Raw genomic sequence first — 45,276 nt, 5'->3', positions numbered from 1 at the left:
CCATTGCCGATCATCAAGCCAGAATTCTCCTGCCATGCTCCAAAACTCCCGTTATCAGGAGAGTGAATCATGAAGAAGTAATTTGATCAAATGTTTAATTGGGTTTGGAGCCTAGAGCGCATCCCGAAAAGTGTGAAACGGTTTTCGGACAAAGATGCGCGTTAAAACAGATAATTAGAGCGCCGATCTGATCCAATCAGATCGAAACGCGCTCTAAGGGTGCTCTTTCGCCTCAATGGCGCTGTCGCCGACGGCAAAGTACAGGTTTTTCCCGGTAAGCTTGGCAAGTTGCTGCAATCGCCCTTCTGGACGATCGGAAATCAAATCAGCGAGATCCCCCGGCACGACCAGCGCAATGCCGTTATCCTCTTCACGCCAATAAAGGCGAGGAATCACGCCCGGCATGGACGCCGAAAGCAGATAGATAACGCGTAAGAGCGCGCCCAGCAGCCTGGCACGCTCACGCAATCGTGGCGTTGCAAGTTGCAAAATCTCCGGCGCAATCTCGTCCTCGACCAGCCCTTCGTGGCGATAATAATTTGCCAGTGCCATGAAAGAACGGCCCGGGTGATCAATACCACCAAACGAACCATGCGCGATGATGTTCAGTGCCTGCGAGCCGCGATAATCAGGATGTGCACGCCAACTTATGTCGGCAACCAGACAGGCCGCCTGTCGGTAACGACTTTCATCTTCAGTCTCGTCAAATCCGAGAACCGGCAAAGAAAGTGTGGTCCATGTTGCAAGTTCGCGCGCATGACGCGGTGAACGCGAGCGCAGGATTGCCAGTTCTTCCGCCGATGCCAGCAGAGGATCGAGCCTCTGCTCGTTCTTCGGCAGCAGCGAATACAGATAACCCTCACGCACACCAAGAGCCGAAAATACGATCTTCGATGGTTTCATACGCCGAATAGTTTCAAGCAGAACGGTTGCGCCATAAGCAAGAAGCTGGCGACGGTTTTTCGACACCGCTTCGATGCCGCGCATCGTGTCGAGATTGCCTTTTGCAACACGCTTTAGGAAACTCTGCGCTTCCACCGGGTCCATCTCATATCCGTGCATGACATGAAGCGTATAGTGCTTTGCAGTCATGTGCAGCTTGGCGAGATTTCGCCACGTGCCGCCAACTGCGTAGAACACCTCCCCCTGATGCTGTTCAAGAAGCGTTGCGCGCGCAAGTTCCGTACGGGTGATCTTCGCAGCCTCTGGAAGCTGTTCGTTGGACATGTCCTGCAACCGAAGGCCACCGAGCGGAAGCGTAATGCCCTCGCCTACGTCATGATCGTTGACACCAACCAGCTCAAGACTGCCGCCGCCAAGGTCGCCCGTTACGCCTTGTGGCTTGTAGAATCCGGAAATAATGCCGAGTGCGGAATAATAGGCTTCTTCCTTGCCGGACAAGACTTCAATATGCCGACCGAGAATGGCTTCAGCCTGTGCGATAAAATCGGGACCATTCTTCGCTTCGCGCGCGGCTGCGGTTGCCAGCGCATGAATCGAAATCGCGCCAGCCTGTTCGGCCAGAACACGGAACCGCTTCAAAGCGCGCAATGCTATATCGACAGATTTTTCATTAAGCTTGCCGGTCTTGGCCAATCCCTTGCCAAGACCACAGAGAAGCTTTTCATTAAAAAGCACCGTCGGCGAACGAACGATGCCTTCATAAACCACGACACGAATCGAGTTGGACCCAATGTCGATGACCGCGACGGGCTTGAGGCCTTTCAAACGGCCTTGTGCGACTGCTGGACTCATGAAGTCGTGTTTCTTTCCGCCTGCGCACGTTTACGATGCGCAATCAGGCGGGGGGCAGATGACTTCAGCGACTTTCCGCGACCCGACAAGCTTGGATTTGTCATGAAATATTCCTGCGCGTTGAAAGCTTCTTCTCCAGCTTCTTTTTCTATCCGGCGAGAGGTGCCATCCGCAAGTAGCTGATAGCTCTGCTGGTTATCAATTATGTTGGCAAACATGATCTGCGACAGGATTTGCTGATGCACGGTGGCATTGGTGATGGGCACCAAAGTCTCAACGCGGCGGTCGAGATTGCGTGGCATCATATCGGCTGAACCGATATAGACGATTGCCTTGCCGGAAGGTAGGTCATGCCCGTTTCCAAAGCAAAATATGCGGCTGTGCTCAAGAAAACGTCCAACAATGGACTTTGCGCGGATGTTATCTGAGAGACCCGGAACACCCGGTCGCAGACAGCAAATGCCACGCACCACCAGATCGATGTGAACGCCTGCCTGACTTGCCTTATAGAGCGCATCAATAATCTGTGGATCGACGAGCGAATTCATCTTCATCCAGATCGCAGCAGGCTGTCCGGCCTTCGCATTGGTGATTTCGTCTTCGATGTGCTTGAGGATTCGCGTGCGAAGCGTCAGCGGTGAAATAGCGATTTTCATCTCTTCAGCCGGTTGCGCATAGCCCGTGATGAAATTGAAAATATGCGCTACATCGCGCGCAATATCGGGATCAGATGTAAAGAACGACAGATCGGTATAGATACGCGCCGTGATCGGATGATAATTGCCGGTACCCAGATGCACATATGTGCGCAGTCTCTGGTCTTCACGGCGCACCACGAGCGACATCTTCGCATGTGTTTTCAGCTCAATGAAGCCGAACACAACCTGCACGCCAGCGCGTTCAAGATCACGTGCCCAGCGAATATTGGCTTCTTCATCGAAACGCGCCTTCAGTTCGACAAGCGCCGTAACCGACTTGCCTGCTTCAGCAGCATCAACCAGTGCGCGTACAATCGGGCTGTCATTGGAGGTGCGATAAAGCGTCTGCTTGATCGCCAGCACATCCGGGTCTGCAGCGGCCTGACGCAGGAACTGTACTACAACGTCGAACGATTCATATGGATGGTGGACAACGATATCTTTCTCGCGAATCGCTGCGAAACAATCGCCGCCATGTTCGCGAATACGTTCTGGGAAGCGCGGATTGTAGGATATGAACTTGAGATCATCGCGTGGAATCGACACGATTTCCGAAATCATGTTGAGCGCAAGGAGGCCTTCCAGAACGCTAATCCTGTTTTCCGATACGCCAAGCTCGGTTGCAACGAAGACCCGCAGCGCCTCAGGGATTTCGGAGTCAAACTCAATACGGATGACCTGACCGCGCCGACGACGCTTCAACGCAGTTTCAAAAAGACGGACGAGATCTTCCGCCTCTTCTTCCACTTCGATATCGCTGTCACGAATGATGCGGAATGTTCCTGCGCCACGCACTTCATAGCCCGGGAAAAGGCGGCCAATGAACAGGCTGACTGCATCCTCAATCGTGATGAAACGGTAAGCATTCTGTTGCTCGGTCGGCAGCTGGATGAAACGCCTGAGCGCAACAGGAATACGCAAGAGTGCAGTCATCGGATGGCTGTCGAGGCGGCGCGCGAGTTGCAGCGCAATGGAAAAGCCGAGATTGGGAATGAACGGAAACGGATGAGCCGGGTCGATGGAAAGCGGAGTCAGAACCGGGAAAATCGTCTCAAGGAAATGATTCTCAAGCCATTCCTTCTCCGTCTTTGACAAAGCCAACGGGCGCACGATTTCGATACTCTCTTTTTCAAGCTCCTCACGCAGCGTGCGCAGACGCTCCTGCTGGCCCTCCTGGAGGCGTCCTACCTCCTCCAGAACAAAATCGAGCTGCTCTTGGGGAGTGCGGCCATCAGCACTGCGCATGGCAACACCAGCGCGCACCTGTGCAGCGAGCCCCGCAATGCGGACCATGAAAAACTCATCGAGATTGGCTGCTGAAATGGACAGAAATCTTAGGCGCTCAAGCAAGGGCTGGGTTATATTCGCAGCTTCTTCAAGAACACGGCGATTGAACTGCAGCCAGGAAAACTCGCGATTGACGAAGCGCTCAGGGCTTTGCATCAGCGCCGAGGTCTGGTCATCGTTCAAAGCTTCGTGAGCGTTTTGAACTTTGCCGGTGTTCTTGCCCGCAGAAACATCAGTTGCTGCCTCTGTGGTCACATCGGAGGTCAAATCTGTGGTTTGGGGTGCCATAACGCTGTTTTCGTTCATTTTTCCTGTCCCGGCTTTTACCGGAAAATCCCGGCGCGACCATAAGCCTATGGCTGTCATATGACAGTTTGATAGCAAACCGCTTGAAATGTCTCCAGAATTGATGAAAACGCTTCCAGAAACAAGCCGTTCGCGGTAAACCCTCCCAAAATAGCCACCCTACTAGTGGTCTGATTCCGACATTTTCATCCCTCGGATACAGGCGTCGGACAAATGTTGGAATCAGACCACTAGCAAGCTTATGAATCTAGTGGATTTTTCGAATTTGACGTTTGACACAGCGTGTGTGTCAGTCTGGATTCAAACGTCAAATTCAATCCACTAGAATGTCGCGATCCACAAGCACCGGAGCGTATCATGTCCGATCACATCATCCCACACTTCCAGAATGACGCTGGCCATAATGCCATTGAAATCGGCGTGAAGGAATTCATGTGCGTCGGCGCGAATCCACCCTTCGATCATCCACATGTCTTCCTCGACATGGGTGACGAAAGCGAAGTCGTTTGCCCTTATTGCTCGACGCTCTACCGCTACAACGCGCAGCTTCATGCTGACGAAACCGTTCCAGCGGGCTGCGTCTATGAAGCGCCAGCCGACAAAGCTGCCTGAAAATAGATAGCGGCAATTATCGTGTCGCTGAAATTATGAGCAGCTTGGGCAAAGGGCGCATATTGATTGCAGGAGCAGGCGTTGCAGGATTAAGTGCAGCGCTTGAGCTTGCAGCCAGAGGCTGGTCAGTAGAGCTTTTCGAAAAAGCCAATGCACTCTCTGAAGTTGGTGCGGGCCTGCAATTGGCCCCGAACGCCATGCGCCATCTGCAACGCCTTGGCATTGCCACCAGGCTTTCCACACAAGCTGTTACGCCTGACGCGCTTTTCCTGATTGATAGTCGCAGCGCACGCCCTCTTCTCGCAATGGAGCTTGGCGATAAAGCACTCAAGCGCTGGCATTACCCTTACCTTGTCTGCCACCGCGCCGACCTGCAATCAGCTCTACTTGCTGCTTGCGTGGAAAACCCAGCCATAGACATTAATCTCGGCTCGGAAATCATTCGACACGAAGTCATTGGCCAAGCGATACAGGCTGAGGTTCGTCGCGGAAACGTAACTGAGACCATTGAAACGCATTATCTGCTCGGATGTGACGGTGTATGGTCTGCAGAACGGGCAAATGCTGCGCAAAGCAAAGCCCGCTTCAGCGGACATATCGCGTGGCGCAGCACGATCGCTACCAGTGATTTGCCCGCATCCTTCACAAATGTACTGCCGCTGAAAAAAGCTGTATCGGCATGGCTTGGTAAACAGGTTCATTTCATCGCCTATCCGGTCAAAGGTGGGACACATTTCAATTTCGTCGCGATAACAGGCGGCGAAAATCCGGGCGAAGGCTGGTCAAAGGTCGGAGACCACGAGCAGCTCAAATTTATTTACAAGAAATGGCACCCAGCAGTTCGCGATGTGATCGCCACAGCGCCAGAATGGACCTATTGGCCATTGTTCGAGATGCCGGATGCGCAATACGTCTGCGATGGACGAACAATCCTGCTTGGTGATGCTTCTCACGCTGTTACGCCTTTCGGGGCGCAAGGTGCGGCCATGGCCATCGAAGACGCGGCAACACTGGCAGAAGCACTAGACGCTGCCGATCAACAAGCGGCACTTCAGCATTTCGACAAAGTGCGTAAGGAACGGATCGCAGCTGTCGCCAAACGTGGGCAGCTGAACCGGTTCGCCTATCACGCGACCGGTGTCTTTGCGCTCGGCCGCAACATGCTTTTTGCCATACGCAGTCCAGATTCTTTCCTGAAAGATCTGGACTGGCTGTATGGTTATGATGCCGTTGCGGTCGTGCAAAATTAACGGGCGTCTCGGGCAGCTTCCAACGTCGCGATATCAATCTTGACCATTGTCATCATGGCATTTGCGACACGCTGTCTGACGTCTGACGCACCGTCCTGCAAAATATCCAGCAGAAATTCCGGCACAATTTGCCAAGCGAAGCCATATTTATCCGTCAGCCAGCTACATTCCATGGCCGAGCCGCCTTCCAGCAACCTATCCCAAAAAGCATCAAGTTCCGCTTGATCCTTGCATTTCAGAATAAGCGACGTGGCCGGATTGAACTTGAACTGTGGTCCGCCATTCAAGGCCGTCATCGCCTGCCCATCGAGCGTGAAATTTGCAGTCACGACGTCGGTTCCTCCGGTTTGATGGCCATGTTCAAACCGAATGAAGCCATCTATTGATGCCGGTCTTCCCAAATCGCGGAAGAGCGACACGTAATAATTGGCTGCCTCTTCGGCCTTATTATCAAACCAGAGGCAGACTGTTAAACCAGACATGGATTTCTCCTCCCATATGTCTCAGCCCCTATGTCTTTGCGTTAGCCCATGGCTTTGGCAGCTGCTTCCATATCCATCCACATCAGTTCCCAGATATGGCCATCGAGATCTTCAAAGCTGCGGCCATACATGAAACCATAATCCTGCTTTGCAGCAGGATCCGCCCGACCGCCAGCCTTCACGGCCTTCTCAACCGTTTCATCCACTTCCGTCTTGCTGTCCGCTGACAAGCAGATCAACACTTCGCTTGTAGCATTCGCATCTGAAATCTTCTTTGGCGTGAACTGGCTGAATTTATCGTGACTGAGGACCATTGCGTGGATGGTGTCGGAAAACACCATGCAGGATCCTGTTTCATCCGAGAACATCGGGTTTTTGGTCGCGCCTATCGCTTCATAAAAACTGGTTGAGCGCGCAACATCTTTGACGGGCAGGTTCACGAAAATCAATTTAGGCATGTTATTCCTCCATTGGTGGGCTTGAAGCGCCCATTTTACATTTTGGTTTTCTATCGCCTGCCCGACCCCCTTGGCGATATAGTCGGGTTTAATGAATCGGCCAGCCCCAACCAACGTAAGTTCACTTGCACATAATGACAGGTAAGTTATAATTAGCAACTATGAAGTTAGAAAAAGTAACTAAACGCGACAATCCTACAGCAAGACGCAGCTATGATGATGCATGTGCTGCGGCTCATGCCCTTGATTTGATTGGTGAACGTTGGGCCTTGCTCGTCATTCGTGAATTGATGTTTGGGCCTAAGCGCTTTAGCGATTTGCGCGCCGACCTACCCGGAATAAGTGCCAATGTCCTCACCCAGCGGCTAGAGGGATTGGAAGAAGCTGGCATTCTACGCAAATCGAAGCTCCCGCCTCCCGCCTCAGTAAAAGTCTATGAATTGACCAAGTGGGGCTACGAGGCCGAACCGATTCTACAGACGCTCGGCCGATGGGCGGCCCGTTCACCCAGCCATGACCCAAACTTACCTATCTCAACCACTTCGTTCCTGCTTTCGCTCAGAACCATGATCGATCCCAATCTTTCACAAGGCTTGACAGCTATTGTCGGACTGCGGCTGGATGGAGAAGACTTCATTGCACACTTGCAAGACAGCAAACTGGCGATTACGCGCGGCAAAGCGGAGCAGTACGATATCGCCTTTGAAAGCTCGCCTCGCATGATGGCCGCGACCATTTATGGCGGGCAACCTCTCGCGGCCCTTGAAGCTGCAAATGTGCTCACGCTCAAAGGCGACCGCGCTTTGGCAGAAAAATTTATTATGCTTTTTCCACTTCCAGCCAAGGCATCTCCACACGATTAATTATATGCAACCTTTTGGTTGCTTTTCTATTTAAGTCGTGTAAATTAGCAACCATACAGTTGCCAATTTGAAAGGATGTAGATCATGACAACGGCATTAGTAACGGACCGAATAGAAAAAACTGTAGACCTTCGCGCAGGCATTGATCGCGTATGGCGCGCACTCACTGACCATGAGGAATTCGGTGAATGGTTCAAGGTCAAAATTGATGGGCCATTTATCGTCGACACCCCTTCGACCGGTCAATTTACGTTCGACGGATGCGGCGACACCAAATGGACTTCCTTCATCAAGGATATGAAAGCTCCGCATTATTTTGCCTTCACATGGCATCCCTATGCAATTGAAACAGATGCGGATTACTCTAAAGAACCACAGACTCTGGTAGAGTTTAAGCTCAAGGAAACAGAATCCGGTACAAGGCTTACCGTCATCGAAACAGGCTTCGACGCGCTACCGGCTGATCGCCAGCCAATAGCTCTTCGAATGAATACTGGCGGGTGGGAAGAGCAGATGCGGAATATAAAGGATTACCTCGAAAGCAAATGACCGAAGCCTCGTTCACGCAACCAGGAAATATATCTGCCATTTTTGCAGCGCTGGCCGATCCCACTCGGCTGGCGCTGATCGAGACCTTGAGTGACGGCGAAAGCCGCTCAATCGTCACGCTCTCTCAAAACGGCAGCATTAGCAGGCAGGGCATGACCAAGCATCTTTCGGTGCTTGAACAAGCAGGATTGGTTGAGCGCGATAAAGTAGGCAGAGAAAGCCGCTTCCGGCTTTGCCCTACCCCGCTTGTCGATGCCCGAGCTTATCTCACCACCGTTTCCTCGCAATGGGACGATGCACTGCAGCGTCTGCGCAACTTTGTCGAAGACTAATTCATCGTTGATAGGACAGCAGGGTCGAAGTGCCTTTTACAAAGCCGAGCTTTTCGTAAAAGGAGATGAGTCTTTCGGGACAATAAAGCTCAAAGCTTTTGACCCGCTGCAATTTTTCGTGGTTGAGAATGCGTTCAACGAGTGCTTGTCCAAGCCCTTGACCACGGCACTGTTCAGCTATGATCACATCAAAAATCATGGCTTTGAAAGTGAAATCGCTTAACACCCGCGCAAAGCCGATAATCGCTCCACTTGTATCGCGGCAGAACAGCGTAAGATCGCAATGCGTGAGCATATGGGACACATCTTCAAATGTGCGTGCTGAGGTCCACCATTCTTTACTGTAAAAAGCATGGAACTCGCGATATTGCTTTGGCTCCAGATGTTCAGTTCAACGATATTCTGTCACGACCACCTCTTCTATCGGGATAGACATACCAGTTGCAAAGGCCAGCCAGAATGACAATCCATTTTGAACAGACGTGCCCAATCTTCCGCATTTTCGATATCGAAAAAGCCAAAGATTTCTATGTTGGCTTTCTAGGCTTCACGCTCGATTGGGAACATCGCTTTGCAGAGGGAATGCCGCTTTATATGCAGGTTTCGCGTGGGGATCTCGTGCTACATCTAAGCGAACATCACGGCGACGGCAGCCCTGGCGCGAATATCTTCGTGCGTATGCAGGGCGTCGAGGAATTCCAAAAGGAAGTCAATTCGCGCGGTTATCGCTACATGCGCCCAGGCATTGAAGATGCTCCATGGGGTCACGTGATGGCGGTGATTGATCCTTTCGGCAATCGCATTCAGTTTTGCCAAGGCCCACACGACGAATAATCCGCCACATTCAGTCTATTGGCAGAATACCCGCCGGATATTATCCGGCGGGTATTCTGGTATTTCAGCCAGTTTATCGCTTAGTGCAGGATCTGGCTCAGGAACAGCTTGGTGCGCTCATGCTGCGGATTGTCGAAGAATTCGGCTGGCGAATTCTGCTCAACGATCTGGCCCTGATCCATGAAGATCACGCGATTGGCAACCTGACGCGCAAAGCCCATTTCGTGCGTCACGCAAATCATCGTCATACCTTCCTCGGCAAGGCTCACCATCGTATCGAGCACTTCCTTGACCATTTCCGGATCAAGCGCCGATGTCGGCTCGTCGAACAGCATAACCTTTGGGTTCATACAAAGCGCACGGGCAATTGCCACACGCTGCTGCTGACCACCTGAAAGCTGGCCCGGATACTTGTTGGCCTGTTCCGGGATTTTCACGCGCGCCAAATAATGCATGGCGACTTCTTCCGCCTTCTTCTTTGGCATTTTACGCACCCAGATCGGCGCAAGCGTGCAGTTTTCCAGAATAGTCAGATGCGGGAAGAGATTAAAGTGCTGGAACACCATACCGACTTCACGGCGCACTTCATCGATCTTCTTGAGGTCATTGGTAAGTTCAATACCGTCAACGATGATCTGGCCTTTCTGGTGTTCTTCCAGACGGTTGATGCAACGGATCATCGTTGACTTACCCGAGCCCGATGGGCCCGCAACAACGATACGTTCGCCGCGCATGACCTTCAGGTTGATATCACGCAGAACGTGAAACTCGCCATACCATTTGTGCATATTCTTAAGTTCGATGGCCACTTCGGTCTTCGAGACTTCATGTTTTTTACGGTCGATTTCGACACCGAGTTCGGATTGTGGGAGGGCGCTTTGTGCACTCATTTCCAATATTCCCTTGATTCTTATTGTTTATGACCCGTGTCGAGCCTTCGTTCCATGAATATAGAGTATCGCGACATGGCGAAACAGAAAATCCAGAAAACAAAGCCCGCAAAGATCAATCCTGTTGCAGGTGTCTGTGGAGAAGCCCAGTTTGCATCGGAGAAGTTCTGACGGACGATGCCGAGCAGATCAAACAATCCAATGATGTAGACAAGGCTCGTATCCTTGAAGAGACCAATGAAGGTGTTTACGATGCCTGCAATCGAGATCTTCAATGCCTGCGGTAATACAATGAGGCCGGTCTTCTGCCAGTAACTCAACCCCAGAGCATCTGCTCCTTCATATTGTCCACGTGGGATTGCCTGAAGGCCGCCACGTATCACTTCAGCCATATAGGCAGATGCGAACAGCGCCACACCAATCAAAGCACGCATCAGCTTGTCGAAAGTCACGCCCGGTGGCAGGAACAATGGCAGCATCACGCTTGCCATGAACAAGACTGTCACTAACGGAACGCCGCGCACCATTTCGATAAATATGATGGAAAGCGTTTTGATCACAGGCAACTTTGAACGCCGCCCGAGCGCGAGCACAATACCAAGTGGCAGCGACACGGTGATACCGACGAAGGATAGCACCAGCGTAACGAGAAGGCCGCCCCAAAGCGATGATTCTACATAACGCAAGCCGAACCAGCCGCCGACCAGCAGAAAGAATGCAACAACCGGGAACACCAGGAAAAACAGGATGGCGTTCATCGTCTTGTGCGGCACCTTCGGGATCATCAGCGGAACCAGCAGAACGACAAACAATGCTGCCGTCAAATTGACACGCCAACGCTCTTCAAGCGGATAGCGACCATAGATAAACTGCTGGTATTTTGCGTTCACAAAGGCCCAGCAGGCACCAGACCAGCCTTCCGGCTGCACACCGCCCTGAGCTACGGTCAAACATGCTGTGCGATCAGTACCCGTCCATGCCGCATTGATGAATAGCCATTGGATCATTGACGGTAGAAACCATGCAACAATCGCGAGGCCGAAGAGCGTCAGAGCAGCATCAGCTGGCGTTGCAAAAAGATTGACACGCAGCCAGTGGGAAAAGCCCTGAACCGAGCGAGGTGGCGTCTCACCCTCGACCATTTGCGTGCGAACATATTGGAGATTTGCGTTTTCCATTGTCATCTCTCCACCAGCGCCATTTTGGCATTGAACCAGTTCATGATGCCGGAGGTAACCAGACTAATGCCGAGATAGATAACCATCCATATTGCCACGACTTCCACAGCCTGACCGGTCTGGTTGAGGATCGTGCCGCCAACGGCCACAAGATCCGGATAACCGATTGCAATAGCGAGCGAGGAATTCTTGATAAGATTGAGATACTGGCTCGACAGCGGTGGGATAATGATGCGCAATGCCTGCGGCACTATGATGAGACGCATCGTCTGCCCGGACCTCAGACCGACCGCATAGGCGGCTTCCGTCTGCCCCTTGTTGACGCCGAGAACGCCTGCGCGAACAGTTTCCGCAATGAACGATGCCGTATAGAACGACAAGGCCAGCAGGAGAGCGAGAAACTCCGGCTTAATCTGTGCGCCGCCAGTGAGATTGAATGTCCCTAGCTTCGGCAAATCGAAAGTAATCGGGAAACCTGTGGCGATCAGAGCGAGGATCGGCAAACCGATAATAAGTGCTGCACACACACGAACTGTATGAAACGGTTGACCCGTTGCCATCTGACGGCGCTTCGCCCAGCGAGCGACGAAAAACGAAGCCACGACGCCAAGCAGCAGTGCTACCGGCAATAACCAAGCGCCCTCGCCCCATACGGGCGCGGGCATGAAGAAGCCGCGATTGTTCAGGTAAGTTCCAAGCGGCAATGAAAGGCTTTCACGCGCTTGGGGCAGAACCGAGAGAACGCCGAAATACCAGAAGAAAATAACCAGCAGTGGCGGAATATTGCGGAACACTTCCACGTAGACCATGCAGATCTTGCGGATCAGCCAGTTACGCGAAAGCCGCCCAATACCGACCAGAAACCCGATCACCGACGCCAGAACCACACCGAGCGCCGCGACGTAAAGCGTGTTGATCAGACCGACAAGAACCGCCCAACCATAGGTTGAATCGCTTGAATAAGAGATCAGAGTCTGACTGACATCGAAGCCAGCGCGTCCGTTCAGAAAGCCGAAGCCGGAAGCGATGTTGGCACGTTGAAGATTGGTGATCGTGTTGCCCACGATCCAATAAATCGAAGCCACAACAGCGACGAACACCAGAACCTGATAGAAGATGCCGCGAACGCGCGGATCATACAGGAGAGACGTTCCACCGCCGCTGCGGCGTTGTTCGGTTACAGAATAGGAAGCCATATGTTTCCTGTTTTCTTTCGGCCTTCGCATCAGCTTTGAAAAAATAGCTGTAGCTCCCGACCCCCACCGGGATAATCAGTTCAAAGCAGATACGTTTAAATGCCGAGTCGTGCAGCCTTGCACAGTGAGCGCGAGGCGCGGATTAAATTGCTTGGTACGATGTGCCAGATTCTGATCTGCGAACTGATTGCTCAAAGGATACCTGAATTCGTTTCTCTCAGCACTATCCTAGAGCCGACAAATCCGGCGGGCGCATAGCTGCCCCCGCCTGATATCATCCAACAACAGCAATCCTTAGCGGATAGGCATACCGTATTGCACGCCACCCTTGGTCCACTGTGCGTTCAGACCGCGAGCAATCTTGAGCGGGCTACCGGCACCGAGATTGCGCTCGAACAATTCACCGTAATTGCCAACACCCTTGATGATGTTCACGACCCAATCATTGGTGAGACCGAGATCCGTTCCGATCTTTGTGTCAGCTTCAGAGCCAAGCAAGCGCTTGATTTCCGGATTGTCGGAGTTTTTCATCTCTTCGACATTTGCCTTGGTGATGCCGAACTCTTCAGCATTGAGCAACGCATAGTGGGTCCAGCGGATAACGTCGGCCCACTTTGAATCCCCCTGACGAACAGCCGGTCCAAGCGGCTCCTTGGAAATGATTTCTGGCAAAACGACATGATCGTCTGGATTGGCCAGTGTCAGGCGGGTCGAATAAAGGCCGGACTGGTCAGTTGTGTAAGCATCGCAACGACCAGAATCGTATGCTGCGTTGGCTTCTTCGAGCTTCTCAAAGACGACCGGATTGTAATCCATCTTATTGGCGCGGAAATAGTCGGCCATGTTCAATTCAGTGGTCGTACCAGCCTGAACGCAGATGGATGCACCGGAAAGCTGAAGCGCGGAATTGATGCCTGAAAGTTTCTTGGAATTGATCATGAAGCCCTGGCCGTCATAATAATTGACGCCCGGGAAATCGAGACCAAGCGATGTGTCGCGGCTGATGGTCCAAGTGGTGTTACGGATCAGAACGTCCACTTCACCGGACTGCAGCGCGGTAAATCGCTCTTTCGCGTTCAGTGGTGTAAACTTAACTTTGGTTGGATCGCCAAAAATGGCTGCGGCAACCGCACGGCAATAATCAACGTCAAAGCCCGACCATTCGCCCTTGTCATCTGGCGATGCGAAACCGAGCAAACCTGTATTGACGCCACACTGCAGGAACCCTTTCGCCTTCACATCAGAAAGCGTATCTGCCGATGCTCCCGAAGCCGCGCCAAACAACGCCGCTGCACCCAATACCCCTGTCAAAACAGTTTTTTTCATCTGGCCTGCAACCTTTTATGTTCCCTGGAGATCGATAAGCCGAACAGCCAATCGTCTCTGTTGCTTTATTTTTAGCATTAAGCTGAAGAGCCAGTCGTAAGACCTCCCCCAACCCCTGCATCACACAAGCTATCTCTCGCCCGGAGCCGTTATCGACCCTCATTGGTTTTTATGGGCGTAGGACACCTGTCGCCTTCACCGCTCTATCGAAGGCGATATTTTGGTTTTGGTCAAGCTCTTAACGTCCAGAGAAAAGCCTGTTTGCTCAAAAAAATGTCGCGATGCATGCAGAAATTTACATGATTTCCCTATTTCCGAGTAAATTTGTTCGGATTGCAGATTAGCAATTACTTAAAATGAAAAGAATTAAAATAACTAATTAAATACAAATACTTACTAGCGTTACGAGGTGAAACTCACTGTGAGAAACACCTCGTTTTTGTCAAGCTTATATACGTGGCATGATCTGATCTTCATCAAGAGAAAAAATAATATTTCGCGTCGCCATAAAGCGAGCAGCCCACCACGTCGCGATAAAGCCAATTACCAGCCCAGCCACGACATCAGTCGGGTAATGAGCACCGGCGGCAAGCCTGCTGATTACGAAAAGTATGCAGACCGGCACGGTCAGAAATCGCCAGCGCGGCAAGAAAATCCATAGTGATACCAGCATGATACCGGCCATCATGGAATGTCCCGAGGGGAAGCTTTCGTAGGAGTGTTCACCGCGAAACGGTGAGAAATACGCCGACCCCAGTTCATCGAGCAAAAGCGGGCGTGCACGCCCTATAACAAGCTTCCCAATCTCAGTTGGAAAACTGCCCGCTACAATCGAAGCAAGCACAAGCGTTGCCCAGCTGTGAAAGCGAACGAGTATCTGCTGCGCGTTAAGACGTATGGAAGGTGAAAGCAGGAGTGCTGTAACCATCCAAACGATCATACCTATGCCCAGCCAGACAATCGTACGAATCAGGTCGGTAGTCGTCCGAAGAACTTCCATGAGGATGAAATCGCTGTTCATTGCAGCCCGGACAATCTGCGCGTCCCAAATATGCAAAACCAGCAACACGAAAGGCAGAAGCACAACGAGTGCCGTCATCTCCATTGTCCAACTCGACGGCGCACCCGGATAAGCTGGCCTCAAAAGCGCTCTTATCAGCTCCGATGCTGCGCGAACCGGATAAAAGATAATGCTTGAGGCTTTACGCTTATTCAGATCGGGCATATCGAGATTACTCTTTCTCTGGTTTACATTATCACTGTTACAAAGCTCGATGTTGCATCCGCCCCATGCGCGCTTTATCCAATAAATTGGAAGTATCCACCGGAAGCGGACACAAACACATTCCGTTGCAAAATTGTTTCCGATGGACGCAAGTTTACAAAACTCTCCAAATGAGAGTCGGTAGATCAGCATGCAACACGGCCTGGAGGCAATTTCGTGACTAACAAGCAGGACAAGACAGAAAAGCTGGGCATAAACACGCGCTTGACCCGTGATGGGTACGAGCCTCGCGACTATCACGGGTTCGTTAATCCACCCGTCGTGCGCGCTTCCACGGTCCTGTTTCCTGATGCGCAAACCATGGCGACAGGCAATCAAAAATACACTTATGGCACCCGGGGAACGCCAACTAGTGAAGCATTGTGCAAGGCAATCGACGCGCTGGAAGGGTCTGCTGGGACTGTCTGCGTCCCGTCAGGACTGGCCGCTGTCACAATTCCCTTGCTGGCCTTCCTGTCGCCCGGCGACCACGTTCTGTTTGTCGACTCGATCTACAATCCGACCCGCCACTTCGCTGATACGATCTTGAAGCGTATGGGCATTGACGTTGAATATTACGATCCGGAGATCGGCTCAGGCATTGCCAAGCTTTTGCGCCCCAACACCAAAGTGGTGTTCACGGAATCGCCTGCCTCCAACACGTTCGAAATACAGGACATTCCGGCTATCGTTGACGCCGCTCACAAGGCTGGCGCTATTGTCATGATGGACAATACATGGGCAACACCGCTCTATTTTAAACCGCTGGATTTTGGCGTCGATATCAGTATCCACGCATCCACAAAGTATCCGTCGGGCCATGCCGACATTTTGTTCGGAACTATTTCGGCCAACGAAAAATGCTGGTCGCAGTTGCTAGAAACCCATGGTACGCTTGGTCTGTGTGCGGCGCCTGATGACGCCTATCAGATTCTGCGCGGCTTGCGCACGATGGGCGTTCGTCTCGAACATCATCGCAAAAGCGCGCTAGAGGTTGCGCATTGGCTGGAAAGCCACCCAGCTGTCGATCGTGTGCTGCACCCAGCGCTTGAAAGCCATCCCGGCCATGAACTTTGGAAGCGCGATTTCAAAGGGTCGTCGGGTGTGTTTGCCTTCGTGCTCAAGAGCGGTGGACGCCAAGAGGCCCACGCATTCCTGAATGCGCTCGATATTTTTGGACTCGGCTATTCGTGGGGCGGATATGAAAGCCTTGCAAATGAAGTCGGCCTGAAAGATCGCACAGTCGCCAAGGGCGATTACCCAGGTCCAGTCGTTCGCCTGCAAATAGGCCTAGAAGATGTTCCTGACCTGATCGCAGATCTTGAAAAAGGCTTTGCCGCAATCTGAATAACAAAAGCGCGCCTTATTTGGCACGCTACAAACGCCGCTGTTACAACGTCGATCTGAGTGCCTCAGATCGACGTTTTGCGTTATGAAGCACGATATCGAACGGGTTCACTTTAAATGCAATATAAGTTATATATAAATATCAAATAATAAAGCTAACAACACTATCCTTTTGCTTCCATTGCTTGCTGAAATATCTATACTCGCTGACTATCGGCAATAAAATTTCGGCTAGTGACAGTGTTATCGCAGAATTTGACTAAAAAACCGGCTATTTCCTTCGCACAGAGTCTAGTAGCACTCTTCTTTCTGACACTCTCTGTGTTCCCCACTGCGGCGCAGGACGCACCTTTACGTCAGGTGAAAGTCGGCGTTTACGTCAGCGAGCCTTTTGTCAGCAAACAGGGCGATACATTCACCGGAATGGCGGTCGACCTCTGGAGCAGTGTAAGCACGCGTCTGGGGTTAGCATCTCAGTTCATCGAATATCCGAACTATAATGCATTGGTGAAGGCTGTCTCGGAGAGCGAAGTTGATGCAGCTGTTACAAACATCACCATCACCGAAAAGCGCGCTGAAGTCGTCGATTTTACCCATCCATGGTTTGATGCAGGCCTGCGGATCATGGTGCATACGCAAGCCGGCAATGGCTGGGAGGATCTGATCGGCGATCTGGAAAATGCCGGCCACCTCGCAACCTATGCTTGGATCGGCATTGTCATTCTGATTGCCACTATTCTGCTAACGCTCTTTGACCGCCGGTTCGACCAAAATTTCCCACGCCGCTGGCTGGAAGGCTTGGCAGAAAGCTTCTATCACGTTGTTTCACTTGCCACTTCAGGCAAGAGCTCGCGTAAGAATCTCTTTGGATGGGCGGGTCGTATTTGGCAGGCGTTCTGGCTTGTATTCGGCATTGCCGTGGTGGCTTATGTAACGTCCTCCGTTACCAGCGTTATGACCGTTGCGCATATCTCCAACAACATCAACAACCTAGCTGATCTACAAAACAAGACTGTGGGTGTGCGTGCGGGCAGTATTGCGGAACAGATGATGGCCGCTCGCTCAATCTCGACAGTGACCTTCGACCACCTACCCGAAGCGGTGACCGCACTGACAAACGATGAAATTTCGGCAATTGTCGGCGACAGCCCGGTGCTAGAATACTATGCACACAAGCATCCAGACGAGCCGGTTGAAATGGTCGGGAATATCTTTAGTCCAGACAAATATGGCTTCGCCTTCCCGCGCCATAGCGACCTTGTAAAATCCGCTTCCATTGCAATTATCAGCCTTCAGGAAAATGAAGAACTTGCTGCCATCAAGAACAAATACTTTGGTCGTGATGAATAGTTAACAAATAAAAAAGCGACACAACAGTCGCTTTTTTATTGATCTGTGCCATCATCGGCCAGAAACAATATTAGATATAATACCTGATGCTACACTTATCAGAAGATAATCATTATTAACCTTCACCCAGTGATACCCACGCGGTGGCTTGCTCAACTTATATTGCGAGTAATTCTTCACCTGATTACCACGATAGTTTGCAGGCAAGCGATTGCCCTTCTTCCAGCTTTGTTGCTTGCGAACTTCCTGTTTCGGACCACTTTTATGCTGTTGAACCTTCTGTGATTTGCTTTGAGACGAAGGCTGGTGTTGCGCCATCGCGACAGGTGCAGCAAGAAACGAGAATACGGTTAGCGCGAGAACAATCGGCTTCATCATGGTTTCCTTCTTGAGTTTAAGATGCCAATAGTCCGCCCCGCCAGATGAACGAAACATGAATAGCTTGATTAAAAAAATGTAATGTTTCCGTAGCTGTAAGCTGGGAACAATACATACCCGTTTCACATGCCTAAGAAATGCGGTAGGGAACCAGTCAGATTAGTTTCTTCCGATTTGAGGTGCTGAAAGCACCAAAAGGAAATGCCATGATGAACTGGGTTTTCGTGTTGCAGGGTGTTATCGCTATCGGCCTGGCGGGTTTAGCCATTGCCGTCATTCTGCGTCACCGTCGCTGAAGCGTACGCGACAAACGGACCAACGGGAACTTCTTACCGACCTTCATCGTTTATTAACCAATGGAGTTGTTCAGGGAGAACCCCGATGAGACTTTCTTTCAAAGCAGCAATAGTTGCATTAGGCGTCTTTTCTGCGGGTGCAGCACAGGCTGCTAATGCAATCGTGACAACCAACCTTAATGTCCGCACAGGTCCGGGCACAGGCTATGCTGCACTTGGTAGCATCCCAAGCCGTGCGCCCGTCAACGTGCGAGGCTGTACGTCGGGTTATGGTTGGTGCCAGATTAGCTATGGCGGCTTGTCGGGCTGGGCCTCATCTCGCTATCTCGCAATGCGTGAAGGTTCGAGCGGCGGCTATTCAGACGACTTTGGCCGAAACGCAGCACTGATTGGTATTCCACTGATTGCGGGCGTAGCCATTGGCGCCGCGCTCAATGATCGTAATGATCGGTGGGATCGCGACTATTATCGCGGTCGCGGATGGGATCGTGGACGTTGGCACCGTGATCGCAATTGGGACCGTGGACGCGGATGGGATCGGGGCGGTCGACATTGGGATGGTCCGCGTGATCGTGGTCCGAGATTCGTCCCGCGTTCGCGTAGTGGTGACGGACCACACGGCCAATAAGCAATGCGCATATTCGCTTTGTGTTGTGACAGATCGGTTCAGGATAAATTAGTTTCTGGATCGACTGCAAGGCCTGTTGACTTACGTGCGAAATAAGAACATTTAAAGAACGTTCGCATTTAGAGCGGCTCCACTCAAGACCCTGTCGCCGGAACAGCTCTAATTATTTGTACTTACGCATTATCCTCACGCAAAATCACTTCGCAGTTTTCTGGAAATGCTTCAGAGGTAATATAAGAATTCCATGGCAATCAAATTTACGAGCTCACCCGACCGTCAACCTGAACCCAAAACAGGCAAGGGAAAGGCTTCTAAAAAGAAATCCGCAAATGATGCTGAAATAAATGCGGAGCTAGATCTCGACACCAAGGGAAAGTGAATTAAATGACGGCGGCACGACTTATTGTGGTTGCGGCCTTTGACCGGAACGATGACGGGGAATTAGTTCCTGCTTTTGACCCCATCGCGCTTGAGACCGAGGGCCGCGCTCTGCGCACAGCTCAAGCGCTAGAGGGGAAACATATCGGTATAGTGGCGTGGAGCAGAGAAGCCGATCCCGATATTGGCGAATATGGACCACCTGCCATCATATTTCAGTACGGCGATATTCCTGACATGGAATAAGTGCACTTGATGCTGCTCCTCCCGTCACCCAAGGCGACTTCGCTAGACTTACCTCAGATACGCTTCACACCGCGACCGGCGCCGAAGGCAGCTCAGCACAAAAAGTCTTGCATAAGCGCGTCCGAGCATTCGCGGGAATGTGTATATTTGGATGAGTTTCTTTCGAATTGATACGTCGTTTATCAACATTGGTGATACTGTTGCTATCTTGAGCACAATGATCTGAACGGACACCTGTGCAGATCCGGAACCTTCCGCTCATAAGCAAGAAAGTGTTCATCATGGCAAAAGGCCAAGTACGTAGCAATCGTGAAGTGCGGAAACCAAAGAAAGACAAATCAGCGGCAACCGAAACCCCATCCAGCCCATTGGCTGGACGCTTCCCTACGCAAATTAAAGATACCGCAAAAACAAAGAAGTAATTAAAAGTCGCGGTTTGGCACACTGGTCTTTATTGATTTCAGCAGCCAGATACAAAGTTGAGGTAGGCGCTAACGCGCCTCCCCCATTAATCAAAGCCTTGCAAGATGCGCGCTACGTCGAGCCACCCGCAGCCCAACTACTGCGGGCTAGCTTTCCCATCGCTTTAATAATCGAAGCTTTTGATCCGAGCGCGCAGGATACTGACCTAGGCTTAAAAATTTTCTCGTGCCTGTAGCGGCGTGCAATCTCTCATCGCTAGCTTCTGCTCAGTTCTGACCTTAAGCGCTACAGAAAATTGGAACTTTGGGAAATCAATCCGACTAAATCTTTGATTTGATGGCGATCCCGACTGGATTCGAACCAGTGACCTACGGCTTAGAAGGCCGGTGCTCTATCCAGCTGAGCTACGGGACCTCACCATCAGAACCCGGCCTTAACACAATGTGTTGGGCCGGGAAAAGCTGCTACTTCATTATCCTCAAAATCACACTGGATTTAAGGCGAAACATGTAGCGGCTTTAAACTGTTAATGCGTCCAAGGCTGAACGCGGTAGAAGCTGAAATTATCCGAATAAGAAACCTTGCGGCGCTTTGCTTCGTGCGGCTCGATCACGCGGTATGCAATGCCATTGCGGGTCGCATATTCGATCGCATCTTCGCGGCTGTCAAATGACAGGCGAATCTGGCTCTTCATGTCGCCAGACGATGTGTAGCCCATCAAAGGCTCAACCTTGCGAGCGCTTTCCGGCTCATATTCCAGAAGCCAGTTTTCTGTTTTGGCTTTACCAGACTGCATTGCGGTCTTAGCTGGACGGTAAATACGCGCAACCATTTGAAGAACCTTGATCTATAGTCTTGTGCCCGAAGGCCGATAATTTCAACAAGGCAATAGTTTACACGCTGCACCATGTCAACGCGATAAAGGCACACGCCACAGCAACTCACTGCGACATACTCATCTTGTCAAATTATCTGTAAGAAAAATGGTCGGAGCGAGAGGATTCGAACCTCCGACCCTCTGGTCCCAAACCAGATGCGCTACCAGGCTGCGCTACGCTCCGTGCTTTGTAAGCGGCCTTTTCCTAGTTAATCGCCAGATATAAAGCAAGCGATAAAAACAGCTTTTTCGAATTTTATTCACAGCCTTACGCTTATTTGCAGTTTTCAACGTTAAGCAGAAGGTCAGGAACCAACGACGGGTTCAGGCGTTTCTTTTACATCCTCAAATTTCAGGAGTTTCAGAGTGAATCGCAACGGACTTTATCTGATCATCGGTGCTCTCATCGTCGTCGTGGCAGGTTTTGCTATTTATACCTATCAGGAAGAAACCAAACCATCCGGCATTGAAATGAAAATCGGTGAAGGTGGCGTTTCCATTCAAGAAAACTAATCTTTTAGGATGATTGAAACGGTCAGGCACACCAATAAGTAGGCGACTTAAAACGGTTATAAACATATAAACCGATTAAGATTTCAAACGCTTACCGTTTGTGATGCAACGATTCTGCTCTGCCCATGTTATTTGCGTTGCCACGACAACGGAGAATAGAAATGGATATCCAGACTTCAGATGCACTGTACCGTCGCCACGAAAATGAGTGGGCCGCATTTCGTGATGCAGTTCAGCAAAAAGAGGCCAGCCAGAAAAGCAATGAGCCTGTTTCCGGTGAAGCCTTTTCGGGCAACAAGTCATCCGGCCAGGAATAATCCATTCCATCTACTTTGATTAAACGCCGCTTTCGCGGCGTTTTTTATTGTCCGAACAACGCTATAAAATCTTAAAATCAAGAAAATTCACTTGGGATTTCAAACCCGTCCGCTACTTTCAGCGCATCGGAAAGTTTCATTACGTTAGGATCAGGAAATGTCGGCACAGAAAGTTGCAATCATCACAGCAGGCGGCAGTGGCATGGGGGCTGCATCCGCTCGCAAGCTCGCACAGGATGGCTTTGCCGTCGCAATTCTCTCATCATCAGGCAAAGGTGAAGCACTGGCCAAGGAATTGGGCGGCATCGGCGTGACCGGTTCAAACCAGTCAGCTGACGACCTCAAGAAGCTTGTCGATCTCACGATCGAAAAATGGGGCCGTATCGACACGCTGGTTAACAGTGCCGGCCATGGCCCGCGCGCACCGATTCTCGATATTACAGATGAGGACTGGCACAAGGGGCTCGACACCTATTTCCTGAACGTCGTTCGTCCGAGCCGTCTTGTTGTCCCTATCATGCAACAGCAAAAATCCGGCACGATCATCAATATCTCGACTGCATGGGCTTTTGAGCCAAGCGCGATGTTCCCGACTTCAGCAGTTTTCCGTGCTGGTTTGGCCTCGTTTACAAAAGTCTTCGCCGACACCTATGCGGCAGACAATATCCGTATGAACAATGTTTTGCCGGGCTGGATCGACAGTCTGCCAGCAACAGAAGAACGCCGGGATAGCGTGCCTATGCAGCGCTATGGCAAAAGCGAAGAAATCGCTGCGACGGTTTCATTCCTTGCCTCCGAAGGTGCTGCCTACATCACGGGTCAGAACCTGCGCGTGGATGGCGGCCTCACCCGCTCGGTCTGATAAAAACCCTGGTAACGAAATGCGAAGGAAGACTCGGTAGTGTCTTCCTGTCGCGATTCGGACAGGGGACATGAAAAATGGCGCCACGGAAACGGAGTTCCCGCCCGACAAAACGCTCAACCGGGCGTTCTACCGGGCGCAAGAACAGTTCAGGTTCATCAGCACCAATTCTGGCGCTTGGCGCTATTTTGGGATTGGGTGCGTTTAGCCTGTGGGCAACGGCTCAACATAAAAGCCCGCAAGCAGCATTGACCGCCTTGTTCCAGCGCACTGTCCCGACAACCACTTCGTCTGCTCCTGCCAAGGTTGAAGCCAGACAACCTGCCGAGAAGGCAGTGGTCGAAAAGAAGTCGCAAAGCAGAGATTATGCTGGCGCGGTGGGTCCTGTGCCACGCCCGGCCGCATTGGTAGCGCCGGCACCGGCCAAGCCTGTGCAGCAAGCCGCAATTGAGGTTTCAAAGCCCGCAATCGCGACGCAGAAAGTGGCTCCACCGCCGCCTCCCCCTGCATCCGCACGCGCATTGCCGATGCCACCGCGCGGCACCAATACGGCCGCTCATTCCCCTTCCGTGATTTATGCGAAGGCAAAACTCACCATTCACAAGAATGCGTGGGATAAATCGCCAGCCATCGGCACAGTCGAAAAGGGCCGTGAAATGCGCTCTTATGGCAAGACAGGCAAATGGCATCGCGTTGTTGTGCCTTCAACCAACATGATTGGCTGGGTGCATGAAGATCAGTTGCGTGGTGGCCGTAGCAAGCCCGACAGCGCGCGAATGATTACCACTGGATCGATTACCAAGAAGCAGCAAGCGACCACTCCAGCGGCGCCATTGACTCAGAAGGCGCGCATTCAGCCGCCAATGGCCGTTGGACAGAAAAACTAGATTTTCTGTGCGGCTGTTGCCATGGCTGCGATTTGCGGATCACCCGGCAGATATTGGAAGCCGATAGCAAGCAGCGATGATGTATCGGCAACCATGTCGCCGAACAGCTGCTCATAAAGGGTCTTTTTGCCAACCAGCGTCAGCAGTATCTTCATACAGACAGCAGGAACTGGCACCAACCGTGACCGACGCCCCATAGCTGCGCGTGCTTTTGAAACGAGCTCACGAGTTGATCGCGGTTCTGGCTCGGCAAGATGGAAAATACTCCCTGAAACCTGATCCGACGACGCATTTGCAAGAAACGTCAGGGCACTTGCAACGTTTTCCAGTGAAACAAAGCTACGCCGATTGTTTGCCAAACCAAATGGCAGTGGCAGACCAGTGTCGCAAAGCTTCATCAAAGCCCGCAAATTGGCCCGTGCATTCGGTCCATAAACAAGGACAGGTCGCGCAATCACCACTTCAATACCACTCATCGCAAGCAAAGCCGCTTCGGCTTTGGCTTTGGCATGACTGTACTCATCACGTGGTGCAAGCGGCATGTCCGGCATCAGCGGTGATGGATTATCCGCAATCGTGTAGATCGTGGAAACAAAGATGAAGCGCCGTACGCCGGCCTGTCTGGCTTTTTTGGCAAGCTCAACTGTCAGGCGATAATTAACCGCATCAAATTCATCCGCCCGCGGTTGCTGAGCGCCGGTGCGATGCGCAAGAGCCGCGCAATGAATAATTGTTTCGACATCGGAAAAATCAGGGTTCGATAAGTCATTGCGTGAAATGGCAACGATTTCACTTCCATCACTTACCAAATGACGCAGAACAGCGCTTCCGATAAATCCGCTGGCTCCGGTGACGGCTATCTTCATCCCTCACCGTGGCCGGCTTCTGACAAGACCTGTGCCGCAAGCGTGCGGGTTATACGAGTCTTCTGTTCAAGAGCCGCGCGGTCAAGGCGATCCACAATCTGGATTGCAGACAAAAGTGAGCGTTCGATCCGACTCACCAAATAGCTGACCACATGTGGCTCAACGCTGATCTGTCGGTCGGCGAAAAGCTTGTGAATGACACCACCGAGCAGCATGTCGTCGGGTTCCGCAATCTCGACAACTGTCGCCGCCTTAAGGCGCGATGCCAGATCAGGGAGCTTGACCTTCCAGTTTGCAGGCAAGAGACGCGAGGTCATCAGAAGCGAAGGTCCGGGCCCAAGAGCGGCATTCTGACGAACACTGTTGATGAGATGAAACAGGCCCGTTTCGTCAAAACGCGCACCACCGATATTATCAATCAGCACAGGATATTCGGCGGCACCATGCACCACACTCTCGCTGATAGATTTAGGGTCAGCCAACAACGCGCCTGTTGCTGCACGCCAGACTTCTGCGAGATGTGTTTTACCCGCACCCGTTGGTCCGGCAAGGATCACAACCGGGGCAACCCAGTTCGGCCAGCGATCAATCAAATCCACAGCCGCACGGTTTGACCCCGTGACGATAATGTCTTCGCGGTGATAACCGGGCTGATGCTCAAGAGCGAGCGGAATCTGACGCGGCGCGTCACTCATCGCTGCCTCCAGAATGTCTGGCTCCTGAAAATCTGGCCCGGTTACGCATCAATTTCATTTCTCTTTGCCTGTATTCTCGCCAGCCTCGATCAGCGGCCCTGCATCGGAATGAGGGCGCTTATAGACCGGGTCGTACATCGGAGAATGGAGATAGCGATTCAGTGCAAACCGCACAAGCACCCCGACAGCCGCAGCAGCTGGCACTGCGACCAGCATCCCAGTGAAGCCAAACAGAGAACCGAAAGCGAACAGAGCAAACATCAGCCAGACAGGATGTAGGCCTACAGACGAGCCGACGAGCTTCGGCTGGAGGATATTTCCCTCGACAAACTGGCCCAGGAAAAACACCGCGGCAACAGCCACGATCATGACCCAATCAGGCCAGAACTGAACGAGCGCAACACCGATTGCGAGTGTCAGACCGACGAAGGATCCGATATAAGGAATGAAGCTGATAAGGCCCGCGAAAAAGCCAATAAGCAGGCCGAAATTAAGCCCCGTCAGGGTCAGACCGATAGCATAATAGGTGCCGAGAATGAGGCACAACGTGCCCTGCCCGCGCACAAAGCCAGCCACTGCTGCATCCATGTCGCGCGCAATGCCGCGGACGGTGTAAAGTTGCCGGCGCGGAACCCATGAATCGATGCGGTCAACCATGCGATCCCAGTCGAGCAGCATGTAGAATGCAACCACCGGCGTAACGATGAAAAGACCCGCAATATCAATGAGAGATTTCCCCGAATTCCACAGGGACTGGAGCAATGTGGAGAGGAAACCGGCGCCTTGTTGCAGCAACGTGCTGAGATTTTCTTGAATGACAGAGCTATCGATACCGATATAGCGCTTCAGCCAACCGGAATTTTCGTTGGCCATCAGAGCCTGAAGCTGCGAGATGTAATCCGGCAGTTTGGAGATGAAATCCGCGAGCTGTGTTGCCAGAATCGGGATGATAATCATCAGCCCTATGACCAGGATCATCAGAAAGATGAGCAGAATGACAATTGTTGCGGCCAGTCGTGATAACCCTAACCGCTCCAGTCTGTCGGCCACAGGATCAAGGAAGTAGGCCAGCGCCATACCCGCTACGAATGGCAGCAAAACTGGGCTGAAAACCACAAGAAACAGTAGGAATATCGCAACGGTACAGGTCCAGAACATGGCCTGACGGCGGACGACAGAACCGGTAAAGCCGCCCACTTCCACATTCACGTGAATATCGCCATCGCGTGCCACAGCCTCTGACTGCTGTATCGTCTTACTCGTCGTGTCACGCACAGGCGCTGGTTTCTTGGCCATATTGATCCATTCTCTGCAAAGATATTTCCCGCGCCTCAACTATAATATGACGATGTTACTATTCTCGTAAGCGCAGGCAGATAAAGATAGTTAGATCGTCGCAAAAAGATTGCAATGATTATGAGTGAGCCACTCGCCGTGCATCGACAGGTTACACTAAATCCACACCACCCAAAATTTCGGCAGATTCCTACGCTGTTTTGCGCTTTTCCAGCCTCTCGGCCTTGCAGGACAAGCAATCTCATGTCATTGCGCCGGTAAATATTCCCCAAAAGGGGCACAGCCCCGTTTCAGGCCAGTTTCAGGAGCAGGTGATGACCACTGAGAATAACCCCGCCAAGAAAAATGGACTGACTTATGCGGAAGCTGGTGTCGATATCGATGCAGGCAACCTGATGGTCGACAAGATCAAGCCGCTTGTCCGCTCCACGCGCCGTCCGGGTGCTGATGGTGAAATTGGTGGTTTCGGTGGTCTGTTCGATCTCAAGGCTGCAGGCTTTACCGACCCTGTTCTTGTTGCGGCTAATGATGGCGTTGGCACCAAGCTCAAAATTGCTATCGATGCGGACAAGCATGACACGGTCGGCATCGACCTTGTGGCCATGTGCGTGAACGATCTCGTCGTTCAGGGTGCGGAGCCGCTTTTCTTCCTCGATTATTTCGCAACTGGCAAGCTGTCGCCTGATCAAGGTGTGGCTATCGTTTCCGGCATTGCCGAAGGTTGTCTTCAGGCTGGTTGCGCGTTGATCGGTGGTGAAACCGCTGAAATGCCCGGCATGTATCGCGATGGCGATTACGATCTGGCCGGTTTTGCGGTTGGTGCTGCAGAACGCAATCGTCTCCTGCCACGCGGCGATATCTCCGAGGGCGACGTCATTCTCGGCCTTTCCTCGTCAGGTGTCCATTCCAACGGCTTCTCGCTGGTGCGTCGCATTGTTGAAATGTCCGACCTTGGCTGGAAATCCGATGCACCATTCCAGTCTGGAGCAACGCTTGGCGAAGCTCTGCTAGAGCCTACCCGCATCTATGTGAAGTCACTACTGGCTGCAATCCGCGCTTCGGATGGCATCAAGGCCCTGGCACACATCACTGGCGGTGGCTTCCCGGATAACATTCCACGTGTTCTGCCGGACGGTCTTGCTGCAGAAATCGATCTCAACGCAATCAAGGTGCCAGCCGTGTTCTCCTGGCTTGCCAAGACCGGCGGCGTTGAGCCACTCGAAATGCTGCGCACTTTCAACTGCGGCGTCGGCATGATTGCGGTTGTCATGCCTGACAAGGTTGATGAAGTGGTAGCTAGCCTCGCCGCCGAAGGCGAAAACGTCGTTACGCTCGGCCGCATGGTTAAGCGCGAAGGTGAAGGCGTTGTCTATCAGGGTACACTGGCACTATGAGCCACAAGCGGGTCGTTATTTTCATCTCGGGCGGCGGCTCCAATATGGAGGCGCTGATTCGAGCTGCTCAAACACCCGATTTTCCGGCTGAAATTGTTTCAGTCTTTTCCGATAAGTCTGATGCTGGCGGCCTGGCGAAAGCACAAGCCGCTGGTATCGTAACGCAAGTTTTCGTCCGCAAGGAATATGCCTCGAAGGATGCACATGAAGATGCAATCCTTGAAGCTCTTGCGCTACTTAACCCGGATATCATTTGCCTTGCGGGCTATATGCGGCTTCTGTCCGGTAAATTCATTGCACCTTATGAGGGGCGTATCCTCAATATTCACCCTTCTCTGCTGCCACTGTTTCCCGGCCTGCACACGCATCAGCGTGCGCTTGATGCTGGCATGAAACTAGCAGGCTGCACCGTGCATCTGGTAACAGAAGGTATGGATGAAGGGCCTATTCTGGCGCAGGCTGCCGTTCCGATTATTGACGGCGATACTGAAGACAGCCTCGCCGCACGCGTGCTGAAAGCAGAACACAAAATATACGCAGATGCGCTCAAAAAGTTTGCTGGTGGCGAGCTGAAAACTGGCTTGTCACTCGATGCAATGGTGATCAGCGCCTGAGCCTAAACAGATGATTAAGCGCGACAAATTCATCACACCCGAATTTTTTCGTTAACAAAACTTTAATTCTCGTGAAAATGCCCTAATTCCAGTGCGTAAGGGGATTTGCTTCGGCATCCCTTGAGAGTCGCATAAGCGTCTCTTTCTGTATTGTGTTTTATTAGAGGACAACATCATGTCTCTCCGTTTTTCGACTTCCTTCCTGTCGGCGATGGCCGTCGTTTCGGGCATCGCAATTACCGCACCTGCCCTTGCTGCTGACTTCGTAGCGCCTCCCGGCTCAGGTCGCACCCAGCCGCGTTCGGAAGTTGGCACCCTCACCTGCGATATTTCGCCTGCAATCGGTGTCATCATCGGTAGCCAGCAGGATGTGGATTGTGTGTTCAGCCCTGTTCACGGTCGTGGCCCAGTTGAACGTTACACCGGCAATATCACTAAGATCGGCGTTGATGTAGGCTTCATCAATGGCGGCACGATTGCATGGGCCGTCTGGGCACCAACCGTTCGCCCTGAAGGCGCATTGAAGGGCCGTTACGTCGGCGCTTCGGCAAATGCCGCGATTGGCATCGGCGCTGGCACCAACATTCTGACCGGTGGCTCGTGGAAGACGATCTCCCTGCAGCCTATCTCGCTTCAGGGTCAGAAAGGTCTCAACGCAGCCGTTGGCCTTTCCAAGCTCAAGCTGAACTACGCAGGCTAATCAACTTGATAAATACAAAAGCCCGCGCCGAGCATTTGTTCGGCGCGGGCTTTTATTATCCAGTGATTTTCTTGACCCAGATCTTGGTGTCGTGAACCGCCAGACCACCATAAGGGGCAGCTGGCTCGGCCCCAATCAGAGTATTAATTCCCTCACCGCGCTCAAATGTGGAATTCGGAAAAATACCCTCCGACACCACCACGCCGCGTTTTTGACCAGCGCGCAGTACGGCATGAAGCACGACTTCACCGCGATGATTGCCGATTTCAATCCGCTCACCATCAGTAATATTAAGATCAGCCGCGTCGTCCGGGTGGATGAGAAGCTCTGGCCTGATTTCCTTGGCAAGCGATGTGGGCGTTTCGGCAAATGTCGAATTTAGGAAATTATGCGCTGGCGATGTTGCAAGGCGGAATGGATGGTCTGCATCCACAGCCTCAATCACATTCCAATAATCTGGAAATTCCGGCATCGACTGATGCGGTCCTTGCAGACCCATGACTTCCGGCGGTTTGTTGGGCGATGGGCTTCCAGTCCAGTCGGGACGGAAGCGGTATTTGCCATCCGGCCAGTTAAAGCCGTTAATGTAATGCGCTTCCTCAAATGGCGGCTGCAAATCGACAAAGCGCTTTTCCTTCAGTTCATCGAAATGCGGGAGATCGCTATTGGCATTCATATTGTCGATCAGCGTGCGCTCATCAAGGTCGAAGCCGGGCAAATGCGCAACGCCTAACCGCTTTGCAAGTTCGTTGATCACAAAGATGTTCGGCTGCGCCTCCGCAAGCGGTTCAATCAACTTGGGCCCAAGCACCACATGCTGCTGACCGCCGCCACGATAAATATCGTCATGTTCAAGGAAGGTCGTAGCAGGCAGAACGACGTCGGCCATCTTGGCCGTATCTGTCATGAACTGCTCATGCACAGCGACAAAAAGGTCTTCACGAGCAAAACCTTCACGCACCAGACGCTGCTCCGGCGTCACATTCATCGGATTGGTATTCTGGATCAGCATCGCGGTCACTGGTGGACCACCATAAAGCGCTTCGCTATCACCCGTCAGAATGCGCCCGATCTTGGACTGATCGAGGAATCGGATATTCATATCCTGCATCGCGCGACCTTCGATCTCGCGCTTGTCCATCTTGAATATGCCGGAATTGGAATGGAATGCGCCGCCGCCTTCATATAAAAATGCGCCGGTCACACAGGCAATTGATGCAGCTGCGTGCATGTTGACCGCACCATTACGCTGGCGTGTGAAACCATAGCCAAGGCGGAAATAAGTCCGCTTGGTCTTACCCACCAGATGCGCAAACGCCTCAATCTCTTCGACGCTAAGGCCGGTGATTTCAGCTGCCCACTCAGGTGTGCGGGGACAAAGATGTGCTTCCAGCCCCCTGGGGTCGTCGGTGTAGCGATTAAGATAATCCCAGTCGGCAAGACCATCACGGAACAGAACATGCATGACAGCGCAAGCGAAAGCACCGTCGGAACCGGGTTTGAGCACAATGCCCATATCCGCCTGTCGGACGGTGGCATTGGCGTAGATGTCGATGACGACGATCTTGGCACCGCGGTCTTTTCGAGCGCGCACTGCATGGGTCATCACATTGACCTGTGTGGCTGCAGCATTGGTGCCCCAGATGACAACCACATCGGCCTTTGCCATCTCGCGCGGGTCTGGGCCCGTCAGACTTCCGGTTCCGGCAAAATAGCCAGTCCATGCCATATTGGTGCAGAAACTGTCGAACTGGTTCGAGTAACGCTTGGCAAAACGCAGGCGATTGATGGAATCTCGTTGCACCAGCCCCATTGTACCGGCGTAATAATAGGGCCAGACGCTTTCACTGCCATATGTTTCTTCGGCTTTGAGAAAGCGTTCTGCAATCAGATCAAGCGCCGCATCCCATGAGGCCTGCTTCCATTCGCCCTCGCCTTTGCGGCCAGTACGAATGAGCGGATGCTTCAAGCGGTCAGGGTGATGAACACGTTCCGCGTAGCGTGCGACCTTGGCGCAAATCACACCCGCAGTGTAGCTATTATCCTTCGCGCCGCGCACACGGCCAATAGTGCGCTCATCCAGTAGCTCAATATCAAGCGCGCAAGTGGACGGGCAATCATGTGGACAAGCTGAATGTCCGATTTTGATGTTCGATCTGGATGATAGCTGGGTCATAAAGCTTTTTTAGCGCAAGCTCGCTTTGGCAGAAACGAATTTCTGATGGATTGAACCACCTGCGACGAAATAAATTTTCATGAAAGCCGTAAGGTGATAGCACCCAACACAATGAGACCGGCAGCCAGAAAACGTGGCAAGCCGACTTTCTCTTTGAGAATGAATGCAGAAATCAGCACACCAAACAGGATCGCTGTCTCTCGCAAAGCTGCGACTACTGCAATCGGCGCCATTGTCATCGCCCACAGGGCAAGGCCGTATGAGCCCAGTGTCCCTAGCCCTCCAACCAGCGATGGACGCCAGCGGTTACGCACATAGTTTAGAAACCGATCCGGCTCACGATAGAGCGCCCAGCCAGTGAGCGGGAAGGCATTTATCAGAAACAGCCACAGCGTATAGGACAAGGTATGGCCCGACGCGCGCACCCCAACGCCATCAATGATGGTATAGGCTGCGATAAAGCCCGCATTGGCTAAAGCAATCAGAGCAGTTTTGCTGGAAGTGCCGCCGTTACGACGCCTTGCTTCTAGCGCCATAGCCAGAACGCCCGAACAGATCAGGATTACGCCGATCCAGCTACGCCAGCCCATCACTTCGCCAATCAGTGGCGCGCTGACCAGCGCCACCAACAGGGGCGGCGTTCCGCGCATAATCGGATAGGCTTCGCTCATGTCGCCCGATTTGTAGGCGGCAGCAACCAGCGACATATAAAAGGCCTGCGTGATCGTCGACAGGCCAATAAATATCCAGCTCGACGGATGCGGCAGCGGCAAAAAGGGTAAGAAAAATACAGCGACTAATCCCGCTGCACCAGTAACACTGGCTGCTGCGAAAAACTTGTCGCCACTCCCCTTTACGATAGCATTCCAGCTTGCGTGAAGAAACGCGCCACAAAGGACTATCAGCAGAACACTACCAGACATGCAAAGCTCGACTCAGATGAGAGCGGATGATGACAGTTTTATGTCATATTTAACTGAGCTGGGATATTGCCGAAAGCGACGAGGCATGAAACAAGCGCGAACATGAATTACCGTCACGCCTATCACGCCGGGAACTTTGCTGACGTCGTCAAGCACGTCATCCTTTCCCGCATCGTTGAATATCTCAAGCGCAAGGATCAGGCCTTTCGTGTGATTGATACCCATGCGGGTATCGGTCTTTACGATCTGCGCGGCACTGAAGCTGAGAAAACCGGCGAGTGGACCGGCGGTATCAGTCGTTTGATGGATGCGGTCGAAAAAGGAGAAATTCCACAAGCGGCGATAGAACTGCTTGAGCCTTATCTCGACACAGTTCGTAGGGTGAACAAAGGAAATAAGCTCAAGCATTATCCAGGCTCACCGCTCCTGACGCGACACCTGCTGCGCAAGCAGGATCGTCTTTCAGCGATTGAGCTGCACCCGCAAGATGCCAAAAAGCTGGCAAAGCTGTTTGATGGCGATTATCAGGCGCGCGTCATTGAACTTGATGGTTGGCTGTCGCTTGGTGCGCATATGCCGCCCAAGGAAAAGCGTGGGCTTGTGCTTGTTGATCCGCCGTTTGAAATAGAAGGCGAATTCGACCGTCTCGTGGATGGGCTCGTTAAGGCCTACAAGCGCTTTCCCGGTGGAACCTATGCGTTCTGGTATCCGGTGAAGGACCGCAAAGAGACGGAGCGGTTTTCGAAGCGTCTGCGCGAAACAGAGATTCCGAAAATCATGCGGATCGAACTTGCGATTCGCGCGCAGTCACTGGAACCTCGTCTTGATGGCACAGGAATGATTGTCGTGAACCCGCCCTTTACACTGGAAAGTGAGATGCAAATCCTGCTTCCCTGCCTTACCAAGTTGCTTAGCGAAGAAAAGGGGGGCAATTTCAGCATTCAATGGATACGCGGTGAGACGGATCGTACTTGACCGTTTCCAATTGCTGAATGAAACTGCGCCCAGACAAGTTTGGAAAAACGAGCTTCATGCTCGAATTGTGAGACAGGATAGAGACATGCAACGCAAGTTGGATCGCATCGGACAGTTTTCTCGGGCAGCCCTTCTGGCCGCTTCGGTTCTTCCCCTGACGTTCGCTTCCCTGCCCGCAAGCGCCGCTGACTATCTGACATCGGCACCAGCATCCGTCGGCGATGCCGGTCTTTGCAGCCAGCAAGGCGTTTTGCGCAGTGTCGTTGCTGATTTTGGTTATCAGGTCCGCAATGTTCCGAACCTGCCGCAGGTTGGTATTTCGGCCATGAGCGATGTTCGCCTCACCCGTTATGAACCAAAGAACAATCCAGCTCAGATCGAACGCACCTATTGCAAGGCCACTGCGGTTCTCAGCGATGGTCAGTACCGTACGGTTTGGTACATGGTAGAAGAAGGACAGGGGTTTGCCGGTGTAGGCCAGAATGTAGAATTCTGCGTTGACGGCTTCGACCGCTGGTTTGTCTACGACGCAAGCTGCCGCGTTCTGCGCTGATCGTGAACATCATGCTGCGCAAACTGGCGGTACTATCAGCCGCCCTTCTTGCCACTTCTTTTACAGCGCTACCCGTAATGGCGCAGGACCGGGGCAATAATCGCCCCGGTGATTTTGATTTTTACGTGCTGTCTCTTTCCTGGTCTCCTAGCTATTGTGCTCTAGAGGGTCCAAGAGCAAACAAGCAGCAATGCGGCACCAGGCGTCCGTTTGGCTTTGTGGTTCATGGCCTTTGGCCGCAAAACGAGTGGGGTTATCCAGCAAATTGTCAGTTTGACAATGTACGCAGCCGTGGCAGCTTTGTTCCCCGCCAAATTGTTTCAAGCGTTTCCGATATCATGCCGTCAACAGGGCTAGTTGCGCACCAGTGGCGCAAGCATGGAAGCTGCTCTGGCCTCTCCCAGAACGATTATTTCGCGACTGTTCGCCAAGCCTATCAGCACGTGAACATTCCGCCGAGCCTCCGGAGTATGGCTGGAAACCGGCGTGTTGATCCGTTACTTGTTGAAAAGGCATTTATTGCGGCAAATCCTGACATGAAGCCTGACGGCGTGTCCATATCCTGCAAGAGCAACTATCTTCAGGAAGTGCGCATCTGCATGACCAAAGACCTCAAATTCCGTGCCTGCGAGCAGGTCAATAACAATGCTTGTCGCAGCCGATCCGTTATGATGCCCGCGGCTCGTTGAAACCGCACTCGCTTTTGTTTCTGCGCATTAACCTGCGCAAAATTGCTTCGCAATTCTGCCAGAAATGCTCTCGATAATTTCTCACTCAGGAATGAATATGACACAGATTCTCTATTCACCCGCCTCGCCGTATAGCGCGAAGGTGCGTATGGCCGCCCATCATGCGGATATTCCATTTGAAAGTGTGGTGGTTACAACCTCTGCAGAACCGGAAACCCTCATCAACGCCAATCCGCTTGGCAAGATTCCGACATTGGTTACGGATGATGGCAAATCGGTTTTCGACAGCCGCGCGATCATGCAGTATTTGAACCGTGTTTCGGGCAGCAAGCTTTTCCCTCGCAATGCTGAAAAGCGCACCGACGCGGAACGTTTTGAAGCGATTGCGGATGGCTTGTCCGATGTTCTGCTCGCGCATGTTTATGAACGCCGTATGCGTCCGGAAGAAAAAGTGCACCAGCCATGGCTTGATCTGCAATGGCGTAAGGCGGAACGCGCACTCGATCTTTTGAATGAAGCCCCGCCTCGCCTTGCTGGCAAGCTTCATGGCGGACATCTGGCTGTGGCAGCCACGTTGGGTTACTTAGGCCTGCGCTTTGAAGGCAAATGGGAGCGTGGTCGCCCAAAACTTAAGCGCTGGATGAAGCGCTTTGAAGAACTGCATCCGGAACTTTCGAAGCTCCTGCCCCACGGTTAAAAATTCAGACAATAAAATTTGCGCAATAAAAAACCGGGCAGGAAACTGCCCGGTTTTTCTGTCCAATTACGAAGTAATTAGAACTTGTAGCCAACGCCAACGCGGATATCGTGGGTGTCGAGCTTGTTACGGACCGATTCAGTACCGAGATCGTATGTCTTGTTACCGAACTGAGTGTAACGGTATTCAACGCGACCAAGGATGTTTTCGGTCAGCTTAGCTTCCAGACCGGCACCAGCAGTCCAACCAACGCGGAACTTGCTTTCGTCTTCAATGCCGTTGTCGAGCTTAACCTGCGAACCAGCAACACCAGCGGTGATGTAAGGCATAACTGGGTTCAGGTCGTAACCAAGACGGCCACGGAGCGAGCCTTCAAAGCCCTGCTTGGCTTCCAGACCGTTCTTGGACTTCTTTGCCCAGGAATAACCTGCATCACCTTCAACACCGTATACGAACTGGTCCTGCTGGAAGTTCCAGCCAGCGTATGCGCCAGCCTTCATATCATCAGGCTTGATAGCGCCGTCAGTGTTGGTCTTTACCTTGTTCCAGCCGTAGCCGAGGTACAGACCGGTGTAACCACCAGCCCAGCTGGACTGTGGAGCCATTTCAACAGGAGCTGGAACAGGAGGTTGTTCCATGATGGCGTCAGCTGCGAAAGCAGTTGCAGAGAACGGCAGCAGCGCAGCCGAGGCGATTACAAGAGACTTAAGAGTGCGCATAGCATTCTCCTTACTTAAAATTACCTTTAGCGCGGTCCCTTATCGGGCGGACAGCATATTGGGGAGTGAACCGCCCATGCCGCGCTGACAGGACAGACATATCGAGGGTAAATGCGGCACGATCTGCCCCCTTCTGTGGAGAGAACCTGACGAGAAGGTGGCAAAATTGCGATGTTGCATTCTCGCAACGCTCCCACCGCACACCTATATAGGAACAAGCGGCATTTCATTTTATTGAACTGAAAGAGCTTGATCCAATTGAAGCCACTGAATTTGCTATGTTTTTGTCAGTAGTGAACAACACGCCTTTTAAATTTAGCTGTATTTTTTCCAACAAAATGGCATGAAATGAAGCGATGAATCACGATAAGAAAGTGTTTACCCTGTTGGAAAATCCGGAACCCAACCTGCTTGCAAATTGCCCTGTTCTGGTGACGGGCGGCGCTCGTCGCATAGGAAAGGCCATTGTCGAAGACTTGGCTGCCCATGGCTTTCCGGTGGCTATTCACTGCAACCGTTCTTTCGATGAAGGTGAGGCGCTTGCGGCCCAAATCGTTGAAAATGGCGGTGTAGCCTGTGTTTTACAGGCTGATCTGTCAGACGAAAACGACGTGCGTGGCTTGCTCCAGCAGGCAGCTGACCAGCTCGGACCGATTCGTTTGCTCATTAACAACGCCTCGCTGTTTGAAGATGATCGCGTTGGTGATCTGGATATGCAGCTTTGGGATCGTCATTTTGCGATTCATTTGAAAACGCCGGTGATTCTTGCCGAAGCAATGGCGAAAGCTCTGCCCGACGATGCAGAGGGCCTCATTATAAACATCATCGACCAGCGGGTCTGGAAACTGAACCCGCAGTTCTTTTCTTACACGCTTTCAAAGACCGCCCTATGGAATGCCACAAAGACACTTGCGCAAACGCTCGCACCGCGCATTCGGGTCAATGCTATTGCCCCTGGTCCTACTTTGCCGAGCGAGCGTCAGAATGCAGACGACTTTGAACTACAGGTTAGCCATTTGCCTTTGCAACGCGCGCCCGATCTGTCGGAATTTGGACGCACTGTTCGATATTTCTGGGAAAGCCGTTCAGTGACAGGCCAGATGATTGCCCTCGATGGTGGGCAGCATCTGGCATGGGAGACCCCAGATATTGCAGGAATTAAGGAATGACCGGACCACGCAAGACCAATGATGATGCCATTTCACACCTGCCGTCGGATGATGAGCAGGATGTGGCTGGCATTATTATGGGCGATGCAGAATCTGATGACGATGATGACGCAATCGAAGATGTGCCAGCCGTTGCCTCGGCTGCCGATTCCATTCAGTGGGATTCGTCAGATGGCTTGCCGGATACTAAAGGTCTGAGCGGCGCCGATATTATCAATGCCTTCGTCAAACGCTTACCGAATAACCCGGGCGTCTATCGCATGTTCAACAGCGATGGCGACGTGCTTTATGTCGGCAAGGCACGCAGCCTGAAGAAGCGTGTATCCAATTATGCGCGCGGCGTTGGTCATTCGAACCGTATCACCCGGATGATCAGTGAGACGGCGACGATGGAATTTGTGGTCACGCGCACCGAAACCGAAGCGCTGCTGCTTGAGGCTAATCTTATCAAGCGTTTGCGGCCGCGTTTTAACGTGCTGTTGCGCGACGATAAATCGTTCCCCTATATTCTATTAAGCGGCAATCACCGTGCGCCCGGCATTTTCAAACATCGCGGCGCGCGTACGCGCAAGGGCGAATATTTTGGCCCATTTGCTTCCGCAGGCGCCGTTGGCCGCACGATCAACGCGCTTCAGCGCGCATTTCTGCTGCGCACCTGCACAGATTCGGTTTTCGAAACACGAACGCGCCCTTGCCTGCTTTATCAAATCAAACGTTGTTCAGGTCCATGCACCCATGAAGTCAGTGATGAGGATTATGCCGAGCTGGTAGCGGAAGCCAAAGCCTTCTTGTCTGGTAAAAGCCAAACCGTAAAGGATCATCTTGCGGCAGCAATGCAGGCGGCCTCTGCCGAGCTCGATTTCGAACATGCTGCGGTTTATCGTGACCGCCTCTCGGCTCTTTCCCATGTACAATCGCATCAGGGCATCAACCCTCAGACGGTTGAAGAGGCCGATGTCTTTGCTATCCATCAGGAAGGTGGCATGACCTGTATTCAGGTCTTCTTCTTCCGCACTGGACAGAACTGGGGTAACCGCGCTTATTTTCCAAAAGCCGACAGTTCGCTCGGGCCTGCTGAAGTGCTTGGCGCGTTCCTTTCGCAGTTCTACGATGACAAACCCTGCCCGAAGCTGGTTCTACTCTCCGAAAGCGTTGAAGAACAATCGCTTATCGCTGAAGCGTTATCTTCGCGTGCGAGCCATCGCGTGCACGTCAATGTTCCGCAACGCGGAGAAAAGAAAGAACTGGTCGATCATGCTCTGACCAATGCGCGCGAAGCGCTGGGGCGGCGGCTTGCAGAAACCTCCTCGCAGGCACGCCTTCTGAAAGGCCTGGCGGAAACCTTTGGCCTTCCACATACACCGCGACGCATCGAGGTCTATGATAACTCGCATATCATGGGCACGAACGCGGTGGGTGGTATGATCGTTGCTGGGCCGGAAGGCTTCGTCAAGAATCAGTATCGTAAGTTCAATATCAAATCGACTGACATCACACCCGGCGATGACTTTGGAATGATGCGCGAAGTGATCGAGCGACGGTTTTCGCGGCTCGTCAAGGAACATGGTGAACCGGAGCCTGTCACGGGCACGGAAAACCTGGAAGCTGTCAACGATGCCTTCCCGGCATGGCCCGATGTTATTCTCATTGACGGTGGTCAAGGTCAGGTCGGAGCGGTCCGTCAGATACTTGGTGAGTTAGGCATAAGCCAGTTGGTGACTGCCATCGGCATTGCCAAGGGTGTGGACCGCGAAGCAGGACGCGAGCGCTTTTTTGTCGAAGGTAAACAAGCTTTTACGCTGCCGCCGCGTGATCCGGTTCTCTACTTCATCCAGCGTATGCGCGATGAAGCACATCGGTTCGCCATCGGCACGCATCGGGCACGACGCAAGAAGGAAATGGTTGCTAATCCGCTGGATGAAATTTCGGGAATCGGCCCAACGCGCAAGCGTGCACTTCTCCATCATTTCGGCACGGCAAAAGCCGTATCCAGAGCAGCAATTGAGGATCTGATGCAGATCGATGGTATATCGGAGGCCATGGCAAAGACCATTCACGACCATTTTCATGACCGATGACGTAATTTTGTCCGGGTTTTGGCAACTAATCCTGTAAGGGCGTCATTACGTCCCGGCAGAACAGACGCGCAGGTGTTGATTTTCTCTGTCATCCCTGATGATGTGCACCAACAACGAATGCGGCGGTACAATGCGGAAAAATCACACTCTCTCTTTACCCAACATTCTGACTTATGTGAGAATTCTTGCGGTGCCTCTGGTTGCTTTATGCTTCTTTGTTGAAGGCCGTCTTCATTCCAGTGATTTTGCTCGTTGGAGCGCGTTGGGAATTTTTGTTTTTGCGAGCATTACAGATTTTTTCGACGGATATTTAGCGCGTGCTTGGAAACAAACCTCCACGATAGGACGTATGCTCGATCCAATTGCTGACAAGCTCTTGGTTTCCACCTGTCTTCTGTTGCTCGCGGCCGATCCAGCAAAGACAATTGCTGGCTGGAGCCTTTGGGCTGCGATCATTATCCTTTGCCGCGAAATTCTTGTATCGGGCTTGCGTGAATATCTCGCCGAGTTGAAGGTCAGTGTTCCGGTTTCGCAACTTGCCAAGTGGAAAACCACAGCACAGATGGTTGCATTGGCGTTTCTGCTCGCTGGCCCTGCAGGGGAAAAAATCCTGCCTTACACAACCGAAATTGGCATTGGTCTGCTGTGGATTTCAGCCATCCTGACGCTTTACACCGGATGGGACTATTTTCGCGCAGGCCTCAAACACGTGATGGATTGATCGTCGTGCGCGTAAATCTGGTCTATTTCGCCTGGGTGCGTGAAAAAATCGGAAAGGGAGAGGAAGTAATCGAGCTTCCTTCCGAAAAGATCACTGTTGGTGAGCTTATCGCTCACCTCAAAAGCCTTGGCGATGAATATGAAGCGGCTTTTGAGCATGAGAGTGTCATTCGTGCCGCGATCAATCAGGAACATGCCGAACATGACGAACTCGTCAGAGACGGCAACGAAGTGGCGCTTTTTCCACCTATGACAGGTGGCTGATATGGCCTGTATATGACGAGCCAATCGACCTGTCCTCTTTTCATCAGCGTTCGCGATGCCGACTTCGACATCGCGGAAGAAATCCGCAAGCTTGGTGACGGTCGCAAGGATATTGGCGCCATCGTCAGCTTTACCGGTCTTTGCCGCGATGAAGGCGGTAAACTTTCCGCACTTGAGCTGGAACATTATCCTGGAATGGCAGAAGCCGAAGTTCTGCGTATAGCTCGTGACGCCATTAGCCGCTGGCCATTGTCTGGAGTTTCCATCATTCACCGTTTTGGGCTGATTAAACCCGGTGAAAATATCGTTCTCGTTGCCACTGCCTCAGCCCATCGTCAGGCCGCTTTTGAGGCCGCATCATTTCTGATGGACTTCATGAAAACGGGAGCCCCATTCTGGAAGCGCGAACATCTGGTTGATGGCGGAATCGGCGGCTGGGTAGAATCAAACACCGAAGACGAGCAAAGCCGGGGACGCTGGTAGAAGACTTGAAACCCCTCACCTTTTGTGGGCAAGTTGTCGCAGGTAAAACTGTTTTTTACATGGAAAGAATTTCACTGACCCTGTTTAATCACGAATTAACTATTTAAGCCCCTAAAATATAGGGTATTTTGGATAGTGCGATGTCGCACCGCCACAATTTTCACATGAAGCAGCGTTTATTGTCTGCCTTATGAATCATGATGTTTACGGGCATAGGATCACTGACACATTCGATAGATTGTCAGCACCACCGAAAACACAGAGTAAGAAATGCGGGGAACGGAAGTTTCGGATTTGGCAATGCTAAAAGGACTTACGAAAACTCTTTCAATCGTGGCAGCTCTCGCTGCGGGCATAGGCGTGCTCGGGGGAGCGGCCATGTTTTTCACAACGTCCATGCCAACTGCCAGTATCGCAGCTGACAAGACTATTAGTGGTAAGATTGTTTACCGTGAGCGCATCGCTCTGCCGCCTGAAGCGCACCTCATCGTGCAGCTCAATGATGTTTCCCTCGCGGATGCGCCTTCCAAGACTATTGGAGAAACACGGATCGAGGCTCCACAGGGGTCACCTATCCCTTTTGCCATCAATTTCGATACAGACGGTATTGAGCCGCAGCACACCTATGCTTTGCAGGCGCGTATCGTTGCCGGTGACACGCTTTGGTTTGTGAGCGACGAACGTTACACTATCGACCCAAAGAACCCTGATGAACCCGTTGAGCTGAAGGTCGTCATGGTTCGCAAGAGTGCCGATGAAGCCGTAACGATTGGCATCGAAGGCAAGGACTGGCTCGCTGAAGACATTCAGGGTGGCGGCGTCATTGATACCGCGCAAACAACGCTACTGGTGGACTCTGACGGCACTGTCAGCGGTTCGGGTGGTTGCAATCGCTTTATGAGCAAAGCAGTGATCTCAGGAAGCAGCATCTCGTTTGCCGAAATCGGCTCGACCTATATGCAGTGCCCACCTGCGCTGATGAATCAGGAACGCAAGTTCCTCGATGTTCTCGGCAAAACGCGCTCATACAAGATGGATGCGGGGAAACTCGTTCTGATCGATGAGGGCGGCGACGAGCTGGCAAGACTTGCCCAGAGTCTCTAATTCCTTCAAATTTAATAAGACGAACAAAAAAGCCCGGTCTCTCAACCGGGCTTTTTTATTTATCCTATCAGCAATTAGCCGACGATTTCGGTGCCGGAGAACCAGTAAGCGATTTCTTCAGCTGCAGTTTCAGGAGCGTCCGAACCGTGAACCGAGTTTTCGCCGATCGACAGAGCAAATTCCTTACGGATGGTGCCTGTGTCTGCGTTTGCTGGGTTGGTTGCACCCATGACTTCGCGATTCTTCAAGATGGCGTTTTCGCCTTCGAGAACCTGAACGATTGTTGGGCCAGACGACATGGATTCAACCAGCTCACCAAAGAAAGGACGTTCTTTATGAACAGCGTAGAAGCCTTCAGCTTCACGAGTGCTCATCCAAACGCGCTTAGAAGCAACAACACGCAGACCAGCTTCTTCGAGCTTGGAGGTGATAGCACCGGTCAGGTTGCGGCGGGTCGCATCAGGCTTGATCATGGAGAAGGTACGTTCGATTGCCATTATGACACCTTGTATGATGGAAAATTAGAAAAGTGAGGCTCTATAGCGTTGATAGCCCCGATTGCCAAGGGGGAGCCCCTTCACCAACTCTCTTATCAGCTTGAGACGGCAGGAAATTGACTGCATAGATGTGTAAATTCGATTCAGATGCGGGGCAGTCATGGAACAGCACTTTCAAATGTTCGCCTATTACAATCGATGGGCGAATGAATTGCTCTATTCAGCAGCCGCTGATTTAAGCGATGCTGAATACCGGCTGGATCTGGGACTATTCTTCGGGTCAGTGCACCGCACCTTCAATCATTTGCTGGTCACGGATCGCATCTGGATGAAACGCTTTACCGGTGAAGGCGATCACCCAAACCTGCTCGATGCTATTATTACTGACGATTTCATCACGCTCCGCGACATGCGACGCGCAGAAGATGAGCGCATCTGCAAGTATGTTGAAGGTATGAATGCGGAACAGCTCGCCGGTCGTTTTACCTATATGACGGCAACCAATGTTCGTACGATCAGCCAACGGGTTGCACCAGCCCTTTCCCATCTCTTCAACCACCAGACACACCATCGCGGACAAATCCACGCGGCATTGACGCGGCTCAGCGCTGATGCACCTTCCTTGGATCTCATTCAGTTTCAGCGCACCGAAGCAGGCCGCCGCTTCGCCTGATAGTTGATAGTCGATACTTGCGGAAATTTCCGAAGCCGTGCAAAAGCCTTTCCACCATGCTTATTCTTGACGACATCTCCGTACGTATCGCCGGGCGCCTTTTGATCGACCACGCCAGTGTAACACTGCCAGCGGGATCGAAGACAGGTTTTGTCGGGCGTAACGGAACCGGAAAATCCACCCTGTTCCGCGTTATCACCGGCGACCTTGCGTCTGAAACCGGCAGCATTTCGCTGCCGAGAAACACGCGCATTGGCCAGGTGGCCCAGGAAGCCCCCGGCACCGAAGACGCGCTGATCGAAATCGTCATGAAAGCGGACAAGGAACGCGCAGCTCTTCTTGAAGAAGCTGAGACGGCAACTGATCCGCATCGCATTGCCGAAATTCATACACGCCTTGCCGATATTAACGCGCATTCCGCAGAAGCACGAGCAGGTGCAATCCTGTCAGGTCTCGGTTTCAATGCTGAGGCACAGCGCAGGCCCGCGTCGGCCTTCTCCGGCGGCTGGCGGATGCGTGTGGCTTTGGCCGCAGTGCTGTTTGCTGAACCTGATTTGCTGTTGCTCGATGAGCCTACCAATTATCTCGATCTGGAAGGTGTTCTGTGGCTTGTCGATTATGTGAAGCGTTATCCGCACACTGTCATCATCATCAGCCATGATCGTGACCTGCTGAACTCGGCCACATCATCGATCATGCATCTTGACCAGAAGAAGATCAGCTTCTGGCGCGGCAACTATGATCAGTTTGAGCGGCAACGCCATGAGATGCTTGAACTTCAGCAGAAGGCGCATGCCAAGCAGGAAGCGCATCGCAAGCATATGGAATCCTTCGTGGAGCGATTCCGGGCTAAGGCCACCAAGGCCCGTCAGGCGCAATCGCGCATGAAGGCTTTGGAGAAGTTGAAACCCATTGAGCTTTACGTTGAAAGCAATGTGCAGCCGTTCCGCTTTCCCGACGCGGACAAAAAGACAGCATCGCCAGTCATCGCACTTGATAATGCAGATGTCGGTTATGTGCCGGGGAAACCAGTGCTGCGCAATGTCACGTTACGCATCGACAATGACGATCGCATTGCGCTGCTCGGCTCCAATGGCAACGGTAAGTCGACTCTTGCCAAACTGATTGCCGGACGTTTACAGCCAGAAAAAGGGAATTTGACCCTTTCTCCCAATCTAAAGGTCGCGTTCTTCGCACAGCATCAGATGGACGATTTGATCCCTGAAGATAATGCGATTGAGCATGTGCGCAAACTCATGCCGGGCGAGTTGGAAGCCAAAGTACGTGCGCGCGTGGCTCAGATGGGGCTTTCAACCGAGAAAATGCTCACACCTGCCAGAGACCTATCCGGTGGCGAAAAGGCACGTCTTTTGATGGGCCTTGCGACTTTTCATGGTCCAAACCTGCTGATCCTCGACGAGCCGACCAACCACCTGGACATCGATAGCCGTGAAGAGCTTGTGCATGCGCTCAATGCGTTTAATGGCGCGGTGATCCTCATCGCCCACGACCGCCACCTGATCGAAGCAACCATGGACCGCCTGTGGCTTGTGCGCGAAGGTGGTGTAAAAGCATTCGATGGCGACCTTGACGAGTATCGTCAGATTGTTCTGGCCGATGCGAAGGGCGAACAGCTTTCTGAGCGTGACGAAGGTCCAAAAGTCAACAAGGCGGAGCAGCGTAAGCTCGCAGCCCAGAAGCGCGAAACATTGGCCCCCTTGCTCAAAAAGATCAAGGAAACCGAGAGCTTGATGCAGAAACTGCAGAAACAGATTCAGGGCTTCACTTCACAACTGGAAGATCCCGCTCTTTATGAAAAGGAACCGCAGAAAGCGATCCGGATCAACAAAGAGATGAGCGATGCAAAATCAGCTCTCGCAAATGCGGAAGACAAATGGCTGGAAATGTCTTCTGAATACGAAGAGGCAATGGCTGAGTAGAAATCCTACACATCGTGCTTTGTGCGCCAAAGAGGGCGCATGGAGTTCTAAAGCATGTTCGCGGGCGCTCAAATGGATTCATTTGAGCGCCCGCGAACATGCGACAGCTAAAAGAATCTAGAGCGAGCACTATGGGTGCGATTAAGCGCGACACGCTCTAGGCTCCAAACCCAATTAAACATTTGATCAAATTACTTCTTCATGATTCACTCTCCTGATAACGGGAGTTTTGGAGCATGGCAGGAGAATTCTGGCTTGATGATCGGCAA

Annotated in this window: 48 protein-coding genes and 2 tRNA genes; 29 read left to right on the top strand and 21 right to left on the bottom strand. The window is 52.2% G+C overall.

The features are described 5' to 3' along the window. Positions 1–213 precede the first annotated feature (213 nt). Both ppx and OIV19_RS21465 read right to left on the bottom strand, forming a co-directional pair. Positions 214–1,755, bottom strand: a complete 1,542-nt coding sequence (gene ppx / locus OIV19_RS21470) for an exopolyphosphatase (RefSeq protein WP_095446379.1) — start codon at positions 1,753–1,755, stop codon at positions 214–216. Next, on the bottom strand, positions 1,752–4,046 hold the full coding sequence (locus OIV19_RS21465) for an RNA degradosome polyphosphate kinase (protein ID WP_264233716.1): 2,295 nt from the start codon (positions 4,044–4,046) through the stop codon (positions 1,752–1,754). Before OIV19_RS21465 ends, ppx begins: the two co-directional genes overlap by 4 nt. Before the next feature lie 357 nt (positions 4,047–4,403). On the opposite strand from OIV19_RS21465, the gene OIV19_RS21460 reads away from it, so the two are divergent. Then, entirely contained in the window at positions 4,404–4,658 is a 255-nt protein-coding gene (locus OIV19_RS21460) for a zinc-finger domain-containing protein (RefSeq protein WP_024897404.1), read from the top strand. Positions 4,659–4,702: 44 nt separating this feature from the next. After that, a complete protein-coding gene (locus OIV19_RS21455; protein WP_264233720.1) occupies positions 4,703–5,908 on the top strand; it encodes an FAD-binding protein in 1,206 nt (401 codons plus the stop codon). Here OIV19_RS21455 and OIV19_RS21450 read toward each other — a convergent pair. Together OIV19_RS21450 and OIV19_RS21445 are read right to left on the bottom strand one after the other, a co-directional pair. Further along, positions 5,905–6,390 carry a VOC family protein gene (locus OIV19_RS21450; protein WP_095446377.1) on the bottom strand — a complete coding sequence of 162 codons (486 nt, stop codon included), beginning with the start codon at positions 6,388–6,390 and terminating at the stop codon, positions 5,905–5,907. The genes OIV19_RS21455 and OIV19_RS21450 overlap by 4 nt on opposite strands. A 41-nt stretch (positions 6,391–6,431) precedes the next feature. Next, complete coding sequence (locus OIV19_RS21445) at positions 6,432–6,848, bottom strand: VOC family protein (RefSeq protein ID WP_095446376.1); 417 nt, start codon at positions 6,846–6,848, stop codon at positions 6,432–6,434. Positions 6,849–7,009: 161 nt separating this feature from the next. On the opposite strand from OIV19_RS21445, the gene OIV19_RS21440 reads away from it, so the two are divergent. The 3 genes from OIV19_RS21440 (at position 7,010) to OIV19_RS21430 (ending at position 8,592) form a co-directional block, all read left to right on the top strand. Then, positions 7,010–7,711 (top strand): winged helix-turn-helix transcriptional regulator, encoded by a 702-nt coding sequence (locus OIV19_RS21440; protein WP_264233713.1) that lies wholly within the window; start codon positions 7,010–7,012, stop codon positions 7,709–7,711. Positions 7,712–7,795: 84 nt separating this feature from the next. After that, positions 7,796–8,260, top strand: a complete 465-nt coding sequence (locus tag OIV19_RS21435) for an SRPBCC family protein (RefSeq protein WP_151091469.1) — start codon at positions 7,796–7,798, stop codon at positions 8,258–8,260. Continuing rightward, positions 8,257–8,592 carry an ArsR/SmtB family transcription factor gene (locus tag OIV19_RS21430; RefSeq protein WP_264233709.1) on the top strand — a complete coding sequence of 112 codons (336 nt, stop codon included), beginning with the start codon at positions 8,257–8,259 and terminating at the stop codon, positions 8,590–8,592. Before OIV19_RS21435 ends, OIV19_RS21430 begins: the two co-directional genes overlap by 4 nt. A 1-nt stretch (position 8,593) precedes the next feature. On the opposite strand, the gene OIV19_RS21425 is transcribed toward OIV19_RS21430, so the two are convergent. After that, the gene (locus OIV19_RS21425) at positions 8,594–8,974 is read right to left on the bottom strand and encodes a GNAT family N-acetyltransferase (RefSeq protein WP_369698108.1); all 381 of its coding nucleotides are present in this window, start codon (positions 8,972–8,974) and stop codon (positions 8,594–8,596) included. Between the two features lie 77 nt (positions 8,975–9,051). Here OIV19_RS21425 and OIV19_RS21420 point away from each other — a divergent pair, with 77 nt between their 5' ends. Next, positions 9,052–9,426: a glyoxalase superfamily protein gene (locus tag OIV19_RS21420; protein ID WP_264233707.1), complete on the top strand. Its 375-nt coding sequence runs from the start codon at positions 9,052–9,054 to the stop codon at positions 9,424–9,426. 80 nt (positions 9,427–9,506) lie between these two features. On the opposite strand, the gene OIV19_RS21415 is transcribed toward OIV19_RS21420, so the two are convergent. From OIV19_RS21415 to lpxE, 5 genes are all read right to left on the bottom strand, one after another. Then, positions 9,507–10,316, bottom strand: a complete 810-nt coding sequence (locus tag OIV19_RS21415; protein ID WP_208636303.1) for an amino acid ABC transporter ATP-binding protein — start codon at positions 10,314–10,316, stop codon at positions 9,507–9,509. 20 nt (positions 10,317–10,336) lie between these two features. Continuing rightward, positions 10,337–11,494, bottom strand: a complete 1,158-nt coding sequence (locus tag OIV19_RS21410) for an amino acid ABC transporter permease (RefSeq protein WP_095446371.1) — start codon at positions 11,492–11,494, stop codon at positions 10,337–10,339. A 2-nt stretch (positions 11,495–11,496) separates the two neighbouring features. Next, a complete protein-coding gene (locus OIV19_RS21405) occupies positions 11,497–12,690 on the bottom strand; it encodes an amino acid ABC transporter permease (protein WP_264233706.1) in 1,194 nt (397 codons plus the stop codon). Between the two features lie 294 nt (positions 12,691–12,984). Continuing rightward, positions 12,985–14,016: an amino acid ABC transporter substrate-binding protein gene (locus OIV19_RS21400; protein ID WP_024897392.1), complete on the bottom strand. Its 1,032-nt coding sequence runs from the start codon at positions 14,014–14,016 to the stop codon at positions 12,985–12,987. A 448-nt stretch (positions 14,017–14,464) separates the two neighbouring features. Beyond that, positions 14,465–15,241, bottom strand: a complete 777-nt coding sequence (gene lpxE / locus OIV19_RS21395; RefSeq protein ID WP_264233705.1) for a lipid A 1-phosphatase LpxE — start codon at positions 15,239–15,241, stop codon at positions 14,465–14,467. A gap of 216 nt (positions 15,242–15,457) precedes the next feature. Between lpxE and OIV19_RS21390 the strand changes: the two genes are divergently transcribed. Further along, entirely contained in the window at positions 15,458–16,627 is a 1,170-nt protein-coding gene (locus OIV19_RS21390) for a cystathionine beta-lyase (protein WP_264233704.1), read from the top strand. A gap of 255 nt (positions 16,628–16,882) precedes the next feature. Next, the gene (locus tag OIV19_RS21385; RefSeq protein ID WP_264233703.1) at positions 16,883–17,977 is read left to right on the top strand and encodes a transporter substrate-binding domain-containing protein; all 1,095 of its coding nucleotides are present in this window, start codon (positions 16,883–16,885) and stop codon (positions 17,975–17,977) included. A gap of 51 nt (positions 17,978–18,028) precedes the next feature. On the opposite strand, the gene OIV19_RS21380 is transcribed toward OIV19_RS21385, so the two are convergent. Continuing rightward, positions 18,029–18,355: an RcnB family protein gene (locus OIV19_RS21380; protein ID WP_264233702.1), complete on the bottom strand. Its 327-nt coding sequence runs from the start codon at positions 18,353–18,355 to the stop codon at positions 18,029–18,031. Positions 18,356–18,736: 381 nt separating this feature from the next. Between OIV19_RS21380 and OIV19_RS21375 the strand changes: the two genes are divergently transcribed. Next, positions 18,737–19,279, top strand: a complete 543-nt coding sequence (locus OIV19_RS21375; RefSeq protein ID WP_095446366.1) for an SH3 domain-containing protein — start codon at positions 18,737–18,739, stop codon at positions 19,277–19,279. A gap of 384 nt (positions 19,280–19,663) precedes the next feature. Then, on the top strand, positions 19,664–19,903 hold the full coding sequence (locus tag OIV19_RS21370) for a hypothetical protein (RefSeq protein ID WP_264233701.1): 240 nt from the start codon (positions 19,664–19,666) through the stop codon (positions 19,901–19,903). Between the two features lie 760 nt (positions 19,904–20,663). On the opposite strand, the gene OIV19_RS21365 is transcribed toward OIV19_RS21370, so the two are convergent. From OIV19_RS21365 to OIV19_RS21355, 3 genes are all read right to left on the bottom strand, one after another. Further along, positions 20,664–20,740: transfer RNA gene (locus OIV19_RS21365), tRNA-Arg, on the bottom strand. Positions 20,741–20,852: 112 nt separating this feature from the next. After that, on the bottom strand, positions 20,853–21,158 hold the full coding sequence (locus OIV19_RS21360; protein ID WP_024897387.1) for an ETC complex I subunit: 306 nt from the start codon (positions 21,156–21,158) through the stop codon (positions 20,853–20,855). Positions 21,159–21,310: 152 nt separating this feature from the next. Beyond that, positions 21,311–21,387, bottom strand: a tRNA-Pro gene (locus OIV19_RS21355). 182 nt (positions 21,388–21,569) lie between these two features. Between OIV19_RS21355 and OIV19_RS21350 the strand changes: the two genes are divergently transcribed. The 4 genes from OIV19_RS21350 (at position 21,570) to OIV19_RS21335 (ending at position 23,782) form a co-directional block, all read left to right on the top strand. Continuing rightward, the gene (locus tag OIV19_RS21350) at positions 21,570–21,716 is read left to right on the top strand and encodes a hypothetical protein (protein ID WP_095446364.1); all 147 of its coding nucleotides are present in this window, start codon (positions 21,570–21,572) and stop codon (positions 21,714–21,716) included. Positions 21,717–21,877: 161 nt separating this feature from the next. Further along, positions 21,878–22,033 carry a hypothetical protein gene (locus tag OIV19_RS21345; protein WP_167388292.1) on the top strand — a complete coding sequence of 52 codons (156 nt, stop codon included), beginning with the start codon at positions 21,878–21,880 and terminating at the stop codon, positions 22,031–22,033. 157 nt (positions 22,034–22,190) lie between these two features. Further along, positions 22,191–22,895: an SDR family oxidoreductase gene (locus tag OIV19_RS21340; RefSeq protein ID WP_151091461.1), complete on the top strand. Its 705-nt coding sequence runs from the start codon at positions 22,191–22,193 to the stop codon at positions 22,893–22,895. A gap of 77 nt (positions 22,896–22,972) precedes the next feature. After that, positions 22,973–23,782, top strand: coding sequence for a hypothetical protein (locus OIV19_RS21335; protein ID WP_264233698.1), 810 nt, complete (start codon positions 22,973–22,975; stop codon positions 23,780–23,782). Here the strand turns inward: OIV19_RS21335 and OIV19_RS21330 are convergent. The 3 genes from OIV19_RS21330 to OIV19_RS21320 are packed head-to-tail and all read right to left on the bottom strand — an operon-like array spanning position 23,779 to position 26,639. Beyond that, positions 23,779–24,648, bottom strand: coding sequence for an NAD-dependent epimerase/dehydratase family protein (locus tag OIV19_RS21330; RefSeq protein ID WP_264233697.1), 870 nt, complete (start codon positions 24,646–24,648; stop codon positions 23,779–23,781). The two genes, OIV19_RS21335 and OIV19_RS21330, sit on opposite strands and share 4 nt — an antisense overlap. Beyond that, positions 24,645–25,355: a DnaA regulatory inactivator HdaA gene (gene hdaA, locus OIV19_RS21325; RefSeq protein ID WP_191793064.1), complete on the bottom strand. Its 711-nt coding sequence runs from the start codon at positions 25,353–25,355 to the stop codon at positions 24,645–24,647. Before hdaA ends, OIV19_RS21330 begins: the two co-directional genes overlap by 4 nt. A 42-nt stretch (positions 25,356–25,397) precedes the next feature. Next, on the bottom strand, positions 25,398–26,639 hold the full coding sequence (locus tag OIV19_RS21320) for an AI-2E family transporter (protein WP_191793040.1): 1,242 nt from the start codon (positions 26,637–26,639) through the stop codon (positions 25,398–25,400). 314 nt (positions 26,640–26,953) lie between these two features. On the opposite strand from OIV19_RS21320, the gene purM reads away from it, so the two are divergent. The 3 genes from purM to OIV19_RS21305 all read left to right on the top strand — a co-directional run bounded on the left by purM (position 26,954) and on the right by OIV19_RS21305 (position 29,347). Continuing rightward, positions 26,954–28,033 (top strand): phosphoribosylformylglycinamidine cyclo-ligase, encoded by a 1,080-nt coding sequence (purM, locus tag OIV19_RS21315; RefSeq protein ID WP_264233696.1) that lies wholly within the window; start codon positions 26,954–26,956, stop codon positions 28,031–28,033. Next, a complete protein-coding gene (gene purN, locus OIV19_RS21310) occupies positions 28,030–28,647 on the top strand; it encodes a phosphoribosylglycinamide formyltransferase (protein ID WP_095446358.1) in 618 nt (205 codons plus the stop codon). Before purM ends, purN begins: the two co-directional genes overlap by 4 nt. Positions 28,648–28,822: 175 nt before the next feature. Continuing rightward, the gene (locus OIV19_RS21305) at positions 28,823–29,347 is read left to right on the top strand and encodes a DUF992 domain-containing protein (RefSeq protein WP_095446357.1); all 525 of its coding nucleotides are present in this window, start codon (positions 28,823–28,825) and stop codon (positions 29,345–29,347) included. Positions 29,348–29,402: 55 nt separating this feature from the next. Here the strand turns inward: OIV19_RS21305 and OIV19_RS21300 are convergent, their stop codons facing one another. Both OIV19_RS21300 and OIV19_RS21295 read right to left on the bottom strand, forming a co-directional pair. Next, positions 29,403–31,523, bottom strand: a complete 2,121-nt coding sequence (locus OIV19_RS21300; RefSeq protein ID WP_264233695.1) for a molybdopterin oxidoreductase family protein — start codon at positions 31,521–31,523, stop codon at positions 29,403–29,405. A 77-nt stretch (positions 31,524–31,600) separates the two neighbouring features. After that, positions 31,601–32,446: a DMT family transporter gene (locus tag OIV19_RS21295; protein WP_095446355.1), complete on the bottom strand. Its 846-nt coding sequence runs from the start codon at positions 32,444–32,446 to the stop codon at positions 31,601–31,603. 102 nt (positions 32,447–32,548) lie between these two features. On the opposite strand from OIV19_RS21295, the gene OIV19_RS21290 reads away from it, so the two are divergent. The 4 genes from OIV19_RS21290 to OIV19_RS21275 all read left to right on the top strand — a co-directional run bounded on the left by OIV19_RS21290 (position 32,549) and on the right by OIV19_RS21275 (position 35,360). After that, positions 32,549–33,421, top strand: coding sequence for a 23S rRNA (adenine(2030)-N(6))-methyltransferase RlmJ (locus OIV19_RS21290; protein WP_264233694.1), 873 nt, complete (start codon positions 32,549–32,551; stop codon positions 33,419–33,421). An 85-nt stretch (positions 33,422–33,506) separates the two neighbouring features. Further along, positions 33,507–33,974, top strand: a complete 468-nt coding sequence (locus OIV19_RS21285; protein WP_264233693.1) for a phage portal protein — start codon at positions 33,507–33,509, stop codon at positions 33,972–33,974. Positions 33,975–33,985: 11 nt separating this feature from the next. Then, on the top strand, positions 33,986–34,663 hold the full coding sequence (locus OIV19_RS21280) for a ribonuclease T2 family protein (protein WP_264233692.1): 678 nt from the start codon (positions 33,986–33,988) through the stop codon (positions 34,661–34,663). A gap of 97 nt (positions 34,664–34,760) precedes the next feature. Further along, on the top strand, positions 34,761–35,360 hold the full coding sequence (locus OIV19_RS21275; RefSeq protein WP_264233690.1) for a glutathione S-transferase: 600 nt from the start codon (positions 34,761–34,763) through the stop codon (positions 35,358–35,360). Positions 35,361–35,437: 77 nt separating this feature from the next. On the opposite strand, the gene omp25 is transcribed toward OIV19_RS21275, so the two are convergent. Next, on the bottom strand, positions 35,438–36,079 hold the full coding sequence (gene omp25 / locus OIV19_RS21270; RefSeq protein WP_095446350.1) for an outer membrane protein Omp25: 642 nt from the start codon (positions 36,077–36,079) through the stop codon (positions 35,438–35,440). A gap of 356 nt (positions 36,080–36,435) precedes the next feature. On the opposite strand from omp25, the gene OIV19_RS21265 reads away from it, so the two are divergent. The 6 genes from OIV19_RS21265 (at position 36,436) to OIV19_RS21240 (ending at position 41,897) form a co-directional block, all read left to right on the top strand. Then, positions 36,436–37,248 carry an SDR family oxidoreductase gene (locus OIV19_RS21265; RefSeq protein ID WP_151091454.1) on the top strand — a complete coding sequence of 271 codons (813 nt, stop codon included), beginning with the start codon at positions 36,436–36,438 and terminating at the stop codon, positions 37,246–37,248. After that, positions 37,245–39,326: an excinuclease ABC subunit UvrC gene (uvrC, locus tag OIV19_RS21260; RefSeq protein ID WP_264233687.1), complete on the top strand. Its 2,082-nt coding sequence runs from the start codon at positions 37,245–37,247 to the stop codon at positions 39,324–39,326. The genes OIV19_RS21265 and uvrC overlap by 4 nt, the downstream gene beginning before the upstream one ends. Positions 39,327–39,456: 130 nt before the next feature. Beyond that, entirely contained in the window at positions 39,457–40,047 is a 591-nt protein-coding gene (gene pgsA / locus OIV19_RS21255; RefSeq protein WP_094577449.1) for a CDP-diacylglycerol--glycerol-3-phosphate 3-phosphatidyltransferase, read from the top strand. Positions 40,048–40,052: 5 nt separating this feature from the next. Beyond that, positions 40,053–40,310, top strand: coding sequence for a molybdopterin converting factor subunit 1 (moaD, locus tag OIV19_RS21250; RefSeq protein WP_095447865.1), 258 nt, complete (start codon positions 40,053–40,055; stop codon positions 40,308–40,310). Between the two features lie 12 nt (positions 40,311–40,322). Then, complete coding sequence (locus tag OIV19_RS21245; protein ID WP_264233684.1) at positions 40,323–40,793, top strand: molybdenum cofactor biosynthesis protein MoaE; 471 nt, start codon at positions 40,323–40,325, stop codon at positions 40,791–40,793. Positions 40,794–41,093: 300 nt separating this feature from the next. Then, the gene (locus OIV19_RS21240; RefSeq protein WP_264233682.1) at positions 41,094–41,897 is read left to right on the top strand and encodes a YbaY family lipoprotein; all 804 of its coding nucleotides are present in this window, start codon (positions 41,094–41,096) and stop codon (positions 41,895–41,897) included. A gap of 74 nt (positions 41,898–41,971) precedes the next feature. On the opposite strand, the gene ndk is transcribed toward OIV19_RS21240, so the two are convergent. After that, entirely contained in the window at positions 41,972–42,394 is a 423-nt protein-coding gene (ndk, locus tag OIV19_RS21235; protein ID WP_264233680.1) for a nucleoside-diphosphate kinase, read from the bottom strand. Positions 42,395–42,554: 160 nt separating this feature from the next. On the opposite strand from ndk, the gene OIV19_RS21230 reads away from it, so the two are divergent. Both OIV19_RS21230 and abc-f read left to right on the top strand, forming a co-directional pair. Next, the gene (locus tag OIV19_RS21230; protein WP_095446344.1) at positions 42,555–43,067 is read left to right on the top strand and encodes a DinB family protein; all 513 of its coding nucleotides are present in this window, start codon (positions 42,555–42,557) and stop codon (positions 43,065–43,067) included. Between the two features lie 56 nt (positions 43,068–43,123). Beyond that, the gene (gene abc-f, locus OIV19_RS21225) at positions 43,124–45,007 is read left to right on the top strand and encodes a ribosomal protection-like ABC-F family protein (protein ID WP_264233678.1); all 1,884 of its coding nucleotides are present in this window, start codon (positions 43,124–43,126) and stop codon (positions 45,005–45,007) included. Positions 45,008–45,276: the final 269 nt, after the last annotated feature.

The organism is Brucella sp. HL-2 (assembly GCF_025846885.2).
Lineage (GTDB): Bacteria > Pseudomonadota > Alphaproteobacteria > Rhizobiales > Rhizobiaceae > Brucella > Brucella quorumnocens.
The sequence above is the reverse complement of the archived record's forward strand: the minus strand, read 5'-3'. Positions and strand labels throughout refer to the sequence as shown.

Coding starts and splice junctions, on each gene's coding strand:
- ppx (WP_095446379.1), bottom strand. CDS start 1,755: ATGAGTCCAGCAGTCGCACAAGGCCGTTTGAAAGGCCTCAAGCCCGTC.
- OIV19_RS21465 (WP_264233716.1), bottom strand. CDS start 4,046: ATGAACGAAAACAGCGTTATGGCACCCCAAACCACAGATTTGACCTCC.
- OIV19_RS21460 (WP_024897404.1), top strand. CDS start 4,404: ATGTCCGATCACATCATCCCACACTTCCAGAATGACGCTGGCCATAAT.
- OIV19_RS21450 (WP_095446377.1), bottom strand. CDS start 6,390: ATGTCTGGTTTAACAGTCTGCCTCTGGTTTGATAATAAGGCCGAAGAG.
- OIV19_RS21445 (WP_095446376.1), bottom strand. CDS start 6,848: ATGCCTAAATTGATTTTCGTGAACCTGCCCGTCAAAGATGTTGCGCGC.
- OIV19_RS21440 (WP_264233713.1), top strand. CDS start 7,010: ATGAAGTTAGAAAAAGTAACTAAACGCGACAATCCTACAGCAAGACGC.
- OIV19_RS21435 (WP_151091469.1), top strand. CDS start 7,796: ATGACAACGGCATTAGTAACGGACCGAATAGAAAAAACTGTAGACCTT.
- OIV19_RS21430 (WP_264233709.1), top strand. CDS start 8,257: ATGACCGAAGCCTCGTTCACGCAACCAGGAAATATATCTGCCATTTTT.
- OIV19_RS21420 (WP_264233707.1), top strand. CDS start 9,052: ATGACAATCCATTTTGAACAGACGTGCCCAATCTTCCGCATTTTCGAT.
- OIV19_RS21415 (WP_208636303.1), bottom strand. CDS start 10,316: ATGAGTGCACAAAGCGCCCTCCCACAATCCGAACTCGGTGTCGAAATC.
- OIV19_RS21410 (WP_095446371.1), bottom strand. CDS start 11,494: ATGGAAAACGCAAATCTCCAATATGTTCGCACGCAAATGGTCGAGGGT.
- OIV19_RS21405 (WP_264233706.1), bottom strand. CDS start 12,690: ATGGCTTCCTATTCTGTAACCGAACAACGCCGCAGCGGCGGTGGAACG.
- OIV19_RS21400 (WP_024897392.1), bottom strand. CDS start 14,016: ATGAAAAAAACTGTTTTGACAGGGGTATTGGGTGCAGCGGCGTTGTTT.
- lpxE (WP_264233705.1), bottom strand. CDS start 15,241: ATGCCCGATCTGAATAAGCGTAAAGCCTCAAGCATTATCTTTTATCCG.
- OIV19_RS21380 (WP_264233702.1), bottom strand. CDS start 18,355: ATGATGAAGCCGATTGTTCTCGCGCTAACCGTATTCTCGTTTCTTGCT.
- OIV19_RS21375 (WP_095446366.1), top strand. CDS start 18,737: ATGAGACTTTCTTTCAAAGCAGCAATAGTTGCATTAGGCGTCTTTTCT.
- OIV19_RS21370 (WP_264233701.1), top strand. CDS start 19,664: ATGACGGCGGCACGACTTATTGTGGTTGCGGCCTTTGACCGGAACGAT.
- OIV19_RS21360 (WP_024897387.1), bottom strand. CDS start 21,158: ATGGTTGCGCGTATTTACCGTCCAGCTAAGACCGCAATGCAGTCTGGT.
- OIV19_RS21345 (WP_167388292.1), top strand. CDS start 21,878: ATGGATATCCAGACTTCAGATGCACTGTACCGTCGCCACGAAAATGAG.
- OIV19_RS21340 (WP_151091461.1), top strand. CDS start 22,191: ATGTCGGCACAGAAAGTTGCAATCATCACAGCAGGCGGCAGTGGCATG.
- OIV19_RS21335 (WP_264233698.1), top strand. CDS start 22,973: ATGGCGCCACGGAAACGGAGTTCCCGCCCGACAAAACGCTCAACCGGG.
- OIV19_RS21330 (WP_264233697.1), bottom strand. CDS start 24,648: ATGAAGATAGCCGTCACCGGAGCCAGCGGATTTATCGGAAGCGCTGTT.
- OIV19_RS21320 (WP_191793040.1), bottom strand. CDS start 26,639: ATGGCCAAGAAACCAGCGCCTGTGCGTGACACGACGAGTAAGACGATA.
- purM (WP_264233696.1), top strand. CDS start 26,954: ATGACCACTGAGAATAACCCCGCCAAGAAAAATGGACTGACTTATGCG.
- purN (WP_095446358.1), top strand. CDS start 28,030: ATGAGCCACAAGCGGGTCGTTATTTTCATCTCGGGCGGCGGCTCCAAT.
- OIV19_RS21305 (WP_095446357.1), top strand. CDS start 28,823: ATGTCTCTCCGTTTTTCGACTTCCTTCCTGTCGGCGATGGCCGTCGTT.
- OIV19_RS21300 (WP_264233695.1), bottom strand. CDS start 31,523: ATGACCCAGCTATCATCCAGATCGAACATCAAAATCGGACATTCAGCT.
- OIV19_RS21295 (WP_095446355.1), bottom strand. CDS start 32,446: ATGTCTGGTAGTGTTCTGCTGATAGTCCTTTGTGGCGCGTTTCTTCAC.
- OIV19_RS21290 (WP_264233694.1), top strand. CDS start 32,549: ATGAATTACCGTCACGCCTATCACGCCGGGAACTTTGCTGACGTCGTC.
- OIV19_RS21285 (WP_264233693.1), top strand. CDS start 33,507: ATGCAACGCAAGTTGGATCGCATCGGACAGTTTTCTCGGGCAGCCCTT.
- OIV19_RS21280 (WP_264233692.1), top strand. CDS start 33,986: ATGCTGCGCAAACTGGCGGTACTATCAGCCGCCCTTCTTGCCACTTCT.
- OIV19_RS21275 (WP_264233690.1), top strand. CDS start 34,761: ATGACACAGATTCTCTATTCACCCGCCTCGCCGTATAGCGCGAAGGTG.
- omp25 (WP_095446350.1), bottom strand. CDS start 36,079: ATGCGCACTCTTAAGTCTCTTGTAATCGCCTCGGCTGCGCTGCTGCCG.
- OIV19_RS21265 (WP_151091454.1), top strand. CDS start 36,436: ATGAATCACGATAAGAAAGTGTTTACCCTGTTGGAAAATCCGGAACCC.
- uvrC (WP_264233687.1), top strand. CDS start 37,245: ATGACCGGACCACGCAAGACCAATGATGATGCCATTTCACACCTGCCG.
- pgsA (WP_094577449.1), top strand. CDS start 39,457: ATGCGGAAAAATCACACTCTCTCTTTACCCAACATTCTGACTTATGTG.
- OIV19_RS21245 (WP_264233684.1), top strand. CDS start 40,323: ATGACGAGCCAATCGACCTGTCCTCTTTTCATCAGCGTTCGCGATGCC.
- OIV19_RS21240 (WP_264233682.1), top strand. CDS start 41,094: ATGCTAAAAGGACTTACGAAAACTCTTTCAATCGTGGCAGCTCTCGCT.
- ndk (WP_264233680.1), bottom strand. CDS start 42,394: ATGGCAATCGAACGTACCTTCTCCATGATCAAGCCTGATGCGACCCGC.
- OIV19_RS21230 (WP_095446344.1), top strand. CDS start 42,555: ATGGAACAGCACTTTCAAATGTTCGCCTATTACAATCGATGGGCGAAT.
- abc-f (WP_264233678.1), top strand. CDS start 43,124: ATGCTTATTCTTGACGACATCTCCGTACGTATCGCCGGGCGCCTTTTG.